50 protein-coding genes, 1 riboswitch and 1 other annotated feature (1 of these 52 running past the window's edge) are annotated in these 57,671 nt (G+C 34.9%); of the genes, 32 read left to right on the top strand and 18 right to left on the bottom strand.

The window, feature by feature from the left end:
- Positions 1 to 60, top strand: a binding site (T-box leader); it begins 276 nt to the left of the window's first position.
- Between the two features lie 110 nt (positions 61 to 170).
- The 5 genes from G558_RS0108060 to tig all read left to right on the top strand — a co-directional run bounded on the left by G558_RS0108060 (position 171) and on the right by tig (position 7,518).
- A complete protein-coding gene (locus G558_RS0108060) occupies positions 171 to 698 on the top strand; it encodes a tryptophan transporter (RefSeq protein WP_028829725.1) in 528 nt (175 codons plus the stop codon).
- A gap of 206 nt (positions 699 to 904) precedes the next feature.
- On the top strand, positions 905 to 1,255 hold the full coding sequence (locus G558_RS0108055) for a hypothetical protein (protein WP_028829724.1): 351 nt from the start codon (positions 905 to 907) through the stop codon (positions 1,253 to 1,255).
- Positions 1,256 to 1,406: 151 nt separating this feature from the next.
- Complete coding sequence (locus G558_RS0108050) at positions 1,407 to 4,016, top strand: calcium-translocating P-type ATPase, PMCA-type (protein ID WP_028829723.1); 2,610 nt, start codon at positions 1,407 to 1,409, stop codon at positions 4,014 to 4,016.
- A 43-nt stretch (positions 4,017 to 4,059) separates the two neighbouring features.
- On the top strand, positions 4,060 to 6,366 hold the full coding sequence (locus G558_RS13415; protein ID WP_051188592.1) for an HD domain-containing phosphohydrolase: 2,307 nt from the start codon (positions 4,060 to 4,062) through the stop codon (positions 6,364 to 6,366).
- Positions 6,367 to 6,471: 105 nt separating this feature from the next.
- Positions 6,472 to 7,518, top strand: coding sequence for a trigger factor (gene tig / locus G558_RS0108040; protein WP_028829722.1), 1,047 nt, complete (start codon positions 6,472 to 6,474; stop codon positions 7,516 to 7,518).
- 71 nt (positions 7,519 to 7,589) lie between these two features.
- On the opposite strand, the gene G558_RS0108035 is transcribed toward tig, so the two are convergent.
- Positions 7,590 to 9,431, bottom strand: coding sequence for an FAD-dependent oxidoreductase (locus G558_RS0108035; protein ID WP_028829721.1), 1,842 nt, complete (start codon positions 9,429 to 9,431; stop codon positions 7,590 to 7,592).
- Positions 9,432 to 9,617: 186 nt separating this feature from the next.
- On the opposite strand from G558_RS0108035, the gene ptsP reads away from it, so the two are divergent.
- A complete protein-coding gene (ptsP, locus tag G558_RS0108030; RefSeq protein WP_028829720.1) occupies positions 9,618 to 11,333 on the top strand; it encodes a phosphoenolpyruvate--protein phosphotransferase in 1,716 nt (571 codons plus the stop codon).
- 58 nt (positions 11,334 to 11,391) lie between these two features.
- On the opposite strand, the gene G558_RS0108025 is transcribed toward ptsP, so the two are convergent.
- The 6 genes from G558_RS0108025 to G558_RS0108000 all read right to left on the bottom strand — a co-directional run bounded on the left by G558_RS0108025 (position 11,392) and on the right by G558_RS0108000 (position 20,958).
- Positions 11,392 to 13,524 carry a GGDEF domain-containing protein gene (locus tag G558_RS0108025; protein ID WP_028829719.1) on the bottom strand — a complete coding sequence of 711 codons (2,133 nt, stop codon included), beginning with the start codon at positions 13,522 to 13,524 and terminating at the stop codon, positions 11,392 to 11,394.
- A 182-nt stretch (positions 13,525 to 13,706) separates the two neighbouring features.
- A complete protein-coding gene (locus G558_RS0108020; RefSeq protein ID WP_028829718.1) occupies positions 13,707 to 15,101 on the bottom strand; it encodes an alanine/glycine:cation symporter family protein in 1,395 nt (464 codons plus the stop codon).
- A 153-nt stretch (positions 15,102 to 15,254) separates the two neighbouring features.
- Positions 15,255 to 16,424, bottom strand: a complete 1,170-nt coding sequence (locus G558_RS0108015; protein WP_028829717.1) for a BTAD domain-containing putative transcriptional regulator — start codon at positions 16,422 to 16,424, stop codon at positions 15,255 to 15,257.
- Between the two features lie 11 nt (positions 16,425 to 16,435).
- Positions 16,436 to 17,965 carry an amidohydrolase gene (locus G558_RS0108010; RefSeq protein ID WP_028829716.1) on the bottom strand — a complete coding sequence of 510 codons (1,530 nt, stop codon included), beginning with the start codon at positions 17,963 to 17,965 and terminating at the stop codon, positions 16,436 to 16,438.
- Positions 17,966 to 18,087: 122 nt separating this feature from the next.
- On the bottom strand, positions 18,088 to 19,734 hold the full coding sequence (locus tag G558_RS0108005; RefSeq protein ID WP_028829715.1) for a M20/M25/M40 family metallo-hydrolase: 1,647 nt from the start codon (positions 19,732 to 19,734) through the stop codon (positions 18,088 to 18,090).
- Positions 19,735 to 19,755: 21 nt separating this feature from the next.
- Positions 19,756 to 20,958 (bottom strand): M20 family metallopeptidase, encoded by a 1,203-nt coding sequence (locus G558_RS0108000; RefSeq protein ID WP_207636210.1) that lies wholly within the window; start codon positions 20,956 to 20,958, stop codon positions 19,756 to 19,758.
- Between the two features lie 261 nt (positions 20,959 to 21,219).
- Here G558_RS0108000 and G558_RS0107995 point away from each other — a divergent pair, with 261 nt between their 5' ends.
- Positions 21,220 to 21,753, top strand: coding sequence for a rhodanese-like domain-containing protein (locus G558_RS0107995; RefSeq protein ID WP_028829713.1), 534 nt, complete (start codon positions 21,220 to 21,222; stop codon positions 21,751 to 21,753).
- Positions 21,737 to 22,228: a hypothetical protein gene (locus tag G558_RS0107990; protein ID WP_028829712.1), complete on the top strand. Its 492-nt coding sequence runs from the start codon at positions 21,737 to 21,739 to the stop codon at positions 22,226 to 22,228. Before G558_RS0107995 ends, G558_RS0107990 begins: the two co-directional genes overlap by 17 nt.
- A gap of 64 nt (positions 22,229 to 22,292) precedes the next feature.
- Here G558_RS0107990 and G558_RS0107985 read toward each other — a convergent pair whose 3' ends face one another.
- The 6 genes from G558_RS0107985 to rpmH form a co-directional block, all read right to left on the bottom strand.
- Positions 22,293 to 23,705, bottom strand: a complete 1,413-nt coding sequence (locus tag G558_RS0107985) for an MATE family efflux transporter (RefSeq protein ID WP_036931809.1) — start codon at positions 23,703 to 23,705, stop codon at positions 22,293 to 22,295.
- Positions 23,706 to 23,773: 68 nt separating this feature from the next.
- A complete protein-coding gene (gene jag / locus G558_RS0107980) occupies positions 23,774 to 24,511 on the bottom strand; it encodes an RNA-binding cell elongation regulator Jag/EloR (RefSeq protein ID WP_028829710.1) in 738 nt (245 codons plus the stop codon).
- Positions 24,511 to 25,209, bottom strand: a complete 699-nt coding sequence (locus G558_RS0107975) for a YidC/Oxa1 family membrane protein insertase (protein ID WP_028829709.1) — start codon at positions 25,207 to 25,209, stop codon at positions 24,511 to 24,513. The genes jag and G558_RS0107975 overlap by 1 nt, the downstream gene beginning before the upstream one ends.
- Before the next feature lie 27 nt (positions 25,210 to 25,236).
- Positions 25,237 to 25,461, bottom strand: coding sequence for a membrane protein insertion efficiency factor YidD (gene yidD / locus G558_RS13700; RefSeq protein ID WP_071604469.1), 225 nt, complete (start codon positions 25,459 to 25,461; stop codon positions 25,237 to 25,239).
- Entirely contained in the window at positions 25,427 to 25,789 is a 363-nt protein-coding gene (gene rnpA / locus G558_RS12760; protein WP_036931808.1) for a ribonuclease P protein component, read from the bottom strand. The genes yidD and rnpA overlap by 35 nt, the downstream gene beginning before the upstream one ends.
- Positions 25,790 to 25,847: 58 nt before the next feature.
- Positions 25,848 to 25,982: a 50S ribosomal protein L34 gene (gene rpmH / locus G558_RS0107965; RefSeq protein WP_028829708.1), complete on the bottom strand. Its 135-nt coding sequence runs from the start codon at positions 25,980 to 25,982 to the stop codon at positions 25,848 to 25,850.
- Positions 25,983 to 26,559: 577 nt separating this feature from the next.
- On the opposite strand from rpmH, the gene dnaA reads away from it, so the two are divergent.
- From dnaA to G558_RS0107905, 12 genes are all read left to right on the top strand, one after another.
- Positions 26,560 to 27,879 (top strand): chromosomal replication initiator protein DnaA, encoded by a 1,320-nt coding sequence (gene dnaA / locus G558_RS0107960; RefSeq protein ID WP_028829707.1) that lies wholly within the window; start codon positions 26,560 to 26,562, stop codon positions 27,877 to 27,879.
- Positions 27,880 to 28,072: 193 nt separating this feature from the next.
- Entirely contained in the window at positions 28,073 to 29,164 is a 1,092-nt protein-coding gene (gene dnaN, locus G558_RS0107955; RefSeq protein WP_028829706.1) for a DNA polymerase III subunit beta, read from the top strand.
- Between the two features lie 201 nt (positions 29,165 to 29,365).
- Positions 29,366 to 29,572 carry a S4 domain-containing protein YaaA gene (yaaA, locus tag G558_RS0107950; RefSeq protein ID WP_028829705.1) on the top strand — a complete coding sequence of 69 codons (207 nt, stop codon included), beginning with the start codon at positions 29,366 to 29,368 and terminating at the stop codon, positions 29,570 to 29,572.
- A gap of 25 nt (positions 29,573 to 29,597) precedes the next feature.
- On the top strand, positions 29,598 to 30,668 hold the full coding sequence (recF, locus tag G558_RS0107945; RefSeq protein ID WP_028829704.1) for a DNA replication/repair protein RecF: 1,071 nt from the start codon (positions 29,598 to 29,600) through the stop codon (positions 30,666 to 30,668).
- 37 nt (positions 30,669 to 30,705) lie between these two features.
- Positions 30,706 to 32,667, top strand: a complete 1,962-nt coding sequence (gene gyrB, locus G558_RS0107940; RefSeq protein ID WP_084502856.1) for a DNA topoisomerase (ATP-hydrolyzing) subunit B — start codon at positions 30,706 to 30,708, stop codon at positions 32,665 to 32,667.
- A gap of 33 nt (positions 32,668 to 32,700) precedes the next feature.
- The gene (gene gyrA, locus G558_RS0107935; protein WP_028829702.1) at positions 32,701 to 35,157 is read left to right on the top strand and encodes a DNA gyrase subunit A; all 2,457 of its coding nucleotides are present in this window, start codon (positions 32,701 to 32,703) and stop codon (positions 35,155 to 35,157) included.
- A gap of 147 nt (positions 35,158 to 35,304) precedes the next feature.
- Positions 35,305 to 35,610 (top strand): YtxH domain-containing protein, encoded by a 306-nt coding sequence (locus tag G558_RS12755; RefSeq protein ID WP_036931807.1) that lies wholly within the window; start codon positions 35,305 to 35,307, stop codon positions 35,608 to 35,610.
- A 32-nt stretch (positions 35,611 to 35,642) separates the two neighbouring features.
- Positions 35,643 to 35,945, top strand: a complete 303-nt coding sequence (locus G558_RS0107925) for a hypothetical protein (protein WP_028829701.1) — start codon at positions 35,643 to 35,645, stop codon at positions 35,943 to 35,945.
- A gap of 2 nt (positions 35,946 to 35,947) precedes the next feature.
- Complete coding sequence (locus G558_RS0107920; protein WP_028829700.1) at positions 35,948 to 36,271, top strand: STAS domain-containing protein; 324 nt, start codon at positions 35,948 to 35,950, stop codon at positions 36,269 to 36,271.
- The gene (locus tag G558_RS0107915) at positions 36,268 to 36,690 is read left to right on the top strand and encodes an ATP-binding protein (protein ID WP_028829699.1); all 423 of its coding nucleotides are present in this window, start codon (positions 36,268 to 36,270) and stop codon (positions 36,688 to 36,690) included. The genes G558_RS0107920 and G558_RS0107915 overlap by 4 nt, the downstream gene beginning before the upstream one ends.
- Positions 36,691 to 37,494, top strand: coding sequence for a SigB/SigF/SigG family RNA polymerase sigma factor (locus tag G558_RS0107910; RefSeq protein ID WP_051188591.1), 804 nt, complete (start codon positions 36,691 to 36,693; stop codon positions 37,492 to 37,494).
- A 449-nt stretch (positions 37,495 to 37,943) separates the two neighbouring features.
- On the top strand, positions 37,944 to 38,567 hold the full coding sequence (locus G558_RS0107905) for a PHP-associated domain-containing protein (protein WP_028829697.1): 624 nt from the start codon (positions 37,944 to 37,946) through the stop codon (positions 38,565 to 38,567).
- Between the two features lie 10 nt (positions 38,568 to 38,577).
- On the opposite strand, the gene G558_RS0107900 is transcribed toward G558_RS0107905, so the two are convergent.
- The 3 genes from G558_RS0107900 to G558_RS0107890 all read right to left on the bottom strand — a co-directional run bounded on the left by G558_RS0107900 (position 38,578) and on the right by G558_RS0107890 (position 40,955).
- A complete protein-coding gene (locus G558_RS0107900) occupies positions 38,578 to 39,807 on the bottom strand; it encodes a glycosyltransferase family 4 protein (RefSeq protein WP_028829696.1) in 1,230 nt (409 codons plus the stop codon).
- A gap of 52 nt (positions 39,808 to 39,859) precedes the next feature.
- The gene (locus tag G558_RS0107895) at positions 39,860 to 40,051 is read right to left on the bottom strand and encodes a hypothetical protein (RefSeq protein WP_028829695.1); all 192 of its coding nucleotides are present in this window, start codon (positions 40,049 to 40,051) and stop codon (positions 39,860 to 39,862) included.
- A 157-nt stretch (positions 40,052 to 40,208) separates the two neighbouring features.
- Positions 40,209 to 40,955, bottom strand: a complete 747-nt coding sequence (locus G558_RS0107890; protein ID WP_028829694.1) for an ATP-binding protein — start codon at positions 40,953 to 40,955, stop codon at positions 40,209 to 40,211.
- 166 nt (positions 40,956 to 41,121) lie between these two features.
- On the opposite strand from G558_RS0107890, the gene G558_RS0107885 reads away from it, so the two are divergent.
- Positions 41,122 to 41,796, top strand: a complete 675-nt coding sequence (locus G558_RS0107885; RefSeq protein WP_028829693.1) for a Crp/Fnr family transcriptional regulator — start codon at positions 41,122 to 41,124, stop codon at positions 41,794 to 41,796.
- A 72-nt stretch (positions 41,797 to 41,868) separates the two neighbouring features.
- Here G558_RS0107885 and G558_RS0107880 read toward each other — a convergent pair whose 3' ends face one another.
- A complete protein-coding gene (locus G558_RS0107880; RefSeq protein ID WP_028829692.1) occupies positions 41,869 to 43,263 on the bottom strand; it encodes a YjiH family protein in 1,395 nt (464 codons plus the stop codon).
- 248 nt (positions 43,264 to 43,511) lie between these two features.
- Here G558_RS0107880 and secA point away from each other — a divergent pair, with 248 nt between their 5' ends.
- The 7 genes from secA to ytvI all read left to right on the top strand — a co-directional run bounded on the left by secA (position 43,512) and on the right by ytvI (position 51,550).
- The gene (gene secA / locus G558_RS0107875; RefSeq protein WP_028829691.1) at positions 43,512 to 46,208 is read left to right on the top strand and encodes a preprotein translocase subunit SecA; all 2,697 of its coding nucleotides are present in this window, start codon (positions 43,512 to 43,514) and stop codon (positions 46,206 to 46,208) included.
- 6 nt (positions 46,209 to 46,214) lie between these two features.
- Positions 46,215 to 47,313, top strand: a protein-coding gene (prfB, locus tag G558_RS0107870; protein WP_156888534.1) for a peptide chain release factor 2 whose coding sequence is annotated in 2 segments (ribosomal slippage) — positions 46,215 to 46,289 and positions 46,291 to 47,313 — 1,098 coding nt in all. Because the reading frame shifts where the segments join, the coding sequence is not laid out codon by codon here.
- Positions 47,314 to 47,403: 90 nt separating this feature from the next.
- A complete protein-coding gene (locus G558_RS0107865) occupies positions 47,404 to 47,877 on the top strand; it encodes a nucleoside deaminase (protein ID WP_036931806.1) in 474 nt (157 codons plus the stop codon).
- Entirely contained in the window at positions 47,861 to 48,679 is an 819-nt protein-coding gene (locus G558_RS0107860; protein WP_051188590.1) for a PHP domain-containing protein, read from the top strand. The genes G558_RS0107865 and G558_RS0107860 overlap by 17 nt, the downstream gene beginning before the upstream one ends.
- 13 nt (positions 48,680 to 48,692) lie before the next feature.
- The gene (locus tag G558_RS0107855; RefSeq protein WP_028829687.1) at positions 48,693 to 49,283 is read left to right on the top strand and encodes a hypothetical protein; all 591 of its coding nucleotides are present in this window, start codon (positions 48,693 to 48,695) and stop codon (positions 49,281 to 49,283) included.
- A gap of 53 nt (positions 49,284 to 49,336) precedes the next feature.
- Positions 49,337 to 50,431 (top strand): DUF362 domain-containing protein, encoded by a 1,095-nt coding sequence (locus G558_RS0107850; protein ID WP_028829686.1) that lies wholly within the window; start codon positions 49,337 to 49,339, stop codon positions 50,429 to 50,431.
- A gap of 15 nt (positions 50,432 to 50,446) precedes the next feature.
- Entirely contained in the window at positions 50,447 to 51,550 is a 1,104-nt protein-coding gene (ytvI, locus tag G558_RS0107845; protein ID WP_036931804.1) for a sporulation integral membrane protein YtvI, read from the top strand.
- 65 nt (positions 51,551 to 51,615) lie between these two features.
- Here the strand turns inward: ytvI and G558_RS0107840 are convergent, their stop codons facing one another.
- Complete coding sequence (locus G558_RS0107840; protein WP_051188589.1) at positions 51,616 to 52,314, bottom strand: response regulator transcription factor; 699 nt, start codon at positions 52,312 to 52,314, stop codon at positions 51,616 to 51,618.
- A 164-nt stretch (positions 52,315 to 52,478) separates the two neighbouring features.
- Here G558_RS0107840 and G558_RS0107835 point away from each other — a divergent pair, with 164 nt between their 5' ends.
- The 4 genes from G558_RS0107835 to G558_RS0107820 all read left to right on the top strand — a co-directional run bounded on the left by G558_RS0107835 (position 52,479) and on the right by G558_RS0107820 (position 57,584).
- Positions 52,479 to 53,291 (top strand): ABC transporter ATP-binding protein, encoded by an 813-nt coding sequence (locus G558_RS0107835; protein ID WP_330363821.1) that lies wholly within the window; start codon positions 52,479 to 52,481, stop codon positions 53,289 to 53,291.
- Between the two features lie 23 nt (positions 53,292 to 53,314).
- Positions 53,315 to 55,300 (top strand): COG1361 S-layer family protein, encoded by a 1,986-nt coding sequence (locus tag G558_RS0107830; RefSeq protein ID WP_028829682.1) that lies wholly within the window; start codon positions 53,315 to 53,317, stop codon positions 55,298 to 55,300.
- 12 nt (positions 55,301 to 55,312) lie between these two features.
- Positions 55,313 to 56,638: an ABC transporter permease gene (locus G558_RS0107825; protein ID WP_028829681.1), complete on the top strand. Its 1,326-nt coding sequence runs from the start codon at positions 55,313 to 55,315 to the stop codon at positions 56,636 to 56,638.
- Positions 56,639 to 56,705: 67 nt separating this feature from the next.
- Positions 56,706 to 56,821: riboswitch (FMN riboswitch) on the top strand.
- Positions 56,822 to 56,978: 157 nt separating this feature from the next.
- The gene (locus G558_RS0107820; RefSeq protein WP_028829680.1) at positions 56,979 to 57,584 is read left to right on the top strand and encodes an ECF transporter S component; all 606 of its coding nucleotides are present in this window, start codon (positions 56,979 to 56,981) and stop codon (positions 57,582 to 57,584) included.
- Positions 57,585 to 57,671 lie beyond the last annotated feature (87 nt).

The following is a 57,671-nucleotide window of genomic DNA, read 5'->3' as shown; positions in this document are numbered from 1 at the left end:
TTAGATTGGCAGTAAAGTATTAACAAGGATGGCACCGCAAATGTTCTATTTGCTCCTTATAAAGGGGGAAGTATGTACGTTGGGCGGTTTTTTTGTTTTCCTGCTTATTTCCGAATTAACAAATCTAAAAAATTATTTATTTCGCAGGAAGCGAAGAAGGGATGTCTATTATGAAAAATTCAAATTTTACAACCAGAAATCTAGTTCTCTCAGCGGTACTTTTAGGTATCGGATTTGTTCTTCACGCAATAACTCCGCCTCTGTTTTTCGGCATCAAGCCTGATTTTATGCTTGCATGTATGTTCATTGCAATTATCATAAATCCTGATTTGAAAAACACTGTAGTAACTGGTTTTGTCGCTGGCATTATAGCTGCAATGACTACAGGCTTCCCTGGGGGGCAGATTCCTTCAATTATAGATAAGGTCTCATCTGCTATATTTATTTATCTTATGATTCGTATTTTCTCGTCCATCTTTGTTGATGAAAAAGGAAAACATATATTCACTGCTCTTCTAAGCCTTTTGGGAACTATAGTAAGTGGTGTCATATTTCTTGGATCTGCGCTTTTGATGTTTGGACTGCCCGCTCCTTTTTCTGCTCTTTTTGTAACAGTGGTTATTCCAACAGCAATTGCAAATACCTTTGTTTCAGTAATAATATACAAAGCATTTTCTTCAATAAAAACATACGCATAGACTTTTGGAGGCAAAACGCCTGTATTGTACCGCCCTTATATTATATAAGCTTTAATACATTTTTTTAAACTGTCATTTTTTGAAAATTTATGCTATACTATTAATATAAACAGTTTGCAAGAGCATATACGACCCGGTGTTTTTTCAGCACAATCTGGCTGAAAAAACACTTTTTTGTATGCTTTTTATAATAAGGAGGTGAACCCATGAATCTTATAGATGAAAAGGTGCAGCATTCTCAATTTGGAATCGGTCGGATTACTTCAAACTCGGGTAACATAATAAAAGTCGAATTTGATGAAGATACAGGTGAAAAGAAATTTTCATATCCCGAAGCTTTTGAAAGCTATCTAAAAATGTGTAACCCCGAAAGTCAGGAATATGTTTCAAAAAAACTCGGTGAGCTACATAAGGAGATTTCCAAAGAGCGCATCGAAAAAGAACTTGAACGTCTTCGTGACGCTGAGAAAATGGCGTTAGAAAAAGCAGCACTAAAAAAAGCTGCTCTCAAAAAGAAAGCTGCAGAAAAGTTAGCTGCAAAAAAACTAAATATCTAATACTATTTGAGATATTTAAAGAGTGCTTCAAAAATCCACGTGATTTTAATCTGAAGTTGCTCTTTTTTTATGTCCATAAATGTCGTATTTATGTTATAAAAGGGGTATAAATTTAATAAATGTTTTATTATTTAAGGAAAGGCGGCCTGATTTGAACCCTAATAGTACTCCTTTAGACAATCTTCTCACAGCCCTTGCCAGCGATCCAGACAAGGGCCTTGATAGTAGTTCTGCTGCAAATCGCCTCAACGAATACGGGAAAAATGTCCTTAAAACTAAAAAAAATAAATCATATTTCCAAAGATTTGCAAATCAGTTTAAGGATATTATGATAATAACTTTACTTGTAGCTGCGGCTATATCTTTTGCAATATCTATTAAAAGTCTTGACTCATCTGGCTTGTTTGAACCTGTACTTATACTTCTCATAGTAGTACTCAATGCTACGGCAGGCGTTGTACAAGAAGGAAGGGCCGAAAAAGCACTCGCTGCCCTTAAGACTCTTTCTTCAAAAAATGCCAGAGTCATAAGAGATGCTTCTCAATCAATTATCGATGCTTCATTGCTTGTTCCTGGGGATATAATAATACTTGAAGCTGGCGATATTGTTCCCGCAGATGCCAGGCTTATTATGGCTTCTTCTCTTCGTTCTGATGAATCAGCCCTTACTGGAGAGTCTGTTCCTTCAGAAAAAGATACAGCTTTTATCCCAGGTCCAGATGCAACTGCAAGCGATATGATTAACATGGTTTTTTCAGGATGCAGTATAACAGGAGGTACTGCTAAAGCCCTTGTTACAGCTACTGGTATGAATACAGAAATGGGTAAAATTGCAGACCTGCTTGCAGGTGAAGATGATACTCTTACTCCTCTTCAAAAAAGGCTTTCAAATTTGGGAAAATATCTTGGCATAATTGCAATTATATCCTGTATAATAATTTTTATAACCGGGCTTTTAGATGGGATTCCTTTAATGGATATTTTTATGATATCTGTGTCACTTGCAGTATCTGCTATACCTGAAGGACTTCCGGCCATAGTTACAGTTGTCCTCTCACTGGGTGTCCAGCGTATGGTTAAACAAAACGCTATAATAAGGCATCTTCCTGCTGTTGAAACACTTGGAAGTGCTTCTGTAATATGCTCAGACAAGACCGGCACCCTTACACAAAATAAGATGACTGTGGTCAGTGCTTTTACAGCGGGCTCTGATTCACTTTTTGAAATAGACAAAAATGAAAGTGAAGAACTCCTTAAACTCCTTAAGTTTGCATCACTTTGCTGCAACTCCACTATGGTTTATGAAGGTGATACAGTTAAGCACATAGGTGACCCCACAGAAACTGCAATCGTCGCATCTGCTTACGATAAGGGCATTATAAAAAATATAATTGAAGCTGAAAATCCAAGGCTGGCTGAAATTCCCTTTGATTCTGACCGCAAGCTCATGACCACTATAAACAAGATGTCTGACAAAAATATAGTTATTACAAAAGGAGCTTATGATAATCTTATCACCAGATGTATACAAAGAGAGCATGAGTTTTCTTCGGATATGAATGATGCCATGACCAGTGATGCTCTTCGCGTAATAGCGGTGGCATACAAAGAAATTGATTCACTCCCTGACGAACTTAGTTCTGAAAATATAGAAAATGGACTTATCTTTCTTGGTCTCATTGGAATGACTGACCCTCCAAGGCCAGAAGTAAAGGCAGCTGTAGAGGTTTGCAGGAATGCAGGCATAAAACCGGTCATGATAACTGGTGATCATCTTTCAACTGCTTCTGCCATAGCGGGGGAACTTGGTATACTTGAAAAAGATGACCTTACCCTTACCGGATCCCAGATGGAGTCCCTTTCTGACGAGGAACTCGATTCTATGGTAGCTGATATATCTGTTTATGCCCGTGTTTCCCCAAGAGACAAGCTCCGTATAATAAAAGCATGGCAAAAAAGAGGTGATGTGGTGTCTATGACAGGTGATGGGGTAAATGATGCTCCTGCACTAAAAGCTGCAGATATTGGGTGCGCCATGGGCATCACAGGCACAGATGTTGCCAAGGAGGCTTCGGATATAATACTTACAGATGACAATTTTGCCACTATAGTAGAGGCTGTGCGCGAGGGACGTGGAATATACGAAAATATCAAAAAGGTTGTGATATTTCTTATTGGTACAAATATAGGTGAAGTTTTTTCTGTATTCATTGCAATGGTCCTGTGGAGAACGAGCCCTCTGCTTTCTACACAGCTTTTATGGATAAATCTGGTTACAGATAGTTTCCCGGCAATAGCCCTTGGAATGGAAAAAACCGATCCTGAGATTATGAAGCTAAAGCCAAGGTCTCCTCATGAAGGATTTTTTACAAAATCTTCTTTAATAAGGGTGCTTCTTCAAGGACTTATGTTAGCTATTTTAACTTTATTTGCATTTTGGTATGGATCTAAGACAACCACTAGCATTGAATCAGGGCGTACAATGGCCTTCCTCGTGCTTGCACTGTCTCAGATATCACAGGCTTTTAATATTCGCTCAGAAAAATCTTTATTTAAGACTGGTGTCTTTAGCAGTAAAAATCTTAATATCGCATCATCTATATCTATTTTTTTAATGGTCATAGTGGTTTTTACTCCACTGCGAATATTCTTTGGCCTTACAGTACTTTCACCATTTCTTTATGCCATATCCATGCTTCTGTCTCTTGTTCCTATAGTTGTTATGGAAGCTGCCAAATTTGCGGGATTAATAAAAAACTGACATAGCAATTTTACTTTACTTTGTATTTATAGGAGATAATCTCATGTTAAATATTTCATACAAAAAAATAATAGATAAATCTCCAGTTGGCTATGCCCTTCATGAGATAATCTGCAATTCTAAAGGACAACCATGTGACTATATTCTTATTGAAGCCAATGCCGCCTTTGAAGTATATACAGGTCTTAAAATTTCTGATATACATGGAAAAAGAATAAGTGAAATCCTTCCCTATATAAAAAAAGACTCTTTTGACTGGATCTCATTTTATGGAAACATAGCTCTTAATGGGGGTGAAAAAGAATTTCAGCAGTATTCTGGTGTCCTTGGAAGGTGGTTCACTGTAAATGCTTATTCACCTGAAAAAAACTACTTTATAACCTTCTTTACAGATATAAGTGAACATATCAAAAAACAAAGTGATATTCAGGAGCTTCTTTACGAAATATCCAGGGACTTTGTTAACGTAAAGACCGAAAATATAGATCAGGCTATTTCTGATTCTCTTGAAAAACTTGGGAATACTATTGAAGCAGACCGGGTTTATATTTTTCGTTATGACTTTGACCGTAATATCTGTTCAAATATCTATGAATGGTGCTCAGAAGGTACAGCTCCTAGAATCAATACACTTTTGGAAATTTCTCTGGATCTTATCCCTGAGTGGGTGGAGCGCCATATAAGTGGAAATCCACTTTTTGTAAACGGAGAAACTGACCTCGAGTATATTAAGGAAAGAAAGCATCTTAGGCTTGATGAAATAAAAAGTCTTATTGCTGTTCCCATCATATACGATCATAAACTCTATGGATTTGCCGGATTTAACTCAATCAAGAATACACACCTCTACTCCAGCCTTGAGCATAATCTCCTTCAGAATTTTAGCCAGCTCCTGCTTTCAATTATGCTGAGAAAAGAAATGGAAGATTCTGTATATCTCAAAAAGGAAATCTTTCGCACAACTCTTTTATCAATAGCAGATGGGGTTGTATCAGTGGACGTGGATGAAAATATAATACTCATGAACGAAGCCGCAGAGAAGCTCTGTGGAATATCTTACAAAGAAGCTCAGGGAAGACCTATAAAGTCTATCTTTAATTTTATAGACAGTGATTCAAAAAAACCATATGAAAATACCGTTGATAATGTAATCAGGACAGGATTGCCTGAAAAGGTTTCAGGCAATTTGTCTCTTATCAGTAGAGACGGACGTGAAATTCCTGTCCAATATAGCGCTTCCGCTGTTAAAAACAAAAAAATGCAAAAAAAAGGAGCCGTTATAGTCATAAGAGATGCCACCAGCGAACGAAATATACAAAAACAAGCTGAATATTTGAGCTTTCATGACCATCTTACCAAGCTGTACAACAGAAGATTTTTTGAAGAAGAACTCTTAAGGCTTGATACCCTGAGAAATCTTCCTATATCTTTTATTCTTATGGATGTTAATGGACTAAAGTTAACAAATGACGCATTTGGTCATGAAATGGGAGATCAGCTTCTGAAAAAAATTGCAGATGTAATAAAAAAAGAATGTCGAAACGATGATATAGTAGCCAGGCTTGGAGGGGATGAATTTGCAGCCATACTTCCAAAAACTGACATCGAACAGGCCAGACTCATTATGGACAGGATTAGCAATTCCGCAGCTAGAGAAAATCTTAATAATGTAGTAGTGTCTTTAGCAGTTGGATGCAGCTCAAAAACATCTCCTGATCAAAATGTAGATGAGATAATGAATATAGCTGAAAACAATATGTATAGTAACAAGATAAGCTCAGGCAAAAACATGAGAAAAATGACTTTTGAGCGTATCGTAGACAATTTATTTAAAAAATATAAAAATGAAATAGAGCAGACAAGTGCTATGGTAGAACTCTCAAAAAAAATAGGAACCGCCATGAATTTTTCACAAGACCAGTTGTCTAATCTCGAGATTGCAGCTCGCTATCATGATATAGGCAAGATCATAATTTCCCCACAGCTGCTCAACAAAAAAAGAGGCCTTACACTTGAAGAATACGACCTTGTACAGAGACACTCCGAAGCAGGCTATCAGATAATGAAGTCTCAAGAAGAGTATTCTTCCATAGCTATTTATATACTTTCACACCATGAAAAATGGGATGGGAGCGGTTATCCCCGCAATCATAAAGGGCATGAAATCCCACTTTTATCGAGAATACTGGCAATAACAGATGCCTACACCGCTATGACATGCAATAGCCCTTACAGAACAAAGCTCTCAAAAGATGAAGCTGTAAAGGAAATCATGGATAATTCAGGACTGCAGTTTGACCCGGAAATAGTTGACATATTTTTAGATATTGTTTTGCATGAGGATCTTTAGATAGGTAAATCCTTTCCATTTTCCACATTTCTATGTTAAAATTATAATATTGTCTTGTTTCAATAAGTAAAAAATACCATATTTTGTAAAACGAAAGGATTAAAAATGAAAAAAAGTAAATTAAAGTTTCTATCACTTACTCTGGCATCACTAATGTTGCTTGCGGGGTGCTCCGGGTCTGCTGAGACTGCAACAACTAAAAATATAGACCAATATATAAAGCTGGGTGAATATAAGGGTCTTAAATATACTCCTATGTCAGTTGAAGTAACTGATATTGAAGTTGAATCGGAAATATCAGCCATACTTGCCAGCAGTCCTACTTTGAATGTCATCAAAGACAGACCTATCCAAAATGGCGATATTGCTAATATAGATTACGAAGGGCTTCTCGATGGAACCGCATTTGAAGGCGGAAGCGCTAAAGGCTATGACCTTAAAATAGGTTCTGACACATTTATACCTGGATTTGAAGCCAAGCTTATAGGTGTTAATTCAGGAGAAAATGTAGATATTGATATATCTTTCCCTGAAGATTATGGCAGCCCAGACCTTGCAGGCAAAGCCGTAGTTTTCAAAGTTAAAGTAAACTCCATAAAAGAAGAAATAGTTTCTGAGCTCAATGAAGAGTTTGTAAGCAAAAATTCAAATTTTGACACTATAGAAGACTATAAGGCAGATATAAAGGCTTCTCTCCAATCAGAAGCAGACTATGCAGACAAGCTTACTCTTCTTGGAATGGTCGTTTCTTCTTCTGAAGTTGTAAAATATCCTCTAGATCAGACACAGGAATATATTGACGCAATGAACAAAGACATAGAAGAAACAGCTGTTCAGTACGGAGTTACAACAGAAGAGTTTCTAAGCACATACCTGCAGATGACTCCTGAAGAGTTTCAAGAAGATGCCAAAAAAAGAGCTGAATCAACAGTATCAGAAGAGCTTGTTATGCTTGCTGTCTCAAAAGCCGAAAAAATCAAAGTAAGCGATGAGGAATATGATGCTGCTATTAACAAATATACAAGAGCTTTTGGTTTTCCAACATCTGATGAACTTGTAGCCCAGTATGGAAAAGACTTGCTTAAAAAACAGGCACTCTATGACAAGGTCCTGAATTTTCTGCTTGAAAATGCTGTAAAAGCTGAAAAATAATATTTACAAAAAATAATACTTTTAAAACAAAGATACCGGTAGAGGAATAACTTCCCGCGCCGGTATCTTTCTTATTTTTTTGGTGCTTTTTTTACAATACCTGCCATTATACAGTACATATCTTCATTGATCAATTCTTCTTTATCTCTGATTTCTTTGTAGGCAGATTCACTTATTATATAAGCATTTTTGAGCCCTTCAACGCTTGTGAAATCACGCTTCATAGTCTTGTTTGCTATATTCATCATGTCTTCAATAGTAATGTATGAATCTTTTTCTATATCTGAGAGAAAACTCCTGTCCATTTTGTTTATAGAATTGTTCTCAAGAAGATAGAGCATGCTTTCAAGACTTTTATATGAAGCTTTTTCTTCAAGTCTGTAATTGTTATCATAATTCATACTAAGAAGCGCTCTGCTCCTTAGATATTTTATCTGTTCTTTTGCATAACTGCCTTCAACCGGGTTGCTGTTTTGATATTCTACCAGCCTTACTCCCTGATCAAAGAGCATGTTTCTGGTCATAAGAAGAAGTTTATCATTTCCAGATATTTCTGATACACCTATGTTATTGTCTATTATGACCTTTGACATTACTCCAGCTGCTTCTCCCATACCCATAAGCACTGGTACAGTACGAGCACTTCCAAATGCCACCGAATCAAACCCTGCACATTTGCTGGGTACAAATATTCCATCTGCATGTTCTGGTATCATCATTCCCGCACTTATTCCATATGGCCTGGTTCCTGAAAGTATTGTTCCAGAATCACCTTTTTTCTTTGCCTGAATATCTATGGGATAGCTTCCAGAAGCAATAAAGTTCTTTGGAAAGCTGTTATCAAATACTGCCTCAGCCGTAAGGGTTTCCTTTGCTATGAGATGCCTTGTCTCTCTAAAGTAAAACTCTGGAGCTACATCTACAAAGTTGATGTTTTCAAAGCCTTTGAGATTGTTTCTCATATATGGCACTACATCTTTTTGGATTCTTTCCCTGGCTTGGAGCCTTATCTGCTCATCTGCTTCCTTATCGTAAGGGTCCATATCAAAAATCTGAAAAGCATTTATAAGAACCGTTCCATCGTCTTGAAGTCCCAGATTGAGTCCTCTCATCTGCATCTTTGGATTATCTACCGGGCAGTTGAACATCTCTTCGTATCCCCAGGCACTGGTTCCGCTGGCTCCGGTGTTAGGATCATCATCATAGTTAAGATTTTCTTTTACCTTGTCCCAGTCAAGTCCATCTATCTTGAAGACAAGCGTGGTTGCCTGATATTGGTTTTTTAGTCCCAGGTCTTCTTTACCCTCAAGAAATTTTGCTCCTGCTCTCATAGCTATATCAGCATTTGGAGTACAATCTATAACTACCTTTGCACTGATATGCTCCGGATTTGTATCTTTATTGAGTGTGATTTGAGAAAGCTTTGATTTACTGTCATATATATAATCAAAAGAATTGTCATCGGTAAAGACAACTTCTGCCCCACTTTCAGATAATATGGTCTCAAAAGCTCTTCTTGCTGCATTTATATCAAATGCTTTTCTTTTCCCAATAAGCTTACAGAATCTGTCAAATATACCATGATTTAAGTAATTTTCGGGATAAAATCTTGTATCAAATATGCTGTTCTCATTATCAGGAGCATAATTGAAATCGATCATATTAAGCCACCCCAAGGTGTACAGGCCTCCAGGCACTTGCCTTCCAAAATCTACCATAAGTGTCTTTAGTCCATTTTTTGCTGCACTAGATGCCGCAGCAACCCCCTCAGGATCACTTCCAAAAACTACAACATCGTAGTTTTTCGTCCTTTCATTCGCATATGTATCCAATGTATGCATTTCAAAAATTCCACTGACCAGTGCAAGCATTGCAAGCATGACAATCAGTATTCTTTTTTTATAGGCTTTCATGTTCCCTCCATTTGTTTGATTTTTGCTTTACTACAACTTTTACATTATATCCTCAGTGCTAGCTGTTGTCAAACAAGGAAATCGTTTACTGTCTATATCTCAAAAAAACATTGTTTAAATGGTATTTTTACTTTAAAATAATAGTAATATAGTTTCACAAAAGTTGTAAAATTAAGGAGATAATATATGATGACAGGTATAGCCGCTTCCGATGGGATCGCAATTGGTAAAGTGCTTCTTCTAAAAAAAGAAATCCCCGTTATAATGAGAACTGTAATTTCAGACTCAGAGATTAAGCCTCATATTAAAGTTCTTGAAGATGCCATAGAAAAATCCATATTTCAACTTAAAAATATACAGTCTGATTCAGATCCTGAAATGATCAAGATTCTTGACTCCCATATAATGATGCTTGAAGATATTGAATTTCTAAATGAAATCAGACTTAAAATAGAAGAGGGTAAGCAAGATGCAGTATCCGCAGCCGATGAAACAATTCGATTTTTTGCAGATATGTTTCGAGGAATGAAAAATGAATATATGAAGGAACGTTCAGAAGATATAACAGATATAGGCTACAGGCTTATCATGAATATGCTTGGAAGAGAGATCCATTCTCTTCGCTCTATAAAAGAACCCGTTGTCATAGTGGCACATGATATCACTCCTTCAGATACTGCTCAGATGAAAAAAAATCTGGTACTTGGCTTTCTTACAGACATAGGGGGAAGGACATCTCATGCAGCAATTATGGCCAGATCCCTTGAAATACCCGCAGTACTTGGACTTGGAAATATAAGCTCACTCGTTCAAGACGGCGATACTTTATGTTTTGATGGAGCAGAGGGCACTATAATTATAAATCCAGACCCTAAGACCATACAAAAATACTCTAAAAAAAATTTACAGCTTCAAAAAGAAAAAGATCTGCTGTGCATATTCAAAGATCACAGTTCTATTTCCGCAGATGGGCACAGAGTGCAAATATGTGCAAATATAGGAATTCCTTCAGATGCAAAAAGAGCAGACGAATACGGAGCTGAAGGCATAGGGCTTTACCGTACAGAGTTTCTTTACATGGACAGAGCCGGCTTTCCCAGTGAAGACGAACAGTTTGAAGCCTACAAAATAGTGCTTGAAACCATGGGAAACAGGCCTGTAATAATACGTACACTTGATATAGGGGGTGACAAAAATCTTCCATATCTTAGTATACCAGAAGAAGCTAATCCCTTTCTTGGATACCGCGCAATGAGGATTTTTCTAGACAGACCAGAAATTTTCAAAGTACAGCTGAGGGCTCTGCTCAGAGCCAGTATATATGGGAAGCTTCGAATAATGTATCCCATGATATCATGTGTCGAAGAAGTAAGAGCTGCAAATCTCATACTTGAAGAGTGCATACAAGAACTTGATGCAGAAGGCATAAAATACTGCTCTGAATTTGAAAAAGGCATTATGATTGAAATTCCTTCAGCTGCAATCGCTGCTGATCTTATAGCCGATGAAGTCGATTTTTTCAGCATTGGCACAAACGATCTTATACAATACACCTGCGCAGTTGACAGGATGAACGAAAAAATAGCAGGACTCTACAATCCATTCAATCCGGCAGTACTGAGACTTATAAAAAATGTTATAGATGTAGCACACGATAACGGGATATGGTGTGGAATGTGTGGAGAAACTGCTGGCGACAGTCGTCTTATTCCGCTTTATCTAGGAATGGGTCTTGATGAATTTTCTATGAGTGCAAGCTCTATGCTAAGAGCAAGAAAACTTATTTCGAGACTCTCTTATGAAAAAATGCGCTTGATGTCTGAAAAAGTTCTCAAAATAAAGACATCCGATGATATTAAATTCTTTATAGCCCAAAATTCCATATCTGAAAATCCTTTATAGGAAAATATAAAAAACCACAGAAAAATTAAAAACAAATTTTTCTGTGGTTTTTTTAAAATTATTCGTGTTCATTAATAAATTCTGCCACTTTATCCTTGCCTTCTGATTTAGCCTTGTAAAGAGCTATGTCTGCTTCTTCTATAAGCTGATCAATAGTTTTTTCTCTTAATATAGTCCCTGATATACCCACACTTACAGTAACATTTATTTCTATTCCTGGTCTTATAGTAGTTTGTGAATTATTTTTTATATTACTTCTTATCCTCTGAGCAACTTCAATCGCAACTTGTCTTCTTGCATCATTCATAAGAACAATAAATTCTTCTCCCCCATATCTTCCCGCCTTATCATTTGATCTTACTGAGTAGCTTATTATATCAGCTACCTTTTTAATTACTATATCTCCCACAGTATGACCATAGTTATCATTTACTTTTTTAAAATCATCTATGTCTATCATAAGTATAAACAATCCATCACTTGACCTGTTATTATTTACCTCATCATAGATTTCTTTTCCTGTTTTTAAAATGGAGCTTCTAGTCATAAGACTTGTAAGAAAATCATAATTTGCCGAATTCTCGAGTTTTTTATAGTTTGATGCATTATTCAGTGCTATTCCTGAATATTCTGCTATTACTTTTAGAAAACTCAGATCTTCAGGAGTAAATGCGTCTTTTGAAAAAGACTGAACACTTATAACTCCTCTTACTTTTCCCCTGAATCTTACCGGAACAAATATTGCAGACTGAGGAATATGTTCTGATGACTCTGCATCTGACCCAGTCTGAAGCTTACTTACATTTTCTATATAATCATCAAAATTACTTATATATCTTGAATATTCATTTTCCATATTATTTATAAAGATCTCGCGATCATTTCTTATGCAGTATCCTGAAAAAGTATTACTTTCCACGGATAGGTTTTCCACCTTCATATTTTTTCCTTTTTCAAAAGATATCTTATATTCATAATTTGAGTCAGACTCATCATAACTTACAATCTGAATAATATCTGGATTGCATATATTTTGTATTTCTTGTGCTATGACTGCGAATATTCCTTCTTCATTAAGACTTGACATTATCCTTCCCAATGAATCATAAAGCTGGTCCTTTTGTATACACAGGGTCATGTATATCTGAGCCTTATCCGTTGCTCTTTTAAGTTCAAGTTCCTTCATATTGGGAGACTTGAGTGCTTCTGATATTTTTTTGTCTTTTTCCATGTACTTTTCAAGATAAAAAAGAGCCTTTTGCGAATTTCCAAGCGCCTTGAACACAGTACTCATCTGAAAATAGAGCTTTCTTTTTAGTTTGCAATTTTTATTATTTCCAATCAGAGAGATAATTTCTTCCGCCTTGTTGCCCGCAGATTCATATCTTCGCCGTCTTATATCCATATCCATCCAGTCCAACAATACTTCGGCCTGGTCTAAGGTAAAACCATATCTTTCAGCGAGATTTGCAGCTTCTTCATAAACTATAGCAGCTTCATGATACATTCCTCTTAATTTCATAAGATTAGCTTTTTCTTGAAGCAACATGTATCTTAAGGCATTGTTTTTTTCATTTAATAAAACTTCCGCTCTTTCAAGGTACTTTTGAGCTTCTACAGTATTTTCATTATGTCTCTCACATATGGCCCTGTTAAGATTTATTATAAAATCATTGCTCATACTGCCTACGTATGACATGCTCTCAAGTTCTTGAGATATGTATATGGCCTGTTCATAATCCTCCATATCTATATACATACCAACAATATCAGCTTTCAATACGCTCAATGCTTCGTAATCTTTTATTTCTGTAGCAAAATCCATGGTTCTCAGACTTATTTCAACTGCTTTTTCAAAATTAAAACAACATGAATATACAGATATGAGGGCTACGGATGTATTTAACATCCCTCTTGTATCATTATTGTCTTCAAAAATTACATATGATTCTTCAAGCAGATCTATCGATTTTTCTATATCTGAGCATCTGTAAAAACAGCATCCCATCTTATATAAAAACCATGGATGTGCAAAATCAAGTTTGTTTTTTCTTGAAAATTCAACAAGATCTTCCAGTATTTTTATGATTTCAAATTGTGTAATATTAAACATTTTGTCACAAAGTTCTATACAGTAGTTCTGATTTGCCATGAGTCTTTCTTTTTCTTTAATAATTTCCCCTGATTTCATTTAATACCCCCCATTATTGATATATTTTCAATATATTCATTAGTATATATATATCCATATTTGATTATATATATCTTATTTTGAAAATATAATTCTAACGAAGTAAAAAACAGGCCTGGAATTTAATCCTTTGACCTGTTTTTCTATTTGAGGGGTGTGGTGTTTATTTATAATTTTACTATTTATTTAGCTTTTTTTGAATCTTTTTTTATATCCTTAAGATAATATTTTTCACTTGTAAAGAATTCATCCTTAAGCTCTACTACTTCTTTGCTCATAACGATAAGTGCAAGCATGTTAGGTAGAATTATCATTGCAAGGAAGAAGTCAAGGAACTGGTAAAGGAATTCTATACCACCAAATACTCCAAGAAGTATTGAAACTACATATACATATTTCCAAGCTTTTGCAAATTTGTATCCAAACAGAAATTCCGCCTGTTTTTCTCCGTAGAATACAAGTACTATAACTGTTGAAAGAACGAATAAGAGTATGGATACTGTAACTATTATTCCTCCTGCAGGCCCAAACATCTGACCAAACGCGAGCGCTGGTATAGAAGCTGCTTCAGCTGAAGGTACAGTTTCCCACATTCCAGTTATAAGAACCACAAATGCTGTTACTGAACAAACCATAAGTGTATCTACTGTTATCTCAAATATACCCCAGAAAGCCTGACGAACAGGATGGTCTGTCTCAGCCGTAGCATGAGCTATAGGCGCTGTACCCATTCCAGCCTCATTTGAGTATGTTCCTCTTGCAGCTCCCCATCTAAGCGCTAAGGCTACTGATGAACCGGCAAAACCACCAGTTGCTGCAACTGGACTAAAAGCACTCTTGAATATAAGAGCTATTACGCCTGGAAGTGCTGTGATATTTGCAAATATTATAATAAGCGCTCCCGCAATGTAAACGAGTGCCATAAGTGGAACCAGTTTTTCAGTTACCTGAGTGATTCTTTTGATTCCGCCAAATACAACTATAAATACTATAATTGCCATTCCTATACCAGTAACCAGAGGCGGAATCCCTATGGTTCCTGCTGTTTGAACTGCTGATACTGCCTGAGTTGCTACAGAAGGTATAAGCTCTATCATAAGAAAGAAAGCAAACCACATACCTAAAAATTTACCAAGTTTCTTGTTTTTAAATCCTTTTGCCAGATAATACGTAGGTCCTCCGGCATATTCTCCTGCTTCATTTTTTTCTCTGTATTTTATACCAAGTACGATTTCTGAGAATTTTGAAGCCGAACCTATAAGTGCTATTACCCACATCCAAAATACTGCTCCCGGTCCTCCAAAAGCTATAGCAACCGGAACTCCAACTATGTTGGATGCCCCTATTGTAGACGCAAGGGCTGCCGTCGCTGCCTGAAATGGCGATATGGCATCTTTGTCATCAGATTTATGGAACATCTTTCCAAAAGTCTGCTTCCATATGTATCCAAGATGCACAAACTGAAAGAAACCAAGTCTTATTGTAAGATAAATTCCTCCACCTGCCAAAAGAAGCAGCATGGGAGTTCCCCACATCCAGTTTGAAAAACTGACAAGTACATTTGCTATTGCACTCATACACATTACCTCCTGTTTCTTATAATAAATAAACGTATAAATGATAACTAAGTCTATTATATTATTTACCCGTTTTTATAATGTTTGAATAATGCTAAATAAAAACAATTTTCTGAATTTATCCTCTTTCTCTTTTTAATATTTAAACAAAATTTAAACTATAACGTTGCTGTATTCCAGATATTGAACCGATGCCACATTACTATTTTCCACTATTCCCAGAAATTGCCTGGATTTACAGTCTATTTTTTCATGGTTTGCTACAAGTATTTGAATGTTTTTTTCATTAGAAAGATAAGAAAGTATGTTCTTGAGGGAATTATAAAGCCTTATGTCCTTGATGGTCGTTATCTTGTAATCCATTTCTATGTAATCCAGGACTCTTGGCTGTATTTCTGATATATCCATCCAGTATCTTTTGCAGGCTCCACCTATCTGATTTCTTTTGGATATCTCCAATAGTCTCTCTGATAGCTCACTCATCAGTATATATTCACAGCCTGGATCTGCATATTCATTTATTCTAATGACAACATTCTCTTTACGAGTCTTATCTGATTCTGCTTCTGAATCTACAAGTGTCATATATAAATCTCTTATTTTTTTCTGTGGAGATATATTTAGTTCTTGCCTTAGTGTATTGTAACATTTTCTGTACTGGATTATTGCAAGGTGCCTTTCGTTCTTTTCTATATGGAGCTTCATAAGCCTGAAAGAGGCTTCTTCCTCATAGGGATTTACCCTGAGAATATCTTCAAGTATTTCAATCGCCTTTTCATATATACCTTCATTTGTATAATAGTCCAAAAGCGAATTAAGAGACTGTATATATTTTTTTTGATATCTGGCCCTTTGAAAAAGTACCCATTCATTAAAATCGTCGCTGTCTTTTATATAAAACTGATCCAAAAAATCTCCCTTGATATGTTCTCTTGCATAAATAAGTTTGTCTATTGTTTTAGGGTTTTCTTTATCTATTTCCTGTGCATCTATATCTTCTAATACTTTGAGATCGCATTCAAATATATACTTTGGATTTATAAAACAGTACTCTTTTGTACTCACTATAAATTCATTTCCTGATTCATCACTGGGAATTACTTTTTTTATATTCCAAAGATTATATCTTAAATTGTAGTTTGATGTTTCGAAGCTGTCTGCCCATAAAGTCGACGAGAGTTTGTCTCTTGCCATCTTATTGTTGTCATTACAAATAAGTATGGCTATTATAGCTGCTGATTTTGAACTTAGTTTTGAGAGAAGTTCTTCTTTTCCATGATTTATAGAAAAACTTCCCATCAATTTGATATTTAACATATCCATTTTTTCTCCTTCTAAAAATTTCTGTATAGGATAAATCCATTTTTTATTGTAGCTGCTACTTTTGCAGAAATTATTGTTTCTGGGTCAATCTCAAATATGTCTTTGTCGAGTATAACAAGGTCTGCCGTTTTCCCTATTTCTATACTGCCTTTTTTAGATTCTTCTTTTACTGAGAAGGCTGCATTTAATGTGAAAAACTTTACTGCTTCTTCCACTGATACTGCATTTTCAGCTACCGGATGGTTCACTGCTGAGTGTATGCCCAGAAGTGGGTCTATTGGTGTAAGGTCGCTGTCTGAACCCCCACAAATTATTATTCCTTTGTCTATGAGCTTCCTGAACTGATTGGTATTTTTGTACCTCTGTCCAAGTCTGGATTCATACATCCTTCCTGGTCCGCCATACATATATTCATATGCCGGCTGCATGGAAAATATAAGTCCCAGTTTAGAGGCTCTATCTATCTGTGAATCAGAAGAAAGCTCGGCATGCTCTACTCTGTGTCTAAGCCTGCTTAGAGGATATTTTGATGCAGCATATTCATGTGCACATATAAGGCATTCAAGCGCCCTTTCTCCTACTGCATGCATGGTGGTATTAAGGTTTTTTTCATAACTTTTTAATATGAATTCCTTTATTTCCTCCTGCGTGAAATAAAGTTCGCCATTAGTGTCCAGTCCTTGATAATTATCAGTTATTGCAGCACTTTTAGAGGTGAATGATCCATCTAGATATACATCTCCTCCTATAAAATCAAGCTCCATTTCTTCTACCTTATCAAAATCTATTGTGCTGTAAAAAAGTTTTATGTCCACTGGAAGCTTGTCCTTATAAGTGTTCATATCCTCAGCGTCATTTTCATAAAATTCAAAGCCCCCTTCCATTACATGTATACGGGTAACTCCTTTTTTTATTATTTTTTGAGAGAGTTCAACTATTGATTTGTATCTCTCGGAGGAAGTGTAGCTCTGTATGATTTTTTTTCTTGTCAGTGCATTTACCTTGCCATATATTCTTCCTGAAGGCGTTCCATTATCATAGTACTCCATCCCCTCCATGGTAAGAGGTACTTTGAGTTCATGGATGGCTCTTGTATTTAACATACTGCAGTGAAAATCACGGCTGTTTATCCATATGGAATAATCTCTTGTAAATCCATCAAGGATTTTTCTTGTGGGATAAGATCCTTCTTCCAGATCTGATACTTCAAGTCCAAAGGCCCTTATTATACTTGTCTTTGGGTTTTTAATTATCCAGTCTTCAATCTTGTTTTTTATATCTGTATAATCTTTACATCCATTTAAATCCAGGCTTATATATTTTGTAGCTGTCTGAACAAAATGAGCATGACAGTCATAAAATCCTGGTAGTACCAGCTGTCCTCCTAAATCTTCTTTTTCTGTGTATTCATCTATACATCTACTATAGGTATCTGAATAACCTGCATCTGTTATTATTCCATTTGTTATTCCCAGCCAATTATATGGCTGATTTCCAAATCTTTTAAAACTTCCATTGTAAAGCAATATCTTATTTTCCATTCTCCCACCATTTCTTTGTGCATTTTTTCAATTATCTCATATCTACCCATTTTGTCCATGTTTTCCTACAACAAAAAATATGGTTTCACCCTGTAATAGAATGAAACCATCTTTGAGCTGAATTATTTCAGTAAATTCATTATTGTTCTTTCTACAAGCTCTGGCGCTACTTCAAAGGAGTATTTTTTTTCAATTCTCTCTGTAAATTTGTGAGCATCCTTTCCAAAACTTCCAATGTCTAATACCGGAAGATCCAGCTTTTGCATGTCTTCAAGGGGAAGATCATAGGTCTTTCCAAATCCAGGCATATTGTTTTTAATACCTGATATTATAACAGGATCTTTGGGCGCCGAACCATAGCTCAGATCTGAAATATAAGGGAAGAATTTCTTGTAGACTACTTTGTAGTCTGTCTTGGTTTTTTCTACCGCATCTGCAACTGCATTTAAAAGATTTATTTCTTTTTCTGTTTTTCCCTCAACATATACATGAGGATAATAAGGAGGCGTGAAGTATACTATTACTGCCGGATTTCTGTCCGACCACAAGCTGTGAACAAATTCTACTATCTTCATAGTCTTGTCTCTTGTGTCAAATTCTTCCTTTTCAATAAGTTCATTTATATATTCGTTTAATTTTGTTTCAAGCTCCTGACCCATTTCCAGTTTTACCATTGAATAAAGCTCTTCATATGAAAATGATCTTGCTTCCCATGGCAATTTTTTATAATCTCTGGAAGCCATTTTGCAGTAAGCTTCATACTGGTTATTGAGACTGTCTACAGTATATTGAAATGAATCCTTGGCAGCTTTTTTCATCTTCACCATTACTTCATCAGGAGTGGAGCTCTGCGTTGCATAGTTGAAATAAAGGCATGCTGTCTTGGCTATCTGGCATGAATATTCAGGCTTAAGGTCCTTACTCTTTAGTGTTATAGGTGGCAGAGATACTTCTCCTTCAACGGTGTCACAATACTCCACATTAAGGTTTATTCTATTTATAATAGATGCCGATATCTGGTTTGGATCTATCCCTTTAAAGGATTCTCCAACATGTGTCTCTTTTCCTACTATATAAAATGATGGCATGATTTTTCCTACCGTACCTATATAAACATACTTGTTCTCATCACCCTCGTACTCAGAGGTCATGTAGTCTGTATCAAGCAGTGCAGTAAATTCAAGTCCTTCATTTTCTTGAATTTTAACAAGCTCTGGTACACATGAAAGCATGCCTGCACTGTTTGCTTCTTCATCACATACCGCGCAAAATATTAGATTTCCTGAAAAATTTTCTATATCTTGTGAAATTTCTTCCATAATGGACATAATTATGGCGTCCCCTGTTTTCATATCAAAAAGACCTCTTCCAAAAAGATATTCTCCCGATTCCAGATCTTTTTTTACTTCTTCAGGAAGGTCTATCTCCTTAAATTTCTCAGTCAGCTCATAAGGCTTATTCGCATAGTCTTTTAATGAGCCATAATCTGAAATTCCTACCGTGTCTATATGTCCTATCATTACAACAGTTTTTTTATTGTCTGATTTCTTTCCACGCATTAGAGCCATGAGACTCTTTCTTCCCCATTTATCACCTGGGACTTCAATAGTTCTAAGATCTTCAGGATTGTTTTTGTAATAGGTCATATCTGAAAATATCTCGTGCATCTTTTTAAGGGCATCCAGTTCTCCTGTAGTTTCAGCAACGCTTAGCTGCTCTGTTAAAGCTACTGCAATCTCTTCTATTCTCTTACTTCTTGACATATTCATGTGAATTCTCCTCTTCATTAACTAGTCTTGTGAAAGTGTACATACAAGAAAATCATATATACTCTGGGCGGTTTCCCAAACAGAGTCGAGATTTACATACTCATCACTTCCATGATAATTTTCTCCTTCTGGCCCGAATATAACCGTTGGAATTGAAAGTTTTCCTCCGATATAATTAAAATCTCCCATGCTTTTGAAATACGTTATACTGGCATCCTCACCGCAAACCTTGTTTATTGATTTTTTTAGCATATCTAAATATTTATTATTTTCATCAATCACATAAGGCTCAAAGCCACCATCAAAATTTTCTGCAGGAGAGCTCCTGAGCTCTATCTTATACTTGCTGGTCAGATCTGCTCTTTTGGCTGCCTCATGTATTTCTTCTTTTATAGTATCTATGCCTTCGCCTCTTACTATATGCCTGAAAACTTCTATCTCTGCATAATCAGGAACACTGCAAGACTGCCCTCCTCCACTCATGCCTATGAGGCAGTGTGAACCTTTTCCAAGTTTTTCATCTTCTTTCATCTCCGTTTTTTCAAGCTCACATGCGAGCTTTGCTGCATCAAGAAGTGCATTTATTCCAAGCTCTGGCGCCGCTGCGTGTGATGATTTTCCATAAAGTTTCACCTTGTAGTTGTATCCACCCCTTGCTCCGAGTGATATCGATGGAGATTTTACCCTAGCAAACCCTGCACTTGGCTCTGTAATTATAGCAAGATCTGCCATTTGGATTTTTTTATCATTTATCAAATATGTAGTCCCCAGCCCAAACGGTCCTTCTTCATCAGAAACCAGATTATAAATTATCTTTCCTCTGAAATCAGATACATTTTTTACAAATTCAGCCAGCACCTCCATTATAATTGCGCATCCGCTTTTCATATCCAGCGCGCCAACTCCGTACATATTTCCATCTTTTACAACTGCATCATAAGGTGGCTGTGTCCAACCACTGCAAAGCCTTACTGTATCAAGATGTCCATTAAAATATATAACCGGTCCTTCTTTTCCACTGTCAATCGTTCCTATTACATTCATTCCCTCGAAATTAGTTATTTCTTTTTCGTGATAACGGTGAATCTGCGCGGGAACATTTCTTTGTTTAAGCCAACTGCAGGCATACTCCATTATTTTTTCTTCTTCAAAATATGGACTCGGTATCTTTATGAGGGTGGAAAGCAGGTTATTCAGATTTTGTTTTTCTATTATATTTTTCATAAAACACCTTTCCTTTATCATAAGAATAAGCTTATTCATGCCACCATTATATTTATATACAGTTTATCAAAACGTTTTATTTTTCAGTTTATTTGGATTTTAATTGTTTTTCCATAAAAGATATAAACTATTGGTCTACATTTATGAATTTTTGATATAACCATTTTGTATCATAACCATAGGCTTTTTCTATTAATTTGTTAATTATTTTTATGTTACAATTTAAATGGATATTTTATATAAATCAGGGAGGAAAAATTCATGAAAAGATTTTTAACATTATTGATGGTACTTACGTTATCTGCAGCCGTTCTGGCTGGATGCAGCAGTGGAAATGACGCTTCTGCTACATTAAATTCTGTAGGAACTTCTGTTGATGGAAATGAAGTTGCTATAGAGAAGGCTTCCATGAAGCTTGTTAACACAGTAAATGATGGTGGCTATGAGCTTATAGGTACAGAGGAGTTGAATACCTGGACTACTGAGGGTAAAGAAATGATTATAATTGATACTATGCCTGCAGACAGCTATGCAAAAGGACGTATCCCCGGAGCTTTAAATGCTGAACTCCCAAAAACAGGTATGGCAGATGTAACCGCGGAACAAAAAGAAGCTTTTACTTCACTTTTAGGTACTAACAAGGATATTCCCGTAGTTGTTTACTGTGGTTTTGTTGCATGTGAAAGAAGTGATGTTGGAGCAGTTATTGCCAAAGAATTAGGATATAATAATGTTTACAGATGTCCAGGCGGAATAATAGCGTGGGAGAATGCCGGATATGCAACAGAAAAATAAAAGAAATTCTCTTTTTTTGACATTTATATTTACAATGAGCATTTTCTTATTGTCCGGCTGCAATTCTGGGCCAGAACTTTCTGAAACTGCCGAAACTATAAACAGCAATGTCAGCATTGCCGGAATGCAGCTGGGGATGAAAGAAAAATCAGTTCTTGATTTAATTGGAGCCAATTTTGAAAAGAGCCCCTGCATAATAGGTTATGAATATGAATATTCTGATTTAAATCTTAATCTGGGAATAGACATTGATAAGATGAGCGTAAAAAGGATTACCTTCAAGAATCCTGAGTATACTGTTTATTCAATGCAAATTGGAATAAAATGTACTGAAGGTGCAAAAATTCTTTCTGAACATGGGTTTGTTAATGATGGTGAATCAAAATTTAAATTTGTTAAAGAAGATATAAGAATAACTATGTTATCAATGAATGGCGAAACCATAAATGGGTTTACATTAGAGTTTATCTCATAAATATCCAAAAATACCAGAGCATGTAATTGCCTGGTATTTTTTATTTTTATAAGATTTTTTTAATTTAAGCAATCTTCCCCTGCTGCATTTTGTTCATCTTTTTCATTTCATATGATATAAAAAATACTGTTATCACTGCTGATGTTATATCTGCAATTGGACCTGCATATAAAAGACCATCTAATCCATACAAGTATGGGAGTATAACAACGAGCGGAGCAAGCAGAAGTACCTGCCTTAAAAGTGAAAGAAAGGCTGATTTTACAGGTTTTCCAATAGCCTGAAAGTATATTGATGAGGTTATCTGAAATCCCAGGACAAATATACCTGAAAGAAAGACTCTAAAGGCTTTTACTGCGAATTCATTATATAACTGACTCTCTGAACCAAATATACTCACAACCTGAGGTGTGAAAATTTGAAATACAAGAAATCCAGTAATTGAAAATACTGATGCTGACGCTATAGACAACCTGTATGTTTTTTTTACTCTGTCAAACCTCTGGGCTCCATAATTATATCCCCATATTGGTTGTGAACCTATGGCTATACCAAGTATTACAGAAGTTACAAGCATGTTTACTTTCATAACTATACCAATCACTGAAAGTGGTATGTCTGTTCCATATACTGACATAGATCCAAAATGTCTTATTGTGTTGTTTATAGTTATCTGTACCAGGGTTATAGACATTTGTGTTACAAAACTTGATGCTCCAAATGAAAATATTTTTGCTGCTGTCTCTTTTTTTATTCTGAATATCTCTTTTTTTATTATCACGTTCTTAAACATTCCCAGATATCTAAGACTCAGGATCATAGCTGCAAATTGACCAATTATAGTTGCTATTGCAGCTCCTCCAACTCCCATATCAAACACAAATATGAAAAGAGGGTCTAGTATAATATTTATAAGAGCACCCGAAAGCATTGAGTACATAGAATATTTGGGACTTCCATCAGCCCTTATCAAAGCATTTAATCCAGTACTTACAACCACAAAGGGAAGGCCGATTATTATAATTCTTGTATACTCAACCGCATATGGCATCACAGCCTCAGTAGCCCCAAATATCTTTAAAAGTGGTTTGAAAAACATCATTCCTGATAAAAATAAAGTAATCCCTGCTATTATCATTATGCTTACTGCATTACCTATTGTATCTGATGCACTTTCTCTTTCATTGCTGCCAAGCTTGAGGCTGTAAAGCGCTGCAGCTCCATTTGCTGTCATGAGTGATATAGCCATAGTTATTGTTACAAAAGGAAAAGCAACATTTGTTGCCGCATTACCAAGATAACCTACACCCTGACCTATAAATATCTGATCTACTATATTGTAAAGTGCATTTACCACCATGGATACTACACTGGGAATTGCAAATTTGATAAGAAGTTTTGATATTTTTTCATTTTCCATAGGGTTCAAACTTTTGCTATTACTTCTTTTTTCTAATTCATCTGTTTTTGAAATCATAATTAGCTCCTCAAAAAATTAAAGAATAACCGAAGTATACATATACTTCAGCTATTCTTTAATTAATGTTATTTATACTTTGGTTCTATTACTATTTTTCTGTAAGGATCTTTTCCTTCGCTGTAGGTCTTTACATATCTGTCTGACTGAAGTGCCGAGTGAATTATTCTTCTCTCGTATGGATTCATAGGCTCGAGCTTGATTACTCTGCGCTGCTTTGCAGATTGCCTTGCCATCTTGTTTGCATACTTTATGAGTGATTCTTCCCTCTTTGCTCTGTAATTTTCTATATCCAGAAGCACCTTGACATATTTGTCTCTGTCTCTGTTAACTGCAAGCCCAGTGAGCATCTGAAGCGAATCCAGAGATTCTCCTCTTCTTCCTATAAGCCTTGAGGCTTCATCACCTGTTACACCTATACAAAGACATCCTTCATTTTCACTGATATTTATTTCAGCATTTATTTCCAGTGTAGTGAATATATCTTCTAAAAATTTCTTTGCCATTTCCTTTGAATTTTCGTCTATTACAGATTCTTTTAGAATTTTTGAATCATCTTTTTTATCATCTTCAAGCGAAAATCCTTTTGATGCGAAACTAAAATCTTCAAGATCTTCATCTGTTTTTTTAGTTTCTTTAAGAGTAACTTTTACTCTCAATTCTTTTTTAGCCAAAAATCCAAAAAATCCTTTGGGTTTCTGCTCTTCTACGTCAATTGTTACATCTTCAATCTTTGCATTCAGCTCCAAAAGAGCTTTTTCGACTGCTTCTTCTCTTGTTTTTCCAACTATTTCTACATAATTCATTATTTAGCCCCCTTAGAGCCACCTTTAGCTGTCTCTTTATTCTTCTTCATGTATGCGGTAACTCTTCTTTGTATTATAGAGAATATATTTGATACTGCCCAATAAAGTGAAAGTCCCGCTGGAAAACTAACTCCCCATACAAGTATCATTACTGGCATCATATAAAGCATAATTGATGTAGTAGGGTTTTTTGGCTGTCCCTTTTGCATCATATATGACTCAAAGAATGTTGAAATTGCAGCTAGTACAGGAAGTATAAATGGTATTGAAATCCCCGCAATAGCTATAACGTCTGGAGTAGCCATAGATTTTATCCATAAAAACCCTGTGTCCGCAGCTGTATACGCTGCTTGCGTTGAGAATACGTATTTTACCGGTTCACGAAGTACATTAAACAATCCTATGAGTATGGGAAACTGTATTAGAATTGGCAGACATCCCATCATTGGATTTACCTTGTGCTGCTGATATAACTCCATGATAAGCTGGTTCTGTTTATCTTTGTTGTCAGGATATTTCTTTTTTATTTCATCCATCTTTGGTTGTATTTCCTGCATAGAAGACATAGATTTGTTCTGCGCTGCAGTAAGTGGCAACAGACACATCTTAACAACTATAGTAAATACTATAATAGCCAGACCGTAATGGCCAACTACCTGATAAATGAATTTTAATAAAAAACCTAGTATTGTTGACAAATCTTCCTCCTTGACTAAATTGTTACATTATGGAACAGGATCATATCCTCCATCATGAAATGGATGACATTTTAATATGCGTTTTAATGCCATATAACTTCCCTTAAAGGGTCCATGTTTTTTTACTGCTTCGAGGGCATAACTCGAACATGTGGGGTAAAACCTACATGTTGGGACTCTTTTGAGAGGAGATATGAATTTTTGATAAAGCTCTATACTATAGATTAGTACTTTTGTTATTGTTTTTTTCATATATTTTTAAACCTGTTTTCTTAAACAGATACCCCACAGATTTTTTTACATCATGAAAATCAGATTCATTGGCTGCAACTCTTCCTATGAATATCATATCCAGACCATTTCCCTGTGGATTATAAAATTTCAGACTTTCTTTGAGATATCTTCTAATCCTGTTTCTTACTATTGCTTTTCCAACTTTTTTAGAAATCGAAAAACCAACTCTAAATTCATCTGTTCCATTAGGCAAGTAATACAGAACTAAATTCTTGCACCCATAAGATTTTCCTTTATTATATACCCTCTTAAAGTCAGAATCTTTTTTTAATCTTGAAAAGTTCATTTTATACCTCTGACTAAATATATAACAAAAAAGGCCACAACATCACGCGGCCCTTATATTATGCAGATAGTCTTTTTCTTCCTTTTGCTCTTCTTCTTTTTAGTATGTTTTGACCATTTGATGAGCCCATTCTTTTTCTAAAACCATGCTCTCTTTTTCTTTGTCTTGTCTTTGGTTGATAAGTTCTTTTCATTTTTTCCACCCGCCTTTCATATTGCACATATTCTATTGATAGAGACTGTCTCTATTTACGCATATCATAAAAAACATTATATATTCTAGAGCCGACTATGTCAAGCTTTTCTTGATTCCAGAGGATTGATTTTTTGTTTTAAAAACAATATATATATGCATTTTTTGCTGTGTATTAGTTAATAACAACCTGTTGATAAACTCTTAAGAAATTCTATTATAAATTTTTATGACTTTTTTCACAGTTTTTTCCCCTGTATGTTAATATCTTTTTATACACTTATCCACACCTGTTAATAACTTTGTGGATAAGTAATTTGATAATTATAAATTCTGTGTAAAATATAACTTTTTTCTTAAAAATCAACACTTAAAATATTATTTTTTATCTATAAATTTTATCAACAGCCTGTTTATAAAATTTTAAAAAAAATTAGTTTATTATTAGTCCACAGGAATATTCTTAATTTATTTTATTTATTCTGTTTTACTTAACATGAATTATTTGCTATAATTACTCTATAACTTATCCACATTTTTTGTTGATAAGTTGTTAATATTATATATGGAGGTTAATAATGGATGCTTATGCACTATGGGAGAAAATAATAGAAAGGCTCAAGGCAACAGTGTCAGAAACTTTCTTTGATTCCTTTTTCAGCAAGCTCGAACCCGTTACACTGAGGGAAACTGAACTGATTTTATTTACCAAACTTCCTTTTATAAAGGAAGTCATAGATAACAATCACAGACAGAAACTGGAATCTCTTGCCCAGGATATAGCAGGAAAATCGATAAATATAACCGTTATAACTTCTCTGGAAGAAATACCCGTAACAAACAAGAATGAGGTCCAGAAAGAAAAAATTATAAGCAGCAACCTCAACCCTAAAAATACCTTTGACAGTTTTGTAATAGGTAACAGTAACCGATTTGCACATGCTGCATGCGTCGCTGTTGCAGAGTCTCCTGCAAAAGCATACAATCCATTATTTATATATGGTGGTGTTGGACTTGGTAAAACTCACCTTATGCACGCTATAGGTCACTATATACTCAATCAGAACTCAAACGCAAAAGTACTCTACCTTTCATCAGAAAATTTTACAAATGAACTTATAAACTCAATAAAAGATGACAAGAATGAGGCTTTCAGAAATAAATACCGAAATGTCGACGTCCTTCTTGTAGACGATATTCAATTTATAGCAGGAAAAGAAAGTACACAGGAAGAATTTTTCCATACTTTTAATGCTCTTCACAATGCAAATAAACAAATAATCATATCAAGTGACAGGCCTCCAAAAGAAATACCTACACTTGAAGACAGATTAAGATCAAGATTTGAAATGGGTCTTATTGCTGATATACAATCACCCGACTATGAGACCAGGATTGCCATACTTAGAAAGAAGGCTCAGGAAGAAAACAAACACGTTCCTGATGAAGTCACTATTCATATAGCAAAAAATATAAAATCCAACATAAGAGAACTCGAGGGAGCTCTTATAAGAATTTTCGCATATGCTGATCTTACCAATAAAGAGATCACATATGAACTGGCATGTGAGGCGCTTAAGGATCTCATAAGCGGTAAGGTAAACAAAGAAATTAACGTCGACCTTATAAAAGAAAAAGTCTCTCAGTACTACAGCATAAAGATTTCTGACTTTAATCTTAAAAAGAGAACAAGAGAGATTGCATTTCCAAGACAAGTTGCAATGTATCTGAGTCGTGAACTTACGGACCTGTCACTTCCAAAAATTGGAGAAAGCTTTGGAGGCAAAGACCACACAACTGTCATGCATGCACATGATAAAATAAGCACTGATCTAAAAAAGAACAAAGACTTGAAAGATAAAATAGAAAATATAATTAACGATATAAAAAATAACTAAAAAAACAGGTCTTTTTATCGTTTTTTTATCCACAAAACAGCCTGAAAAAAGCGTTTTTTATCCACAGACTTATTAATAGCTGTAGATGTTCCTCCAGAATTAAGTCAAGCACTTATCCACAAATTCACAGGCCCTACTACTACTACTGTTAATAATATTTACATTATTATATTTATATTTGAGGGAGAAAAATATGAAATTTTCTATAGAACAAAAACAGTTTCAAAACGCACTTTCAATAGCACTTAAAGGGATCTCAAGTAAAAATATTATGGAAATACTCAAAGGAATATATATAGAAGCTGAAGACGATCATATAACACTTACTTCAAATAACCTTGAGATAGGTGTTAAAACCAGAGTTCAAGCAGAAGTATCAGAAAGTGGGATTGCAATAATAGAAGGAAAAATTCTTTCAGACATAGTAAGAAAACTTCCTGATGAAAAAATAACAATATCAGTAAATGACAATAATGTTGTTAAAATATCTACAAGTAAGACTAAATTTAATATAAAATCTATGATAAATAATCAGTTTCCTCAAGTTGAAGAGTTTGAAAATGATCGTTATGAGAAAATAGATATGAAGCTTTTTTCAGATATGGTAAGAAAAACTCATTTTGCAGCTTCACAAGATGAAACCAAAGGAGTTCTTACCGGTTCGCTTATAGAAATAGACAGTAACTCAATAAGCATGGTTTCTATAGATGGTTTCAGACTTGCAATTAAAAGAATACCAACTAATTATAACTTAGGAGAAAAAAAGGTAGTAGTCCCCGTAAAAACACTTCAGGAAGTAACTAAACTTTCTTCAAATGAAAATTGTGATTTAAGGATATTATTTGAAGAAAGAAACGTTTCATTTGTAATAGACAACACCATAATAAACTCAAGAGTACTAGAAGGTGAATTTCTCAACTACAAGCAGATAATTCCAAAAGAGTTCATGACTAAAATCAAGATAAACAATCATGAGTTTATTTCTTCTTTGGAAAGAGCAATGCTGGTTTCTAATAACAATCTTGTAAAACTGGTTATATCAGATGACACTGTAGTAGTAAGTGCAAAGAACAGTGAAATAGGAAATCTTGAAGAGGACATACCAGTAAACCAGCAGGGAAAAGATCTTGAGATAGCATTTAACATAAAATACTTCCTTGACTGTCTCAAAAACCTTGATGAAGAATATATATATATGAATTTTAATACCAATCTAAGTCCTTGTGTAATAAATCCAGAGTCAGATGAAGATTATACATACCTTCTTCTTCCCGTAAGACTATAAGAATATGCTTCTAGGGCAAAAAATATACAAAAAACTCAAACTAAACCATAAATGATATAAAACCACGTTTAGCATACAACGTGGTTTTATTATATAAAAAAACGCACACAGTTAAAAAATATGTTATAATATATGAGGATATGTATACAGATAAATCTATTAAAATATACAAATTAATATAAATTTGAAAAGAGGAATCTTATGGAAAAAATAAAGATTGATACAGAATTTATAAAACTTGATCAGTTTCTTAAAATGGTCGATGTAGCAGGAAGTGGCGGACAGGCAAAAATAATGGTATTTTCTGAGGAAGTAAAGGTTAACGGAGAAGTTGAAACGCAAAGAGGAAAAAAACTCAGAAGCGGAGATATAATAGAAGTGGACAACAAAAAATTTCAGATTCTGTAGTTAAAATAAAAGACAGGGTAATTATATGTTTATAAAAGAACTGGAGCTTAACAGATTTAGAAATTATGAGAGTCAGAAAATAGAATTTGAAAATGGGATAAACATAATACACGGTAATAACGGGGAAGGAAAAACAAACATCATTGAAGCTATATACCTGCTTTCTATAGGACGATCATTTAGAACATCAAGAGATAAAGAAATGATAAAACTGGGATCAGAAACTGGATATATAAAGTCCAAAATTGAAAGTATGGGAAGAGAGTTTAAAATAGAATACAGAATAAGCAAGTCTGGAAAAAAAGCCATAAAAATAAATGGTATACCTATAGATAAACTTACTCAGCTTCTTGGAATAATAAATGTTGTTATATTTTCACCTGAAGATCTTAAGCTGGTAAAAGAAGGGCCCAAAGAACGTCGTTCTTTTATAGACAGAGAAATCTCACAGATAAGGCCTAAGTACTACCAGCTCCTTAGTGTGTATCATAAAAATCTGGTTCAGAGGAATAATCTGCTCAAAAATAAAGATGTGGACAAGGTGCTTCTTGATGTCTATGATTCAACTCTTGCAGACTCAGGTTATCAGATAATGTGTTACCGTGAAGAATTTATAAATGAAATAAAAGAAATTGCACAAAAAAATCATTTGAGCATATCTTCTGGGAAAGAATTACTTGATATTGGATATGAAAAGAATGTGAATGCAGAAAATGTACAAGAATATAAAAATTTACTTAAAGAAAAACATGACGCCGATATATTTAGAAAAACAACATCTGTCGGTATACACAAAGATGATCTGGATATAAAGATAAATGGCATAGATTTAAGAAGTTATGGGTCACAAGGACAAAAAAGAAGTGCAGCTATATCTTTAAAACTTTCCGAAATAGAGCTTATAAAAAAAATAAAAGGAGAATATCCAGTAGTACTTCTTGATGATATTTTCAGCGAGCTGGACCCAAAACGCCAGCACATGCTTTTAGAGACCTTCAGTAAGACACAGACATTTGTCACAGTAGCAGAAGATATGGAAATAAATGTAAATAAGACCAAATACAGAGTTAAGAATGCAAATATAGAGAAATACTAACATTTATGTATTCAATATAAAATTAGGAGTTAATATTATGAGTGAAAAAGATTTAATTATCGAAGAGCATCATACCTTCGAAGAAGAAAACAAAGTCACAAAGGATTATGGGGCGGATCAGATTCAGGTACTTGAAGGCCTTGAGCCGGTAAGAAAAAGACCAGGTATGTATATAGGATCCACTGGACCTAAAGGACTACACCACCTTGTTTATGAGGTAGTTGACAATGCAATAGATGAGGCTCTTGCAGGTCACTGTCAAAATATTTTAGTTACTATAGAACATGACAACTCTATAACTGTTATTGACGATGGAAGAGGAATACCTGTAGAAATACATCCAAAAACAGGAAAAAGTACTCTGGAAACAGTACTCACAGTACTTCATGCAGGAGGTAAATTTGGAGCCGGTGGATACAAGGTCTCAGGCGGACTTCATGGGGTAGGAGTATCTGTAGTAAATGCACTTTCAACTGAATTTATAGCAGAAGTTAAACGTGATGGTAAAATATACAGACAGGAATTTTCTAAGGGAATAGCCCTTGGAAATATCCAGATTGTCGGAGAATCTGACTGTACAGGAACAAAGATACACTTTATGCCAGATGCAAGTATTTTCGAAGAAGTTTTATACAAATACGAGACGCTTGAATACAGACTAAGAGAGCTGGCATTCCTAAACAAGGGTATATCTATAATTCTTGAAGATAAAAGAGAAGATCATGAAAAGAGTAAAACATTTTATTATACAGGTGGAATTATAGAATTTGTAAAATATCTTAATAAAAACAAGACTTCAATACATGATGAAATAATATACTTTGAGAGAAAAATAGACACATATACTGTGGAAGTAGCTATGCAGTACACGGATGTATATATTGAAAATATTTACAGTTTTGCCAATAACATAAATACTATAGAAGGTGGAATGCACCTTACAGGTTTTAAATCAGCACTTACAAGAGCAATAAATGACTATGCAAAAAAATCAAAACTTATAAAAGATAAAGAAGACACACTTACAGGGGAAGACGTCAGAGAAGGTCTTACAGCTATTATATCTGTAAAGCTTGAAGATCCCCAGTACGAAGGACAGACAAAAACAAAACTTGGAAACCCTCCAGTAAGACAGATAGTTGATTCTATTACATTTGAGACATTTGAGGCCTTCCTTGAAGAAAATCCTCAGACGGCAAGGATAATAATTGATAAATCCCTTCGTTCACAAAGAGCCAGAGAAGCTGCAAAAAAAGCCAGAGAGCTTACTAGAAGAAAATCTATACTAGAATCTACATCTCTACCTGGAAAGCTTGCTGACTGCAGTGAAAAAGATCCTTCAAAATCGGAAATATATATAGTCGAGGGAGATTCTGCGGGAGGTAGTGCAAAAGAAGGACGAGACAGAAAGACTCAGGCTATACTTCCACTTAGAGGAAAGATACTAAACGTCGAAAAATCAAGACTTGACAGGATACTTTCATCTGAAGAGATAAGAAATATGATAACTGCATTTGGATGCGGAATAGGTGATGAATTTGACGAAGTTAAGCTTAGATATCACAAGATAGTAATAATGACCGATGCTGACGTAGACGGAGCACATATAAGAACTCTTCTTTTAACATTTATGTTCAGATATATGAAACCGCTTATAGAAAAAGGATTTGTTTATATAGCTCAGCCACCTCTGTATCAAGTGAGAAAAGGCCAAAAAGCAAGATACGCATACAATGATAAAGAGCTTAATCAATATCTTGATGAATTTGGAAGAGGAACCAATCCTACAATACAAAGATACAAAGGTCTGGGAGAGATGAATGCAGATCAGCTATGGGATACTACTATGGACCCACAATTCAGGACACTGCTCAAAGTCACAATAGAAGATGCCTCAGCAGCTGATGATACTTTTACAATGCTTATGGGAGACAAAGTAGAACCAAGGAAGAATTTCATTCAGGAAAATGCAAAATATGTAAAAAATCTTGATGTATAATATTCTTTCATAGTTATAGACAAAGGAGCAGAAATGGAAACAAATCAATTTGATAAAACCATAGATATAGATATTAAAGATGAGATGGAAAAATCTTATATAGATTATTCTATGAGCGTAATAGTGGGAAGAGCACTTCCTGACGTAAGAGATGGTCTTAAACCTGTACACAGAAGAATTCTTTTTTCTATGTCAGAGCAGGGCCTTACACCGGAAAAACCTTACAGAAAATCAGCTACCGTAGTCGGAGATGTACTCGGTAAGTATCACCCACATGGAGACTCAGCTGTTTATGAGGCCATGGTAAAAATGGCGCAAAAATTCTCAATAAGATATCCTCTGGTAGATGGTCAGGGTAACTTTGGATCAATAGATGGGGACTCAGCAGCAGCAATGCGTTATACAGAGGCAAAAATGACCAAGATGGCAGTTGAGATGCTGAAAGATCTTGATAAAGATACAGTAGACTTTATGCCCAACTTTGATGAAAGAATAAAAGAGCCCAGAGTATTGCCTTCAAGATATCCAAACCTTCTTGTAAATGGGTCAAACGGTATAGCTGTAGGAATGGCTACATCTATACCCCCACACAACCTTTCAGAAGTTATAGACGCTGTAGTAGAGCTCATAGATAATGAAGACGCTAGTGTTGAGGATTTAATGAAGCACGTAAAGGGACCTGACTTTCCAACAGGAGCAATGATATATGGAAAAACACTCATGAATCAGGCTTACAGGACAGGACGAGGAAAAGTTACGCAAAGAGCCAAGGCTGAAATAGAAGAAATGAGCAATGGTAAGAGCCAGATAATAGTCACAGAAATACCATATCAGGTGAACAAGTCAAAGCTGGTTGAAAAAATAGCAGATCTTGTTAAAGAAAAAAGAGTTGAAGGAATTACAGACCTTAGAGATGAGAGTAATAGAAAAGGTATAAGAATAGTTATAGAAACAAAAAAAGATGTAAATGCTCATGTGCTTTTAAACAATCTCTACAAATATTCACAGCTGCAGCAGACATATTCAATAATAATGCTTGCTATAGTTGATGGAGAGCCAAAAGTACTTAGTCTTGACCAGATGCTCAGACATTATCTGGATCATCAGGAAGAAGTAGTAACAAGACGTACAAAATTCGAGCTTAATAAAGCCTTAAACAGAGCCCACATAATAGAGGGACTTCTTATAGCGATAGACAACATAGATGAAGTAATAGCCATAATAAGAAGTGCATACGAAGATGCACAGGAAAGACTTATAAAGAGATTTGAACTTACAGAAATTCAAGCTCAGGCGATCATGGATATGAGACTTAGAAGACTTCAGGGACTTGAAAAAGAAAAACTCGAAGAAGAATTTAAAGTTCTCAATGAAAGGATAACATATTTCAAAGGTGTACTTGCAGACAGAAATTTACTTCTTGGAATAGTGAAAACAGAAATACTTGAAGTTAAAGAAAAATATGGAGATGCAAGAAGAACAGAAATCCTTGATCAAGAAGATGACATTGAAGATATAGACATGATAGATGATGAAGAAGTCGCAATAACTCTTACACATTTTGGATATGTAAAAAGAGTTCCTGTAGACACATATAAATCTCAAAAAAGAGGAGGAAAAGGTATAGCTTCCATGACTACAAGAGAAGAAGATTTTGCAGAAAAAATGCTTGTAACAAGCAATCATGCAAAAATAGTATTCCTTACAAACATGGGTAGAATGTACAGAATTCCTGCATATAAAATACCTCAGAGTTCAAGAACTGCCAAGGGTACAAATATAGTAAATCTCATACCTATAGAAAAAGATGAGAAAATAAATTCAATCATTGCCGTAAAAGGTTCAGCAGATAATGAAAATCTTGTTATGTGCACTAAAAACGGAATAATCAAGAAGACAGAACTTGCTCTGTTCAGAAAAAGTCAGAGAAATGGGCTTATAGCCATAACCCTGAAAGAAGACGATGAACTTATAAGTGCAAGAATAACTAAAGGCGATGAACGCATAATAGTTACAACAAGAGAAGGAAAAGCCATAGCATTTGAAGAATCACAGATAAGACAGACCGGAAGAAATACCATGGGAGTAAAAGCTATGAATATTTCAAAGACTGACAATATAATTTCTATGGAAGTTGTAGAAGAAGACAAATGCCTGCTTGTAATAACCGAAAATGGATATGGAAAACGTACAGGCATAGAGGAATATAAAATACAGACCAGAGGCGGTAAGGGAGTAAAGACCTACAACGTATCTAGTCAGACTGGTCAGATTTCAGGAGCAAGGCTTGTAGGAGAAGAAGATCAGATAATGATCATAAATTCAGACGGTACTATGATAAGAATGGAAGTTAAGCAAATTCCTAAACTCAGCAGAGTTACAAAAGGTGTTAAGCTTATGAAATCATTAGATTCTAAAATAGTTTCATTTGAAAGAATTGAAGCAAGCGAAGAATTAGAAGGAATAGAAATTGAAGAAACACAAGAATAAATAAAAGATTTGATAAATGCTCTGATTTAAGAAAGAATAAATCAGAGCATTTATCAGTAATTTAAAATAAAAACAAACAAATAAGTTTATTTATCAAATATAGAGGGTATACTATCTCATGTGAGATAAAATTTGGAGGTATTATTTATGTCAAAAAACAAAAAAAATGGATCAGATTCAAAAATTGGTGTATTTGTACTTGGAACCTCTATTGGAGTAGCTGCAGGAATGCTGCTTGCTCAAAAAACTGGATCTGAGCTCAGGAATGAAATTTCAGAAGTTGCAGAACAGCTCAAAGAAAAGGCTGTTGATATAATCGAAAATAAAGATGAGTATATCGAGACAATCAAAGATGCAGTAGATAATGCTGTAAAAAAAGATGAAATAATTAAATACGATACTCCTGACTACTATGAAAAAAAATTCGACACAAAAGAGGATGAAGGTATTTAGTTACCCAAAATAATTATCGAGGGAGAGTGACTATGATTTGGGAAGTTGGAATTCTTTTGGGCGGAATAGGGGTACTTATACTTTGTATATGTGCAGGTATGATGCTAAGAGATGCAGGCATGACACTTAAGAGTATTACAAGAATAAGTCTTGAAAAAAAAGGTGAGATTGAGAACATTATAGATCATTCTGCAGCAATAACAGAAAATCTGGACACCATAACAAACAATGCAGCAAAAGTAACATCTGTTGTTTCTATTGCCACCGAAGTTGTAAAAGCAGTGAGAAGCAAAAATACTTATAAAGAAGAATCAGAAGAAGGAGAAAAACAGTAATCATGAGCAAATTTATTGAAGCAAGCATAGATATGGATGACGATTGCATCAAACTTAAGATTTCAGGAGAGATAGATCTCAACACCATAGAAGTGCTTGAGCCTAAGCTGGAAAAAATGCTTAAGGAAAACAAAGATATACTTATTGATATGGAGAATGTAAAATTCATAGATTCTACAGGTCTTGGAATATTAGTAAAGCTATATAAAGAACAAAAACTAAAAAATAAAAAAATTACAATAATCAACACCAAAGTAAATGTGAGAAAGATTTTTAAAATAACATGCATGGAAGAAATGTTCAATCTGGGAGGAGATAATTCATGATAAACCACAGTCAGAAAAATATAATAAAGATGACTTTGCCTACGGAACCTAAATTAATATCGGTAATCAGAATGACGGCATCCTCCATAGCCAACCACATAGGATTTAACATAGAAGAAATAGAAGATGTTAAAATTGCAGTTTCAGAGGCATGTTCAAATGTAATAAAATATTCAGATGTAGAAACTTTTGACCTTTATTTTTCATCGGGAGAAGATTTTATAGAGGTCCAGGTAGAAGACAAAGGCAAAGGTTGTAATTCCGAAGAAATTAAAGATCCTATTTTCGATGAAAACAGGTCTTGCGGAGGACTGGGAATATATATAATAAAGACATTGATGGATGATGTCAAAGTAATATCTGAGGAAGAAAATGGTACAATAATTTATATGAAGAAAATTATAGGGAGAGATGAATAATTGTATAATAGTTCTGTAAGAAAAAATATAGAACTTTTTAAAAACGAAAAATATTCAAACCAAAGTACCAAAGAGCTTTTTAATGCTTACGAAAAAGATAAATGTCGGGAAATCAGAAATGAGATTGTCAACAGAAATTTATATATTGCAGAGCTTCTGGCAAAAAAATACGTAGGAAGAGGAATAGAATTTGAGGATATATTCCAGGTAGCTTCTCTGGCACTTATTCTTGCGGTCGAAAGATTCGATGTCAGCAAGGGTTTCGAGTTTTCAAGTTTTGCCACACCCACTATAATAGGAGAAATAAAAAGACACTTCCGTGATAAAGGGTGGGCTATAAAAGTTCCAAGAAAGACGCAAGAGCTTTCAATGAAGATAAATGAAACAAGAAATAAACTGGAGCAGGAGATGGGAGCGGTACCCAAAATTGAAGATATTGCAAATTATCTTAACTGTACACCAGAAGAAGTACTAGAAGCCATAGAAGCTTCTCAGTTATTTTCTATAAGGAGTCTAGACCTGCTCAAAGAAAATAAAGACAGAGATTCAGAGATGAGCTTTATTGAAATACTTGGAAAAGAAGATGAGAATTTTAATAATATAGAAAATCGTGATTTTATAGAAAGATTTATGGAAAATTTGAATGAAGTTGAGAAAAAAATACTTATAGGAAGATTTTACAAGGGTAAGACTCAAGTGGCAATAGCCAGAGAATTAGATCTTTCACAAATGACAATATCCAGGATAGAAAAAAAGATTCTGGCAAAACTCAAAGAAGAATATAAAAAGACAGTTGAATTATAAGAGCAGAATTATAGGATCGGATAAAAAACAGCTTTTTGATAGTAGAGCTGTTTTTTATCGATTAAAAGTGCGTATTTCATAATTAAAAGTGCTTATTTCATAAAATTAAACAAAAATCATTTTTAAATGTTAAACTAATAATAAGTTTAAAAACTTTCTTTAATATAATATACATGAAAAAAGACATCATATATGGGGATTTAGATGCAATTGATTAAACTGGGGGGTTTAAGATATATATTTATCCGATTCTGACATCATGGATTTTTGTTAAAGAAACATAGTATAAGAAAAAATAGGTGTTTGGTTTAAATAAACTGAACTCTATTTTTTTGTTTGAATATGTATAAATAAAATCTATAATATCTATTATTATTATCAATTGGAAAATTAATCATCATCATAATATAATTAAGAGGGATAAGTAATATTAAAAAAGGAGACCTTTTATGCTTATAGATATGCACGTTCATGAAATGAGAAATTCTTCTGACAGTTTTATGTCCCTTGAAGAAATTGTTGAAAAAGCCAAAAATATTGGACTCGATGGAGTATGTATAACAGATCACGAAAGCATGGGTCTGAGGGAATATGCGGACATGTATTCAAAAAAAACAGGTTTTCCTATTTTTGTAGGTGCAGAATATCTTACTGAAGAAGGGGATATACTTGTATTTGGGATAAATAAGCTACCAGAAAAAGAAAAGCTTCCTGCTCAGGAATTTATAGATTATGTAAAGTCTGAAGGAGGAGTATGCATAGCTGCCCATCCATTCAGGAATAACAACAGAGGACTTGGTGAAAATCTAAAGACATTAAAAGGACTCTCGGGCATAGAAGTCCTAAATGGAAGTACCTCTTCAGAGGCAAATGATATTGCAATGAGATACTGTACACAATTAGGGCTTGCACCTTTTGGAGCAAGTGACGCTCACAGTGTAATGCAGATTGGAAAATATGCTACAAGATTTTTTGAAAAAATAAGTACTGTATCTGAACTTGCAGAAGCAATAAAAAATGGAAGATGCATGCCTGAAATAAGAAGAGAATATCTTATGGTAGAAAATGGATAAAAGAGCCTCATTAGGGCTCTTTTATTATTTTATCAGCTACATGAGCCCAGGTAAATCTGCTCATGTCTACTTTACATTTTCTTTTTTGCATAATTTTGTTTTTTATTACTGAATTTTTGATAGAATCAGCAAGTCTTGCTTCAAAAGAAGGAAGCTCACTTTCTACAGGTTCATCCATATTTTTCATAAGAGGAAGCTCTACATATTCTACAGGAGAATTTTTAATATTGCCCTCAATCCAGTCTCTAAGCCCTGGAGTAGCTGTTGTAACGGCATGAAGTCCGCATGCTATAGCTTCAATAACAACAAGGGGAAGACCTTCATAGAATGAAGGAAGGACAAACAGGTCTGATCTGTTAAATTCTTTTGAAAGCTGGTCATGGTTTAATATACCAAGAAACTTCACTTTATGAGGCGAATCAGAGGCAGCTTCTTTTATGTGAGCTACATCATATAAACTGCCATTTCCACCAGCAAGGCTTAGTTTTATTGACTTGTAGCCTATGTCTTGAGGATCTATAGATGAAAGTGCATGGATAAGCTCTACAAGGCCTTTTTTTCTTGAAATCTTGCCGGCATAGATTATTTTCAGAACTTCATTATCTATATTGTTATCATTAGATTCTAAAGTAAAGATATCAGGGTTATAGCCAGTTCCTATTATTTCCAGTTTTTCTGAAATATCTTGTCCCAGAAGATTTATTATTTCATTTTGCTGATAATCGTGAAGAGCATATATTTTACTTAGTTTTCTAAGTGAATTTATAGTTTTGTCGTTGTATAAATAGTGGCTCTTCAGCTGCCTGAGGCATGTTCCGTGGCATACTCCTACAACCTTGTATTCACTAAAATATTCAGCTGTTATACCGGTAAGCAAATAAAGATGATGGCATATTATAAGGTCTGGTTCAAAATCACTGACTGCAGCAGATATTCTTTTTATATAAGCATTTTTAAAGAGTTCAAAATCCTTTTCGCTCATATCTTTATATCTTGTACTAGAATATGGCATTTCATCGCTCATGCCTGGTATTTCAAAAGGAATTTCATCAGTATTGTAAATTACTGGATAGGCCTTAGCATTAATATTATTTATTAATTTGGACTCTTGGAGGTTGCTTATACCGCACACAATAGCTTGAGAATGACCCATCTTTTCAAATGCTTTTATAAGTTCGCTTAAATATACACCACTGCCGGTATAAAAAGGTTTTTGAGCTGTTATATTAAGTATTTTCATACAAATAAACCACCCTTCAGTAAAATAAAAACTGTTACGTTAAGAGCAACAGTTAAAATTCAAGAGATGCCTTTGTCTGAAGTATTATCTTATCTTTTCTTGGCATGACAAGAATTTCAGAATCATTTGAAAGGACTATCATCATATCATTGTTTGGTTTAAAAAGATCTTTGTTTCCTTCAATAAGTTCACTGGCTTCACTGAAGTCTGTTTTTGTAAGATTTATATTTATTATATTTTTCATAAAAACTCCTAAAAAATCTAAAATAGTTATTATTTTCTACTGTCATTGTAACATATTTTAAGGATCTATAAAATATATATTGGACTAAAAATTTTCAAAGCTATACAAAAAACTCTGCCTGTGATTTTTCACAAGGCAGAGCAGTGTCAATAATAAATTAATTCTCGAGTATTCTTCCGTCAGAAGATATAGTAAATATTTGCCATGGAATAAATTTTCCACTTTCTTTTAGAGCGCTTACAGCTGCTTTTTCAATTCCGCCACAGCATGGAACCTCCATTCTTACTATAGTTACACTTTTTATATTATTTTCTCTTATGATAGCTGTCAGTTTTTCTGTATAGTCTCCTTCATCAAGTTTTGGACATCCTATAACTGTTATTCTGTTCTTTATAAATTTATTATGAAAATCTCCATAAGCGTAGGCTGTACAGTCAGCCGCAATCAGAAGGTTTGCATTTTCAAAATAAGGGGCATTTACAGGAAGCAGTTTTATCTGAACCGGCCACTGCCTTAACTGGGAATCCGAGGAAGCGGCACCTGAATTATCATAAGAAGGAGCAGATTTTGCAGCTTTAGGTGCGGAAAGTATCGAAGATCGAGATATTGCCTTTGCCTGAGACCCCGCACATCCGCATTCTTGACTGTGAGAATCTGGAGATTCTTTTGCTGCAACTCTTTTAGGAGCTATTTCTTTATTGTACTGTGCAGCTTCTCTTTCTTCAAAAGTAATTGCATTTGTAGGACAGACTGGAAGGCAATTTCCTAAACCATCACAGTAATCATCTCTGAGAAGTTTAGCTTTTTTATCTATTATAGCAATAGCACCCTCATGACATGCATTTGCACAAAGTCCACATCCAACACATTTTTCTTCGTTAATTTTTATAACTTTTCTTATCATTTTATCCTCCTGGATTAAAGGTGGACGTCACGTCCACTTATATATAAATATATATTATTATCATTATTTGTGTTTGTAATCTTATATATTTATGATACAATAAAAAACAAAAAACCGATGTTGCATATGCAACAAAAATCCAAAAAATAATACAAGGAGAATGCTTATGACAAAAAATCACCTTGAATACATACCACTTTTAATGAATAACAGACTTTTTGAAGGCATTAGCTCTGAAGATATTGAAAATATCCTGGTTTGCCTTAATGCTTTTGTAAAAAACTATGAAAAAAAAGAAACAGTAATAAGAGAGAATGAGCCAATACCGGGGATAGGAATAATACTAAGGGGAAGCATTCAAATAAGTAAGACGGATTTACTGGGGAATATAAATATAATAGCAGAACCTAAAAAAAACCAGCTTTTTGCTGAAACTTTTGAAGCGGCTGGAATACACATAAGTCCGGTAAGAGTTACTTCAAAAGAAAGTACAAAAATACTTTTTATACAATACGGTAAAATGATGAATATGTGTTCAAATTCATGTGTTTTTCACTCCCGGATGATTGTTAACATGATGAAGATAATCGCAGTAAAAAATACGGAGCTGAATAAAAAAATAGATATACTTTCTAAAAGGACTATCAGAGAAAAGCTTATGGCTTATTTTTTGATGGAAATGAATTTGCAGGGAAAATCAAGAAAAATAAGACTCGCTTTTAGCAAGACTGATCTTGCAGACTATATTTGCACAGACAGGAGTTCTATGAGCAGAGAAATTTCAAGAATGCAAGAAGACGGGATAATACAAGTTAAAGGAAGGGATATAACAATAATATAAAACAAAAAAAATAAAATCCGGCAGAATCATGAGATTCCAACCGGATTTTTAAAAGTCAAAGGTATCATGTACTTAAAGATAAAGTATATGGGTGAGAACGGCAACTATAGGTATAGCTATAAGGGTCCTTAGAACCCATAGAGTAAGAATGTCCTTTAGTTTTGCTGGTATTCCAAAAAATATGATTGGAAGCATGGTCTCTGTAATATAAAGTACCTGAACAAGTGATACCATAAGGACAAAGAACCTTGTTCCTGCATACTGTGAGCCAGATATAAGTATAGAAGGAAGAAAAAGGTCTATCCCTCCAACGAGTATAGCCTGAGTAGCAATAGAGGCATCAGGAATTCCAAGCATAGAGATAAATGGCGTAAAAGGAATACTAAGTATCTTTATAATTGGAGTAAACTCACTTATGGCTAGTCCTGCAATACCTATTGTTATTACCATAGGTATTACTTTTAGTGTTATAAGGCAGCCATCAATGAATCCTTTTGCCATTTCAGGCACCAAGTTTGGTGAGCTATCTGCTTTTATAAGGGCATTACTGAATCCTTTTTTAACCTGTGCAAGGTTTAAATGAAGATTTTCTTTTCTCATCTCCGTGGTTTGAACAGAACCATCTGAATATACATCAGGGTACTTTGATATAGGTGGTATGCGACATACTATTGCTGCAACTGAATATGTTACAAGGCAGTAAAGCAGGAAGATCATACCAAAATCTTCCAGTAGTCCGACATAACCTATAAGGAACGCACAATAGCCAACAGAATTAAGGCTGAAACTGGATGAGATAAAAAAAGCTTCTTTAACTGTGTAATGTTTTTCTTTGTAGAGTGAGGCCGTGAACATTATTCCAACTACGGCAGCACCTACTATGGAAGCAATGGTATCCAAAGCACTTTTTCCAGGAACTCGAAACACAGGTCTCATAAAAGGTTCCAAAAAAGCACCTATGGCTTCTAAAAGCCCATACCCTGCCAGGAGTGGTAGTACAGCACCTGCAACTGGGACTATGCTTATTGTAAAATTAAGGGTTTCGCCAATCATTACTCCACCGGTTTTTTCGCTGTAGGCAAATTCCCATCCAAACTGGAAATAGTACATGAGAGCGAATATGGAACCTAAAAGATAGAGTACAAAGTGAAATTTAGTATCTTCTCCAAAAAATCTCTTTACGGCATTATCGCTTTTACAGAGATAATTTGAATATATGTACCCGGACAACATTATAAGTGGGCAAAGGGTTATAAGTGGCTGAACCATATTTCCAAGTATCATTTCAAGAAAAAAATCTTTATAGATTATTTCAAAAAGAAGACGTCCTTTTATGGGAACAAAAAATATGGTAATGCCAAGGCCAGATGCAAATAAAAACTTCAAAAGACACTTCCAATATGGTTTTTTTAAGACAGGTTCATCGCACGAGACGACGACAGGTTTGGGTATTACAGCTTCTTTCATAATAAACTCTCCATTTCTTTTAGTTAATGAATAATTTAACAAATAATGCTTTTTACCTGATACCTATGACATTCTTATAATAATTATAACATAAAAAATAATCAAAATCAAAAACCAGAGAAAAATGTTTCACGTGAAACATTTTAATTGTCAATAAAATGAAAAAATACTGTAAAAAAACGAGAAAAAATGCCAAATATGTGATAAAATTAATTATAAATTTCATAATATAGAAAGAGGTAAATACTTTGGGATTATTAGACAATATACTATCAAAGAGAGAAATTAAAAAACTTGAAGCTTGTGCTCAAAAAATAAATGCTTTAGAGAGCAGATTTGAAGCCATGACAGACAGCGAGCTAAAGGCAATGACTCCTGAATTTAAAAATAGACTTCAAAATGGGGAAACAGTAGACGATATACTTGAAGAAGCTTTTGCTGCGTGCAGAGAAGGTGCAAAGAGATCGCTTGGAATGAGACATTATGACGTACAGCTCATGGGAGGTATGGTACTCAACAGCGGAAGGATAGCTGAGATGAGAACAGGAGAAGGAAAGACTCTTGTGGCAACTCTTGCTGTATACCTCAATGCCCTTGAAGGAAAAGGTGTACACGTAGTTACAGTCAACGATTATCTTGCAAAGAGAGACTGTGAATGGATGGGTAAGCTCTACAACTTTATGGGACTTACAACAGGAGTAATAGTTCACGGTATTACTAATGAACAAAGAAGAGCGGCATACAGGGCTGACATAACATATGGAACAAACAATGAATATGGTTTTGACTATCTGAGAGACAACATGGTAATATTCGAAAACCAGAGAGTCCAAAGACCACTTAACTATGCCATAGTAGATGAGGTCGACTCTATACTTGTAGATGAGGCGAGAACTCCACTTATAATATCTGGTGCCGGAGACAAGTCAACATCACTTTACACAACTGCTAACAGCTTTATACAGCTGCTTAAATTAGAAGAAGACTATATAGTGAATGAAAAAGACAACGCATCTTCACTTACAGATGAAGGCCTCGAAAAAGCTGAAAAATTCTTTGGAGTGGATAGTATGACAGACATAGCTAACATAGAGGTATATCATCATATAGGACAGGCCCTTAGAGCAAACACACTGATGAGACTTGATGTGGATTATGTTATAAAAGATGGAGAAATTGTTATAGTTGACGAATTTACAGGCAGGCTTATGTTTGGAAGAAGATACTCTGAGGGACTTCACCAGGCTATAGAGGCAAAAGAAGGCCTTAAGATACAAAGAGAATCAAAGACACTTGCAACTATAACTTTCCAGAATTACTTCAGAATGTACAAAAAACTTTCAGGTATGACAGGAACAGCAAAAACCGAAGAAGATGAATTCAGATCAATATATAAGATGGATGTAGTTCAGATTCCAACAAACAAGCCGACACAGAGAAACGATATGGATGATGCGGTATACAAGAATGTAGAATCTAAATTCAGGGCAGTAGTCGAGCATGTAGCAGAAGTACACAAGACAGGACAGCCTATTCTTATAGGAACTATCTCCATAGAAACTTCAGAAATGCTTTCAGAGATGCTTAAAAGAAAAGGCGTAAAGCATGAGGTACTGAATGCAAAAAACCATGAAAAAGAAGCGGATATAGTAGCTCAGGCAGGTAGATACGAGGCAGTTACAATAGCTACAAACATGGCAGGAAGAGGAACCGATATAATCCTTGGAGGTAATCCTGAAATTCTTACTGTTAAAGAAATGAAAAAACGTGAATACGAAGAACATCTTATAGCTGAGGCGAGTGGATTCAGTGCAACTGATGACGAAGAAATAAAAGAAGCAAGAAAAGTCTATCAGGAAATACTTGCTCAAAAGAAACTTGAGCTCAAAGAAGAACAGGTAAAAGTAATATCTGCAGGAGGACTCTTTATATTAGGTACAGAAAGACATGAGTCAAGACGTATAGACAACCAGCTGAGAGGTCGTGCCGGACGACAAGGAGACCCAGGAACTACAAGATTCTTTATATCCCTTGAAGACGAACTTATGAGGCTATTTGGAAGCGAGAGAATACAAGGAGTTGTAGAAAAACTTGGAATGGAAGAAGAAGATGCAATAGAGCACAAGATGCTTTCAAAATCCATAGAAAGTGCTCAAAAGAAAGTCGAAGGAAAGAACTTCTCTATCAGAAAGAGTGTACTTCAGTATGACGACGTAATGAACAAGCAAAGAGAAATAATCTATGCAGAAAGAAAACGTGTACTTGAAGGCGAGAATATAAAACCTGAAATATTAGAGATGATAGATGCGCTTGCAGATGACATTGTAGACAAATTCTGTTCTGAAAAAACCTATCAGGAAGAGTGGGATATTAAAGGACTTAAAGAAAAAATCAATCAGCAGTTTGCAGCAGACATAAATATAGAAGAAGAAATATCAAATATAGACAACCCAAGAATGAAAACGCTTATAAAAGACATGGCTCGTAAAATCTATGAAATGAAAGAATCCATGCTTCCAGAAGAAGAATTTAGAGAGCTTGAAAGAGTAATACTGCTTCAGGTAGTAGATTCAAAATGGATGGACCACATAGATTCTATGGATCAGTTAAGACAGGGAATGGGTCTTAGAGCAATAGGACAAGAAGACCCTGTAAGAGCCTACCAGATAGAAGGTTTTGATATGTTTGACGCTATGACGGAAAGCATAAAAGAAGAAACTGTAAAATACCTTATGAGTTTCCAGATTCAAAAAGAAGAAGAAAAACAACAAGTACAGATCCAAAGAAAAGCAGTAGTAGATCTGGACAAAATAAAAGAAGGTTTTGAAAATTCTCTTGAAGAAAAAAGCTCAACACCTAAAAAAACAGACAAGGTAGTTGGAAGAAATGAAGAGTGTCCTTGTGGAAGTGGGAAAAAATACAAAAAATGCTGTGGAAAGGATTAGTAAAATATGCTAAATTATGCAGAACATAAGATTAAGATGGAAAAAATACAAGAATCCCTCAGCGAAATAAAGGTGTCACTTTGACATAGAAAGACTTTTGAAAGAAAAAGATATAATTGATAATCAGATGCAGTATCAGAGTTTTTGGGAAGACCTTGAGGGCAGCCAGAAACAAGTCAAAAGAAATAAAGAGATAGAAGAAGTACTTGAGGACTACGAGGACGCACAAACAGGTGTTCTCGACCTTGAGGTTCTCTTTGAGATGGCTCAAGAAGACGAGTCAATGGAAAAAGAACTGGAAAAAGAACTTCAAACCATACATGAAAAAATAGAAGAGCTCAAGCTTGAAACCATGCTCGATCAGGAACATGACAATAGCAACGCGATACTTTCCATACATGCCGGAAGTGGGGGACTTGATGCACAAGACTGGGCAAAGATGCTCCTTAGGATGTATACCAGATTTGCACAGGAAATGAAATTCAAGGTAAAAGAGCTTGATTACAATCAAGACCCAGAAGCTGGCATAAAATCAGTTACCCTTAGGATATCAGGAAAAAATGCATATGGATTTTTAAAATCAGAAAAAGGTGTTCACCGCCTGGTGAGGATGTCACAGTTTGACTCTTCAGGGAAAAGACACACTTCATTTGCATCCGTAGATGTAATACCTGAGCTTGATGATACCGTAAATATAGATATAAATACCTCAGACCTTAAGATAGACACATACAGATCAGGAGGTGCTGGGGGTCAACATGTTAATAAGACAGACTCAGCTGTAAGAATAACCCACCAGCCCACAGGAATAGTAGTGCAGTGTCAAAATGAAAGGTCCCAGCTAATAAACAAAGATGTATGCATGAAGATGCTGATGGCTAAATTAATAGATCTAAAGAAACAAGAACATAAAGACAAGATAGAAGATCTTCAGGGAGAGTATTCGCAGATAGGATGGGGAAGCCAGATAAGATCCTATGTTTTTCAGCCCTATACCCTTGTAAAAGATCATAGGACCGCAGAAGAATCAGGAAATGTAAATAGCGTAATGGATGGAAACATAATGCCATTTATACTTGCATATCTAAGAAATCAAAAAATGTAACAAGTGTCACATTATCCACAGTTTGAGAAAACAATCTGTGGATAATGTGGATAAGTCGGAATTTTATACACAAAAGTGAAAAAGGAAATTATGAATAAATATATGAGAGCCGCTTTTTCAGAGGCGCTAAAGGCTTATAAACAGGGAGAAGTACCGGTTGGATGCATAATTGAAAAAGACGGTGAAATAATAGGGCGAGGCCATAACCTTGTGGAAAAGTCTAAATTGGCAACAGGGCATGCAGAAATAATAGCTATTGAAGAAGCTTGCAAAAATATAGGAAGCTGGAGACTTACAGGCAGTAATATTTATATAACTCTTGAACCATGCATAATGTGCACAGGCGCAATACTCCATGCCAGGATAAAAAATATCCACATAGGTGCACTTGATCCGGTAAGAGGAGGAGCCATAAGTAAGGTACCAATAATATCAGAAGAACTGATTCCAGGCGATAATATGCTTATAATAGAAGAAAGCAAAGCCTGTTCATATATACTAAGCAGATTTTTCAAAAATCTGAGGATAAAAAAGGATAAGAAAAAAAGTGAAGAAAATATTTAAATCAGACAGCCATATTCACACAAGAAATTCTGATGGGTACGATGACATAGACACTATTATATCCATGGCAGAGCAAAAAGAGCTGTCACACATAGCTGTCACAGACCACGATACCTTTAGGGGTTACGATGAAATTCACACTAAAACCACATTATCAGGTATAAAAACAGTTAAATCTATTGAGATATCAGCAATAGACCCTAATACTGGAAAAAAGATACATCTTCTTGGATACAATATAAAAGAAGATGATATTATAAACAGGCTTTGTGGCCCAATGATAGAGCAGAGAAACGAAAAAGCCAGGAGACAGATAAAAGAGCTGGGAGCCTTAGGTTATGATATAAGCTATGAGCAGCTTTATGAATTCTCAAGAGGATATATATTCAAGCAGCACATATTTGATGTATTGTACAAAACTGGCCAGACGGAAGCTATGTTTCCTCATATAAACGAAACTCTTTTCAAAAATGGAGGAAAGTGTCAACATAATATGGAATACATCGATATAAGAAAGGCTCTAAGAGCAGTAAAAGATTCAGGAGGCTATAGCGTCATAGCTCACCCTGGTCAGCAGGATAATCTTTATATAGTGGATGAGCTGGTAAAAGAAGGACTTGATGGTCTTGAACTTAATCATGTATCCAACAGCGAAGAATACAAAAAGCAAATAACAGAAAAAGCTTTAAAATATGGGCTTATTCTTACAGGTGGCAGTGACTATCATGGGATATATTCAAAAAGAGATGTAAATATAGGGGAATATCTCTGTGAGCATAGTGCTCATATAATATTTCAGTAATTATGGAGGAAAAATGGATTTTGTAAAAGATTTGGGAAGAAAGAAAGAAAATAAAAAACTGAGCCATATAGACAATAATAATATAATAGAGAATTATAATATACTTGTAGAAAAATACAATGAAATCAATGGTTTTTCTCAGCAAGTTGTAGAAAAACACAATGTACTGGTTGAGAAATATAACAAATATATAGAGGATAAAGAAAACGAAAAAATAAGATATGAAGAAGAAATCAGGCTTCAAAAAAATATAACACTTAAAATAGAAAATAAATTTTCAGAACTGCAAAAACATGTAGACAGGCTTTTGGAATCATATGAAAATCTTGAAAAGGAAAGTCTCAGACTAGAAGAAGTTAACACAAGTCTTGAAAAATATATTGAAATAATGGATAAGACTAAAACGGCATCTGTTAAAAATGAAAGAGGTGCGGGAAGAAAAAAGAAATATAATCAGCAGCAGATTGACAGGATATTAGAACTTAAAAACTCAGGAAAAGAATATACAGAAATTGTAGATTTACTGAATCTGGAATTTAAAGACAGGCAATGGGGTATAAAAGAAGTCAAATACGTTTTCACAAGGTACAAAAATTCAATTTAATTTAATTTCAAATTAATTATATGAAATTATAAAGAAGAATGTGAGGAGATAAAATGGAAAAATCAAAAGTGTATTTCAGTGATTTGTATGCAACTTCAAAAAATAATAACATGTCGGCAAATCTTAAAAAACTTTTTGACAAGGCTGGATTTTCAGATATAATATCTGAAAATGACCAGGTGGCAGTAAAGCTTCATTTTGGAGAAAAAGGAAATGTAACCTTCCTTAATCCTGTGAATGTAAGGCAGATCGTTGACAAAATAAAAGAATCAGGCGGAAAGCCATTTCTTACAGACACCAATACCCTTTATTCAGGGTCCAGAACAAATTGTGTAGATCATATCCAGACTGCCATAGAAAATGGATTTGCATATTCTGTAGTAGGAGCGCCAATAATAATAGCAGATGGAATGTATAGCAGAAATTCTGAAAACGTAGAGATAAACAAAAAGCACTTTAAAGAAGTCAAGATTGGCGGAGAAATTTACAATTCAGATTCAATGATAGTTATATCGCATTTCAAAGGACATGAAATGGCTGGCTTTGGAGGAGTAATGAAAAATCTTGCCATGGGTTGCGCTACAGCTCCTGGGAAACAGATGCAGCATTCTGACATAAAACCTCAGGTAGATCCTGAAAAATGTATAGGATGCAGAAAATGCGTTTCAATATGCCAGACAAAGGCAATTTCTATGGTTGAAAAGAAAGCAGTAATAGACAGTCAAGTATGTTATGGATGCGGGGAATGCATAGTAGTATGTCCAGTAAGGGCCATATCAGATCAATGGGCTACAGACAGCAACATATTTCTTGAAAAAATGGCAGAGTATGCATACGGAGCAGTTTCTAACAAAAAAGGAAAAGTTGGATACATAACCTTTGTTATGAACATAACTCCACTTTGTGATTGTGCAGGATGGTCAGGAAGACCAATAGCAAATGATATTGGAGTACTTGCCAGTAAAGACCCGGTTGCACTCGAAAGAGCCTGCCTGGACCTTATAACAGAGTCTGCAGGTAAAGATGTATTCAAAGAAGCACATAGCGGAGTAAATGGAGATGCAATAATAGACTATGCTGAAGAAATGGGCATGGGAACACAAAGTTATGAGCTTATAAACATTCATACTGGAAAAAATATTTTCTAAAAAAGAAGGTGTTAAATGGATACTATTGATAAAAATACCAACAAAAACAATACAGAGAGAAAACGGGCATTCATAATAAATATAATTTATTATCTAGCAATATCTGCAATTGCTTTTTTGGCACTAAAATATGGTTTAGAGTGGATGTTGCCCTTTATCATAGGTTTCATTATAGCAAGTATGCTAAAGCCTGTAATAAAAAAAATTGAAAGTAAAATACCCATCAACAAAAAGCTGCTTGCAGGGCTGGTGGTACTTGTTTTCTATGCAACTATTGGAGTACTTATAGGATTAGTTTCTGTAAAACTTTTTGTAAATACAAGAGATGTTTTTGCAAAACTTCCAGACATTTACAAAAGCAGTATAGAGCCCTCTATATATTCGGGTTTTGAATTTTTAGTTTACTGGTTCAGTAAACTAGACCAAAGTGCAGGCCAGGGTCTTAATGATATTATTAAAAGTTTTTCAACATCTCTTGGAAATATAATAACTTCTATATCCTCTGGAACGGTTGGTCTTATTACAAATATGCTTTCCTCCGTACCTTCATTTTTTGTAAAGCTTGTATTTTCAATAATTTCATCTTTTTATTTTGCTATAGATTATGATCTTATATCAAAATTCCTAAGAAGGCAGCTTTCAAAAAAAGCGGATCATCTCCTTATGGATATTAAAACATATACTTTGCAGACTCTTTTAAAATTCTGTAAAGCCTATGGAATAATAATAGGAGTTACTTTCGTAGAACTTAGCATAGGATTTTTGATACTTGGGGTAGAAAAAGCATTTACCATTGCAGCCTTGATAGCCGTTCTTGATATAATCCCTGTTTTAGGAGTGGGAGGAATCTTGTTTCCATGGGCACTGACACAGCTCATAAAAGGGAATGTGACATTTGCTATAGGTCTGATCATAACATATATAATAGTACTTGTAGTAAGAAACATAATAGAGCCAAAGGTAGTTGGAAACCAGGTAGGGCTCCATCCGGTAGTAATGCTCATATGCATGTTTACTGGAGTGAAAATTTTTGGTTTTCTGGGACTTTTTATAATGCCTATAATTATAATAATTCTCAAAAATCTAAATGACAGCGGAAAAATCAAGATATTTAAATAAAAAAACAACCCGGCAGCTATTATTAGTGCAGGGTTGTTTTTTAGTGCGCCCACTGTTAAAGATGATTATTTTACAGTTATTTTAAAACCATGTCCACGCACGGTTTCTATTTTGACATTTGATTCAGATTGAGCAAGTTTTTTCCTAAGACGTTTAATACAGTCATCAATTGCTCTTGTCTCAATAAGATCAGAAGGAAAGCCCCATATATTACTAAGCATTTCATTTCTGCTGGCTACCTCATCGCTTTTATCTATAAGATAAAGAAGAACTTCAAACTCCTTATTAGTAAGATGCAAAATCTCAGAACCAGATATAGCTTCATGACGTCTTAGATTTATGACTATATCTCCAAAATAGTACATACATTCGCAATTCTTCTCATTTTCGAACTCTATTCTTCTTAGAATGGAGTTTACCCTGGCAACAAGTTCATTTGAAGATACTGGCTTGACAATATATTCATCACATCCCATATTAATTGCAGTTACAAGATCATTATCAAGAGTTTTTTCAGATATTATAATTACAGGGACAGTACTTTTTATTCTAATTACAGAACAAAGATTGAATACCTGGATATCAGAATGAGAGACATTTATTATTATAAATCCTGCGTCATTTTTATTGAAATCACTTAGAAATTCATCCTGGCTATGGAACGTTTTAACATAGAAGCCTTTATTTTTAAGGATTTTTACAAACTCCTGGTCTATATTCTCCGCAATATCTACAATATGGATAGATTTATCAGTAATTTTCATGTAAACCACCTCGATTCAGATAAAAGATTGAATATAATAATTATGCTCATACTATTATATTACCCATAATAGTGGGGTATAAGTCTCAATTTAAATAAAAACGTCTAAAAATTAAAGATAGTACTTAGAAAGCTTAATATTTTTGTAAAGAAATAAGAATACTTATGATGTATAATAATCGTTGTGAATCAAAATTCAAATGCTACAAACCAAAGGAGGGGATTAGCATAAATAAACCACTTATAGAAGTAAAGCATGTAAGAAAAGTATACCGAATGGGAGATGAAAAAGTAGTAGCCCTGGATGATATAAGTCTGGATATATACAGAGGTGAGGTAGTGTGTTTTCTGGGTAAATCAGGATCAGGGAAATCAACTTTTTTAAATATGGTTGCAGGACTCGAAAAACCTACAAAAGGTGAAATAATAATAGGAGGAGTACCACTTCATAAACTAAACGAAGAACAGGTGACTATGTTCAGACAGAAAAATATAGGATTTATATTTCAGTCTTACAACCTTTTGCCAATGCTGACGACACTTGAGAACGTATCATATCCTCTGATTTTGCGAGGTATGGATAAAAAAGAGAGAATAAAAAGAACACTAAGATCCATTGAAGAAGTAGGATTAAAGGGCTATGAAGAAAGAAAGCCCAGTCAGATGAGTGGGGGTCAGCAGCAGAGGGTAGGTATTGCAAGAGCCCTTGTTGTAGAACCCAAGATTATCTTTGCGGATGAGCCTACAGGCAACCTGGATACAAAAACTACAGAAGTAATAATGAAGATAATGCTCGACAAGGTAAAGTCAAATAATCAGACACTTATAATAGTCAGTCATGACAGTACCATAGCAGAGTATGCAGATCGAATAGTTACAATTCAAGATGGAAACATATTAAGCATAGAAAAAAATGAAAATATAAGGACTCCTCAGACTGAAGATGTTCTGGGAGATACGAAAAAACTTGAAAATTAGAAAATTATTTGAAAGGAATTAACATGAAAAAGAGAATATTATCCCTTATATTGACTCTTATGCTTGCCATGACAACAGGGATTTATTCCGTTGCTTATGCATATACTAAAGTCAGTGTAAAACAGACAAAAGGTTCAATTGCCTCGGAGGGCGATACCAAAGCAACTTTGATAGTGGAAATAGAAAACACTACAGGCGAAACGCTCAGAGGAGTAAAGGCTAAACTTGGAGCAGGGGAACTGACATATTCGCCTTACAGCGATGAGGAAGTCACCGTTGGAGATATGGACCCCGGAGTTAAAAAAACGGCGCAGTGGATTATCAATGTTACTGGACTCAACCTTGAAAAGGTATATAAGATGCCAGTTACAGTTACTGATGCAGGAGGCGAGATAGGCAAAACTGAAGCGAGCATATATCTGGCAACAGTAAATGAAATAATAGATCCTGAGCCTGGCATAAACTATAATCCTCAGATGGCACTTACAGTCAAAGCGTCTAGTGGGGCACTGGTAAGCGGGAAAACAAATGAATTAAGTCTTACAATAATAAACAGAGGAAACTCGCCGCTACTTGATCTTACAGCATCAATAGGAGCGCTTGGTGAAGGTATGAGTCTTAAAGACTCTCCAACAGAAATAAGACTTGGATCGATTTCAATGAGCAATTCAGAAAAAACAGCAGTCTTTCCTATATATATAGAAGACAGCTATGAGGGAGGCAACATACCATTTACTTTTACAGTAAAGGGTAATGACCCTAATGGAAAAGAGGCAGTATTTACAAAAACAGAGTATATTACAGTAATAGGTGGGACATCAGATACAGACAGCCTTGAGATAAGCAATGTAAAAGGCCCTCAGGAAATTGCTCCAGGCAAGGATTTTAAAGTGGATTTTAAAGTATCTAACACTGGATCATCAGAGCTAAAGAACATAAAAGTTACTTTAGAGCCAACAGCGCCTGTAGTAAACAAAACAAAGAATATATTTGTCTCAAATTTTGCTCCTGGAGAAGTCAAGAGCTACAGCGTTACAATGTTCTCGGCTTCAAATACTGAAGCAAAAAACTATCCAATTAAAATAACAGTAGAGACCTCAGACAAAGAACCTAAATCAATCAGCCAATATACAGGTATATATGTAAAAGGAGACACAAGCTCAAAGACAGTACCTCAGCTTATGATAAGCAATTATGACTATGGGGCAAAAGTTGTTGAAGCAAACAAAGCATTTAACCTGGGAATAACCCTTAAAAACACAAACAAAAATCAGAGCATAAGCAATATAAAGGTATCTCTGAGTGCAGACGAAGGAATATTTATACCTGTAAACTCAAGCAATTCGTTTTTTATAGACTCCATATCTCCAGGTGGTACTGCTACAAAGACAATAACACTCACCAGCAAACCAGACGCACCTCAAAAGACAGTATCTATATCGGTTGATATGACCTATGAAGACAAAGACGGAAACCCTATAAGTGCAAAGGATAACATATCAATACCACTTGTTCAGGATCTGAGACTTGTAATAGATGATATAGGCCAACCCTCAGAATTGTATGTAGGACAGCAGAGTTCGGTTTCAGTCCAGTACTATAATATGGGAAAAACGGCACTTTCTAACTTAAGAGTAACTGCAGAAGGGACTAACATAGATTTTTCTCAGTCGCCAGCAACATTTGTAGGAAACTTTGAAGCAGGAAAAAATGAATATTATGATCTGAGCATAATTCCGATTAACCAGGGTCCTGTAGAAGGTAAGGTTATATTTACATTTGAAAATGCGGCAGGAGAAGAAAGTAAAATAGAAAAGCCATTTAGCTTTATAGCACAGGAAATGCCAGTTATAGACATGCCTGACGACGGAGAAATGATACCAGAAAATACAAACAGCAAGTATATAAAATATGGAATTGTAGCAGCACTTCTTGCAGCAGGAGCATTTATAATTTACAAAAAGCGCAAAAAGAAAAAGATGGATGACAGTCTGGATATAGAAATATAAGGGGGTTACAATATGAATTTCACAGACCTTATGGTCATGGGGTTAAAAAACCTTCTCAGAAGAAAAACCAGAAGTATTCTTGCTATAACGGGAGTTATAATTGGAACATGTGCAATAACAGTGATGGTATCACTTGGAATAGGATTAAGCTCCAGTTTTGAAGAACAGATAAAGAGTTTTGGAAATCTCCACACTATAGATATATATGCTGGTGGCGGTATGGTGATGGACTCAGGTGGAAATCAAAAACAGGCCAAGCTCGATGACAAGGCTATAGCTGAAATAGGATCGTTTAAATCGGTAACGGCAGTAACCCCTATGGAATCAATCTATCTTAAGGTAGGTATAGGAAAATTTGTAGCAGGAGTAAACGTAACAGGGGTGGATCCAGATGTTTTTGAAAAATTTGGATATAAACTTAAAGAGGGTCGAAATCTTAAAGGGAATGACAAAAATGCAATTCTTTTTGGAAGGAACGTACCCATGTGGTTTTATAATCCTTATTCCAACTCGGGGGGATACAATGACTCAGGAGAGCCACCTGTAAACGTTATGTCTAACAGGATAAAACTTACAGCTGATCAAAATTATGGAGAGAGAAGTAACAGTGACATTTCAGGCGGTGAAAAGGTAGATTATCCAATATATGACGCTCAGGGTATTGGAATACTTGAAAACGAGAATGATGATACAAGCTATACTGCATATATGAATATAGAAACCGTCAAGAAAATAAATGAAGAAACTATGAAGGCTCAGGGAAATTATCAGAGTAAAAAAAAGGAATACACAAATGCCAAAGTTTATGTAGAAGATATAGACAAGGTTAAAGAAATTTCGGCACAGATAAAAGACATGGGATTGCAAAGCTTTAGCCTCAATGATATGCTCGATGAAATGAAAAAAACATCAGGCATGATACAGGCAGTGCTTGGAGGCATAGGAGCTGTATCTATGCTGGTGGCAGCCCTTGGAATATCAAATACAATGATAATGTCAATTTACGAAAGAACCAAAGAAATAGGCATAATGAAAGTGATAGGAGCAAATATAAGAGATATTAAATATCTCTTCCTTTTTGAAGCTGCCTTTATTGGATTCCTCGGTGGGACAATAGGTCTGATTCTCAGCTATGGCCTTTCAACGGTATTAAATGCCTTTCTTGGATCTGCATTTGGGGAGTCTATGGGGATGGGAGGATCAGCCATATCTATAATTCCAATTTGGCTTGCACTATCAACTCTCGCATTTTCTACCAGTATTGGAGTTCTTGCAGGATATCTTCCTGCAAAAAGAGCAATGAACCTGAGTGCCCTTGAAAGTTTAAGGAATGAATAATAAAAAAAATAATAATGTAGACAATGGTATTTACAAATTTATAACAATGTACTATAATGAAAGAGAAATATGTCTTCGGGGCAGGGTGAGATTCCCTACCGGCGGTAAAGTCCGCGAACCGTAATTGGTTGAACTTGTGAAATTCAAGTACCGACAGTAAAGTCTGGATGAGAGAAGATTGTTAGCAGAACTGAGGTTTTGATGTAATTTTAATTACATTAAAACTAATGACTGGTATAGACAATTAACCCCAGGTGATATTCACCTGGTTTTTTTTACTCATAATTTTATTACCCTCAGACATTATTAAAATTATATTTTAATAATAAGGAGAATAAAAATGGAAAACAGAATTGAATTAAAAAAAGGTGCCAGAATGGAAACCAAATCAGTTGTAAAAATAGGTATGCTGTCAGCAATTGCATACATCATAATGTTCCTGGAATTTCCAATTCCAATATTTCCTGCATTTCTAAAGCTGGATTTTTCAGATATCCCTGCATTAATAGGAGGCTTCGCCATATCTCCACTTGCTGGAGTATTGATTCAGCTTATAAAAAATCTCATACACCTCATAACAAAGACATCAACAGGAGGGGTAGGAGAACTGGGAAACTTTATAGTAGGAGCTTCATATGTGTTTGTAGCAAGTTATCTTTACAAGATTCATCATAACAAAAAAGGAGCTATAATAGGGTGCCTAGCAGGAATTGTAGCTATGACAGTAGCAGGTGCATTTTTCAATCTTTTTGTACTACTTCCATTTTACTCAAAGATAATGCCCGTAGAAGCTATAATTGCAATGGGAAGCATGATAACTCCCCTTATTCATGATTTACCTACGCTCGTACTCTATGGCATAGTGCCCTTTAATATATTCAAAGGGATAGCAGTGAGTATAGTTACAATTCTTATATATAAGAAAGTATCTCCGGTATTTAAGTAAAGATTGTATAAATCAAAAAAAGGGGCTGTCGGGAAATAGCCCCCAAAGAAAAAAGCGACTAGTTCGCTTTTTTTAATGCAAAAAAAA

The sequence above is a fragment of the Proteocatella sphenisci DSM 23131 genome, assembly GCF_000423525.1.
Classification (GTDB): domain Bacteria; phylum Bacillota; class Clostridia; order Peptostreptococcales; family Filifactoraceae; genus Proteocatella; species Proteocatella sphenisci.
Note: the sequence above shows the minus strand (reverse complement) of the source record. Positions and strands in the feature narration are given on the sequence as shown.

Excerpts from the sequence above, each read along its gene's own strand:
- G558_RS0108060 (WP_028829725.1), top strand. The coding sequence starts at position 171 with ATGAAAAATTCAAATTTTACAACCAGAAATCTAGTTCTCTCAGCGGTA.
- G558_RS0108055 (WP_028829724.1), top strand. The coding sequence starts at position 905 with ATGAATCTTATAGATGAAAAGGTGCAGCATTCTCAATTTGGAATCGGT.
- G558_RS13415 (WP_051188592.1), top strand. The coding sequence starts at position 4,060 with ATGTTAAATATTTCATACAAAAAAATAATAGATAAATCTCCAGTTGGC.
- tig (WP_028829722.1), top strand. The coding sequence starts at position 6,472 with ATGAAAAAAAGTAAATTAAAGTTTCTATCACTTACTCTGGCATCACTA.
- G558_RS0108035 (WP_028829721.1), bottom strand. The coding sequence starts at position 9,431 with ATGAAAGCCTATAAAAAAAGAATACTGATTGTCATGCTTGCAATGCTT.
- ptsP (WP_028829720.1), top strand. The coding sequence starts at position 9,618 with ATGATGACAGGTATAGCCGCTTCCGATGGGATCGCAATTGGTAAAGTG.
- G558_RS0108025 (WP_028829719.1), bottom strand. The coding sequence starts at position 13,524 with ATGAAATCAGGGGAAATTATTAAAGAAAAAGAAAGACTCATGGCAAAT.
- G558_RS0108020 (WP_028829718.1), bottom strand. The coding sequence starts at position 15,101 with ATGAGTGCAATAGCAAATGTACTTGTCAGTTTTTCAAACTGGATGTGG.
- G558_RS0108015 (WP_028829717.1), bottom strand. The coding sequence starts at position 16,424 with ATGGATATGTTAAATATCAAATTGATGGGAAGTTTTTCTATAAATCAT.
- G558_RS0108010 (WP_028829716.1), bottom strand. The coding sequence starts at position 17,965 with ATGGAAAATAAGATATTGCTTTACAATGGAAGTTTTAAAAGATTTGGA.
- G558_RS0108005 (WP_028829715.1), bottom strand. The coding sequence starts at position 19,734 with ATGAATATGTCAAGAAGTAAGAGAATAGAAGAGATTGCAGTAGCTTTA.
- G558_RS0108000 (WP_207636210.1), bottom strand. The coding sequence starts at position 20,958 with ATGAAAAATATAATAGAAAAACAAAATCTGAATAACCTGCTTTCCACC.
- G558_RS0107995 (WP_028829713.1), top strand. The coding sequence starts at position 21,220 with ATGAAAAGATTTTTAACATTATTGATGGTACTTACGTTATCTGCAGCC.
- G558_RS0107990 (WP_028829712.1), top strand. The coding sequence starts at position 21,737 with ATGCAACAGAAAAATAAAAGAAATTCTCTTTTTTTGACATTTATATTT.
- G558_RS0107985 (WP_036931809.1), bottom strand. The coding sequence starts at position 23,705 with ATGATTTCAAAAACAGATGAATTAGAAAAAAGAAGTAATAGCAAAAGT.
- jag (WP_028829710.1), bottom strand. The coding sequence starts at position 24,511 with ATGAATTATGTAGAAATAGTTGGAAAAACAAGAGAAGAAGCAGTCGAA.
- yidD (WP_071604469.1), bottom strand. The coding sequence starts at position 25,461 with ATGAAAAAAACAATAACAAAAGTACTAATCTATAGTATAGAGCTTTAT.
- rnpA (WP_036931808.1), bottom strand. The coding sequence starts at position 25,789 with ATGAACTTTTCAAGATTAAAAAAAGATTCTGACTTTAAGAGGGTATAT.
- rpmH (WP_028829708.1), bottom strand. The coding sequence starts at position 25,982 with ATGAAAAGAACTTATCAACCAAAGACAAGACAAAGAAAAAGAGAGCAT.
- dnaA (WP_028829707.1), top strand. The coding sequence starts at position 26,560 with ATGGATGCTTATGCACTATGGGAGAAAATAATAGAAAGGCTCAAGGCA.
- dnaN (WP_028829706.1), top strand. The coding sequence starts at position 28,073 with ATGAAATTTTCTATAGAACAAAAACAGTTTCAAAACGCACTTTCAATA.
- yaaA (WP_028829705.1), top strand. The coding sequence starts at position 29,366 with ATGGAAAAAATAAAGATTGATACAGAATTTATAAAACTTGATCAGTTT.
- recF (WP_028829704.1), top strand. The coding sequence starts at position 29,598 with ATGTTTATAAAAGAACTGGAGCTTAACAGATTTAGAAATTATGAGAGT.
- gyrB (WP_084502856.1), top strand. The coding sequence starts at position 30,706 with ATGAGTGAAAAAGATTTAATTATCGAAGAGCATCATACCTTCGAAGAA.
- gyrA (WP_028829702.1), top strand. The coding sequence starts at position 32,701 with ATGGAAACAAATCAATTTGATAAAACCATAGATATAGATATTAAAGAT.
- G558_RS12755 (WP_036931807.1), top strand. The coding sequence starts at position 35,305 with ATGTCAAAAAACAAAAAAAATGGATCAGATTCAAAAATTGGTGTATTT.
- G558_RS0107925 (WP_028829701.1), top strand. The coding sequence starts at position 35,643 with ATGATTTGGGAAGTTGGAATTCTTTTGGGCGGAATAGGGGTACTTATA.
- G558_RS0107920 (WP_028829700.1), top strand. The coding sequence starts at position 35,948 with ATGAGCAAATTTATTGAAGCAAGCATAGATATGGATGACGATTGCATC.
- G558_RS0107915 (WP_028829699.1), top strand. The coding sequence starts at position 36,268 with ATGATAAACCACAGTCAGAAAAATATAATAAAGATGACTTTGCCTACG.
- G558_RS0107905 (WP_028829697.1), top strand. The coding sequence starts at position 37,944 with ATGCTTATAGATATGCACGTTCATGAAATGAGAAATTCTTCTGACAGT.
- G558_RS0107900 (WP_028829696.1), bottom strand. The coding sequence starts at position 39,807 with ATGAAAATACTTAATATAACAGCTCAAAAACCTTTTTATACCGGCAGT.
- G558_RS0107895 (WP_028829695.1), bottom strand. The coding sequence starts at position 40,051 with ATGAAAAATATAATAAATATAAATCTTACAAAAACAGACTTCAGTGAA.
- G558_RS0107890 (WP_028829694.1), bottom strand. The coding sequence starts at position 40,955 with ATGATAAGAAAAGTTATAAAAATTAACGAAGAAAAATGTGTTGGATGT.
- G558_RS0107885 (WP_028829693.1), top strand. The coding sequence starts at position 41,122 with ATGACAAAAAATCACCTTGAATACATACCACTTTTAATGAATAACAGA.
- G558_RS0107880 (WP_028829692.1), bottom strand. The coding sequence starts at position 43,263 with ATGAAAGAAGCTGTAATACCCAAACCTGTCGTCGTCTCGTGCGATGAA.
- G558_RS0107865 (WP_036931806.1), top strand. The coding sequence starts at position 47,404 with ATGAATAAATATATGAGAGCCGCTTTTTCAGAGGCGCTAAAGGCTTAT.
- G558_RS0107855 (WP_028829687.1), top strand. The coding sequence starts at position 48,693 with ATGGATTTTGTAAAAGATTTGGGAAGAAAGAAAGAAAATAAAAAACTG.
- G558_RS0107850 (WP_028829686.1), top strand. The coding sequence starts at position 49,337 with ATGGAAAAATCAAAAGTGTATTTCAGTGATTTGTATGCAACTTCAAAA.
- ytvI (WP_036931804.1), top strand. The coding sequence starts at position 50,447 with ATGGATACTATTGATAAAAATACCAACAAAAACAATACAGAGAGAAAA.
- G558_RS0107840 (WP_051188589.1), bottom strand. The coding sequence starts at position 52,314 with ATGAAAATTACTGATAAATCTATCCATATTGTAGATATTGCGGAGAAT.
- G558_RS0107835 (WP_330363821.1), top strand. The coding sequence starts at position 52,479 with ATGATGTATAATAATCGTTGTGAATCAAAATTCAAATGCTACAAACCA.
- G558_RS0107830 (WP_028829682.1), top strand. The coding sequence starts at position 53,315 with ATGAAAAAGAGAATATTATCCCTTATATTGACTCTTATGCTTGCCATG.
- G558_RS0107825 (WP_028829681.1), top strand. The coding sequence starts at position 55,313 with ATGAATTTCACAGACCTTATGGTCATGGGGTTAAAAAACCTTCTCAGA.
- G558_RS0107820 (WP_028829680.1), top strand. The coding sequence starts at position 56,979 with ATGGAAAACAGAATTGAATTAAAAAAAGGTGCCAGAATGGAAACCAAA.